37 protein-coding genes and 2 pseudogenes (1 of these 39 running past the window's edge) are annotated in these 44,805 nt (G+C 54.5%); 19 read left to right on the top strand and 20 right to left on the bottom strand.

Translation table 11 applies throughout. The features are described from left to right. Positions 1–111 (top strand): annotated as a pseudogene (locus HUO07_RS03895) (IS630-like element ISHsp2 family transposase); the annotation flags it as partial. A 53-nt stretch (positions 112–164) separates the two neighbouring features. On the opposite strand, the gene HUO07_RS03890 reads toward HUO07_RS03895, so the two are convergent. Further along, positions 165–1,316: a GNAT family N-acetyltransferase gene (locus HUO07_RS03890; RefSeq protein WP_176302457.1), complete on the bottom strand. Its 1,152-nt coding sequence runs from the start codon at positions 1,314–1,316 to the stop codon at positions 165–167. A 192-nt stretch (positions 1,317–1,508) separates the two neighbouring features. Between HUO07_RS03890 and HUO07_RS03885 the strand changes: the two genes are divergently transcribed. The 4 genes from HUO07_RS03885 (at position 1,509) to HUO07_RS03870 (ending at position 8,181) form a co-directional block, all read left to right on the top strand. Next, positions 1,509–2,864 (top strand): aldehyde dehydrogenase family protein, encoded by a 1,356-nt coding sequence (locus tag HUO07_RS03885; protein ID WP_176302456.1) that lies wholly within the window; start codon positions 1,509–1,511, stop codon positions 2,862–2,864. Positions 2,865–2,952: 88 nt separating this feature from the next. After that, positions 2,953–5,565, top strand: a complete 2,613-nt coding sequence (locus tag HUO07_RS03880; protein ID WP_176302455.1) for an ATP-binding protein — start codon at positions 2,953–2,955, stop codon at positions 5,563–5,565. After that, a complete protein-coding gene (locus tag HUO07_RS03875; protein WP_176302454.1) occupies positions 5,562–7,328 on the top strand; it encodes a two-component system response regulator in 1,767 nt (588 codons plus the stop codon). The genes HUO07_RS03880 and HUO07_RS03875 overlap by 4 nt, the downstream gene beginning before the upstream one ends. Further along, a complete protein-coding gene (locus tag HUO07_RS03870) occupies positions 7,318–8,181 on the top strand; it encodes a MurR/RpiR family transcriptional regulator (RefSeq protein ID WP_008956315.1) in 864 nt (287 codons plus the stop codon). Before HUO07_RS03875 ends, HUO07_RS03870 begins: the two co-directional genes overlap by 11 nt. Positions 8,182–8,192: 11 nt before the next feature. Here the strand turns inward: HUO07_RS03870 and HUO07_RS03865 are convergent, their stop codons facing one another. Both HUO07_RS03865 and HUO07_RS03860 read right to left on the bottom strand, forming a co-directional pair. Further along, entirely contained in the window at positions 8,193–8,552 is a 360-nt protein-coding gene (locus tag HUO07_RS03865; RefSeq protein WP_176302453.1) for a RidA family protein, read from the bottom strand. 81 nt (positions 8,553–8,633) lie between these two features. Next, on the bottom strand, positions 8,634–9,119 hold the full coding sequence (locus HUO07_RS03860; protein WP_008956313.1) for an Lrp/AsnC family transcriptional regulator: 486 nt from the start codon (positions 9,117–9,119) through the stop codon (positions 8,634–8,636). A gap of 193 nt (positions 9,120–9,312) precedes the next feature. Between HUO07_RS03860 and HUO07_RS03855 the strand changes: the two genes are divergently transcribed. After that, a complete protein-coding gene (locus HUO07_RS03855; RefSeq protein ID WP_176302452.1) occupies positions 9,313–11,004 on the top strand; it encodes a 2-isopropylmalate synthase in 1,692 nt (563 codons plus the stop codon). Positions 11,005–11,134: 130 nt separating this feature from the next. Here the strand turns inward: HUO07_RS03855 and HUO07_RS03850 are convergent, their stop codons facing one another. Then, positions 11,135–11,992, bottom strand: a complete 858-nt coding sequence (locus HUO07_RS03850; protein ID WP_176302451.1) for a universal stress protein — start codon at positions 11,990–11,992, stop codon at positions 11,135–11,137. Between the two features lie 169 nt (positions 11,993–12,161). On the opposite strand from HUO07_RS03850, the gene crcB (HUO07_RS03845) reads away from it, so the two are divergent. From crcB (HUO07_RS03845) to HUO07_RS03835, 3 genes are read left to right on the top strand one after another with little or no spacing between them, the layout of a single operon-like run. Next, positions 12,162–12,563, top strand: coding sequence for a fluoride efflux transporter CrcB (crcB, locus tag HUO07_RS03845; protein WP_176302450.1), 402 nt, complete (start codon positions 12,162–12,164; stop codon positions 12,561–12,563). Then, complete coding sequence (gene crcB / locus HUO07_RS03840; protein WP_176302449.1) at positions 12,560–12,946, top strand: fluoride efflux transporter CrcB; 387 nt, start codon at positions 12,560–12,562, stop codon at positions 12,944–12,946. The genes crcB (HUO07_RS03845) and crcB (HUO07_RS03840) overlap by 4 nt, the downstream gene beginning before the upstream one ends. Before the next feature lie 29 nt (positions 12,947–12,975). After that, entirely contained in the window at positions 12,976–13,938 is a 963-nt protein-coding gene (locus tag HUO07_RS03835) for an arsenic resistance protein (protein WP_176302448.1), read from the top strand. Here HUO07_RS03835 and cfa read toward each other — a convergent pair. The 3 genes from cfa to HUO07_RS03820 all read right to left on the bottom strand — a co-directional run bounded on the left by cfa (position 13,935) and on the right by HUO07_RS03820 (position 17,672). Then, complete coding sequence (cfa, locus tag HUO07_RS03830) at positions 13,935–15,098, bottom strand: cyclopropane fatty acyl phospholipid synthase (protein WP_101145197.1); 1,164 nt, start codon at positions 15,096–15,098, stop codon at positions 13,935–13,937. The genes HUO07_RS03835 and cfa overlap by 4 nt on opposite strands. Before the next feature lie 206 nt (positions 15,099–15,304). Then, positions 15,305–16,162 carry a universal stress protein gene (locus HUO07_RS03825; RefSeq protein WP_176302447.1) on the bottom strand — a complete coding sequence of 286 codons (858 nt, stop codon included), beginning with the start codon at positions 16,160–16,162 and terminating at the stop codon, positions 15,305–15,307. 19 nt (positions 16,163–16,181) lie between these two features. Further along, positions 16,182–17,672, bottom strand: a complete 1,491-nt coding sequence (locus tag HUO07_RS03820; RefSeq protein ID WP_176302446.1) for a SulP family inorganic anion transporter — start codon at positions 17,670–17,672, stop codon at positions 16,182–16,184. A gap of 520 nt (positions 17,673–18,192) precedes the next feature. Here HUO07_RS03820 and HUO07_RS03815 point away from each other — a divergent pair. Then, positions 18,193–19,206, top strand: coding sequence for an isocitrate dehydrogenase (locus tag HUO07_RS03815; protein ID WP_176302445.1), 1,014 nt, complete (start codon positions 18,193–18,195; stop codon positions 19,204–19,206). A gap of 25 nt (positions 19,207–19,231) precedes the next feature. Here the strand turns inward: HUO07_RS03815 and HUO07_RS03810 are convergent, their stop codons facing one another. Continuing rightward, positions 19,232–21,436, bottom strand: coding sequence for a heavy metal translocating P-type ATPase (locus HUO07_RS03810; RefSeq protein WP_176302444.1), 2,205 nt, complete (start codon positions 21,434–21,436; stop codon positions 19,232–19,234). A gap of 68 nt (positions 21,437–21,504) precedes the next feature. Between HUO07_RS03810 and HUO07_RS03805 the strand changes: the two genes are divergently transcribed. Further along, complete coding sequence (locus HUO07_RS03805; RefSeq protein ID WP_176302443.1) at positions 21,505–21,984, top strand: MerR family transcriptional regulator; 480 nt, start codon at positions 21,505–21,507, stop codon at positions 21,982–21,984. Positions 21,985–21,991: 7 nt separating this feature from the next. On the opposite strand, the gene HUO07_RS03800 is transcribed toward HUO07_RS03805, so the two are convergent. Next, positions 21,992–22,768 carry a ZIP family metal transporter gene (locus HUO07_RS03800; protein ID WP_176302442.1) on the bottom strand — a complete coding sequence of 259 codons (777 nt, stop codon included), beginning with the start codon at positions 22,766–22,768 and terminating at the stop codon, positions 21,992–21,994. Positions 22,769–23,113: 345 nt separating this feature from the next. Between HUO07_RS03800 and HUO07_RS03795 the strand changes: the two genes are divergently transcribed. Continuing rightward, entirely contained in the window at positions 23,114–24,385 is a 1,272-nt protein-coding gene (locus HUO07_RS03795) for a methyl-accepting chemotaxis protein (protein ID WP_176302441.1), read from the top strand. Positions 24,386–24,439: 54 nt separating this feature from the next. On the opposite strand, the gene HUO07_RS03790 is transcribed toward HUO07_RS03795, so the two are convergent. After that, a complete protein-coding gene (locus HUO07_RS03790; protein WP_176302440.1) occupies positions 24,440–25,090 on the bottom strand; it encodes a peroxiredoxin in 651 nt (216 codons plus the stop codon). A 208-nt stretch (positions 25,091–25,298) separates the two neighbouring features. Then, complete coding sequence (locus tag HUO07_RS03785; protein WP_176302439.1) at positions 25,299–26,336, bottom strand: CNNM domain-containing protein; 1,038 nt, start codon at positions 26,334–26,336, stop codon at positions 25,299–25,301. Between the two features lie 364 nt (positions 26,337–26,700). Here HUO07_RS03785 and HUO07_RS03780 point away from each other — a divergent pair. Then, positions 26,701–27,198, top strand: a pseudogene (locus HUO07_RS03780) (methyl-accepting chemotaxis protein); the annotation flags it as partial. A 94-nt stretch (positions 27,199–27,292) separates the two neighbouring features. Here HUO07_RS03780 and HUO07_RS03775 read toward each other — a convergent pair. The 9 genes from HUO07_RS03775 to doeA form a co-directional block, all read right to left on the bottom strand. Continuing rightward, positions 27,293–27,904, bottom strand: coding sequence for a LysE family translocator (locus HUO07_RS03775; RefSeq protein WP_176302438.1), 612 nt, complete (start codon positions 27,902–27,904; stop codon positions 27,293–27,295). 172 nt (positions 27,905–28,076) lie between these two features. Continuing rightward, positions 28,077–28,544, bottom strand: a complete 468-nt coding sequence (locus HUO07_RS03770; protein WP_176302437.1) for an S-ribosylhomocysteine lyase — start codon at positions 28,542–28,544, stop codon at positions 28,077–28,079. A 44-nt stretch (positions 28,545–28,588) separates the two neighbouring features. Continuing rightward, positions 28,589–28,936 carry a putative quinol monooxygenase gene (locus tag HUO07_RS03765; RefSeq protein WP_008956294.1) on the bottom strand — a complete coding sequence of 116 codons (348 nt, stop codon included), beginning with the start codon at positions 28,934–28,936 and terminating at the stop codon, positions 28,589–28,591. 61 nt (positions 28,937–28,997) lie between these two features. Continuing rightward, positions 28,998–29,675, bottom strand: a complete 678-nt coding sequence (locus HUO07_RS03760; protein ID WP_008956293.1) for a haloacid dehalogenase type II — start codon at positions 29,673–29,675, stop codon at positions 28,998–29,000. 116 nt (positions 29,676–29,791) lie between these two features. Beyond that, entirely contained in the window at positions 29,792–31,225 is a 1,434-nt protein-coding gene (locus tag HUO07_RS03755; RefSeq protein WP_176302436.1) for an aspartate aminotransferase family protein, read from the bottom strand. Between the two features lie 71 nt (positions 31,226–31,296). Next, positions 31,297–32,793 carry an NAD-dependent succinate-semialdehyde dehydrogenase gene (locus HUO07_RS03750; protein WP_176302435.1) on the bottom strand — a complete coding sequence of 499 codons (1,497 nt, stop codon included), beginning with the start codon at positions 32,791–32,793 and terminating at the stop codon, positions 31,297–31,299. Between the two features lie 218 nt (positions 32,794–33,011). Then, positions 33,012–33,488, bottom strand: a complete 477-nt coding sequence (locus tag HUO07_RS03745) for an Lrp/AsnC family transcriptional regulator (RefSeq protein ID WP_176302434.1) — start codon at positions 33,486–33,488, stop codon at positions 33,012–33,014. 8 nt (positions 33,489–33,496) lie between these two features. Then, on the bottom strand, positions 33,497–34,528 hold the full coding sequence (gene doeB, locus HUO07_RS03740) for a N(2)-acetyl-L-2,4-diaminobutanoate deacetylase DoeB (protein WP_008956061.1): 1,032 nt from the start codon (positions 34,526–34,528) through the stop codon (positions 33,497–33,499). A 24-nt stretch (positions 34,529–34,552) separates the two neighbouring features. Next, positions 34,553–35,752, bottom strand: a complete 1,200-nt coding sequence (gene doeA / locus HUO07_RS03735) for an ectoine hydrolase DoeA (protein ID WP_176302433.1) — start codon at positions 35,750–35,752, stop codon at positions 34,553–34,555. Positions 35,753–36,056: 304 nt separating this feature from the next. Between doeA and HUO07_RS03730 the strand changes: the two genes are divergently transcribed. From HUO07_RS03730 to malQ, 6 genes are all read left to right on the top strand, one after another. Next, positions 36,057–36,992, top strand: coding sequence for a 2-hydroxyacid dehydrogenase (locus HUO07_RS03730; RefSeq protein ID WP_176302432.1), 936 nt, complete (start codon positions 36,057–36,059; stop codon positions 36,990–36,992). An 88-nt stretch (positions 36,993–37,080) separates the two neighbouring features. Continuing rightward, the gene (locus tag HUO07_RS03725) at positions 37,081–37,800 is read left to right on the top strand and encodes a hypothetical protein (protein WP_176302431.1); all 720 of its coding nucleotides are present in this window, start codon (positions 37,081–37,083) and stop codon (positions 37,798–37,800) included. Further along, positions 37,801–38,733 (top strand): LysO family transporter, encoded by a 933-nt coding sequence (locus HUO07_RS03720; RefSeq protein ID WP_176302430.1) that lies wholly within the window; start codon positions 37,801–37,803, stop codon positions 38,731–38,733. It abuts the gene before it with no gap. A 543-nt stretch (positions 38,734–39,276) separates the two neighbouring features. Next, the gene (gene glgA, locus HUO07_RS03715; RefSeq protein WP_176302429.1) at positions 39,277–40,956 is read left to right on the top strand and encodes a glycogen synthase GlgA; all 1,680 of its coding nucleotides are present in this window, start codon (positions 39,277–39,279) and stop codon (positions 40,954–40,956) included. Positions 40,957–41,019: 63 nt separating this feature from the next. Further along, on the top strand, positions 41,020–42,852 hold the full coding sequence (gene treZ, locus HUO07_RS03710; RefSeq protein ID WP_176302428.1) for a malto-oligosyltrehalose trehalohydrolase: 1,833 nt from the start codon (positions 41,020–41,022) through the stop codon (positions 42,850–42,852). Continuing rightward, a protein-coding gene (malQ, locus tag HUO07_RS03705) for a 4-alpha-glucanotransferase (protein WP_176302427.1) crosses the window boundary here: on the top strand, positions 42,849–44,805 show its 5' portion. Its footprint extends 185 nt past the window's final position; the window shows 1,957 of its 2,142 coding nt (coding positions 1–1,957); its start codon is at positions 42,849–42,851; its stop codon lies off the right edge, out of view. The genes treZ and malQ overlap by 4 nt, the downstream gene beginning before the upstream one ends.

Below are 44,805 nucleotides of genomic sequence, written 5' to 3'. Positions count from 1 at the left end.
AAGTACACCTGGCTGCCCTTGAGTGCCTATCTCTCGTTTGAACGTCTACATGAAGAGGTACACCGCTTACTCGGTGGTTACGGAACTGATCACGCGATTAATTTTGAATAGGCACTTAGCAGTTTTAATATCGACTTAAATGACGGCGTAAATGATCGTTAAAATCACTGCTTAAATGGCAGCGCTTGATGGGCCGCTTCGCGATAGGCGCTGACATGCTCGCCCTCTTCCTGGCAAAACTGGGCGACACCGGCAGCAAGCCCCGGATGGCGAATATAGTGCAGCGAGCGCACTCGTTGAGGGGCAAAGCCACGCACCAGCTTGTGCTCACCCTGGGTGCCTGGATCAAACAGCGTTAAGCCATGCTGCAAACAGTACTCAATCCCCTGGTAGTAGCAAGCCTCAAAGTGGAGACAATCAGCGACGACCTCGCTTCCCCAATAGCGGCCATATAACGTGCTACTGCCACGAAAATAGAGCGCTGCGGCTACCGGGCGGCCTTCACTATGGGCCTGTACCAGCACTAGCGCGTCCGGCATGGTTTGGCGTAGTTGTTCAAAAAAATCATGGTTTAAATAAGGCGGACGACCACGCTCATGGTAGGTAATCGCATAGCAGCGATAGAAATGTGCCATATCGGCGGAGGTAATCGCCTCGCCTTCCAAACGCGATACCGTTAAGCCTTGCTCAGCGACTAAGCGCCGCTCGCGCTTGATCATTTTGCGTCGCTTTGAGGTCAGGCTGGCCAAGAAGCCATCAAAGTCGCCAAAACCACGATCACGCCACTGAAACTGGACGCCTTCACGGGTGATAAGCTCGGGGCACTGTGCCTGCCAAGCGGTGACATCCGCTTCATTGGCAAACAGCAAATGCCAACTTGAAAGGGCTTGGCTTGTGCACTGTTCACGCCATGCCTCGGCAAGAAACGCTCGCACTGCCGTGGCATCGGCGTGTTCAGCGATCAGCGTGCGCACGCCGGGTACCGGTGTGAACGGCACCGCGCTAAGCGCTTTAGGATAATAACGACCACCGGCGTGTTCTAACGCTTCCGCCCAGCCCCAATCAAACACATACTCACCGTAGGAGTGATGCTTGCGGTACATGGGCATCGCCGCGACTAGCTGCTCGCCTTGCCATACACTCAGATGACAAGGCTCCCAGCCGGTAGCCACGCTGACCGAGCCGCTGGCTTCAAGTGCGTGTAAAAAAGCATGGCGTAAAAAGGGCTGATCATTATCGACGAGTGCATCCCACTGGCTTGCCGTGACGGCCCCAATGGTGGGTAGAATAGTGAGCGACAGTGGATCTAACGGCATAGCACCTTCCAGGGAGTGTGGGGCTAACGCAATATAAGTTGCCAGCACCACTTTACACTAACTGACTGCATTAACCGTTTACATTAATCATTGTCGTCAGCCGTTTATAGCGACCATCTCTACCGACCAACTATACCGACATTGATACCCACGCTTATCACTCGCGCCGATAGCGGCGTACAAGGAGAGGCCATGAAGCGCGACCTAACGGGTGACTTCCAAACGCAGCGTCATGCTGCCGATCAAATGCCCTACCCGACGCTAACGGTGCGACGTGAACGACTAGCCCGCCTTGCGCGCATGACCAAGCATCACCAGCTAGAGATTATCCGTGCGATTCAAACCGATTTTGGTCAGCGCAGCGACGTGGAAATACGCATAGCCGAGATCAGCGCGGTACTACACGCCATTCGTCACGCAAGACTCAATCTATGGCGCTGGATGCGCCCTTGGGCGATCAGCATGCCCTGGCGGCTACTGCCAGCAAAGGCTCGCATTGCACCTCAACCACTGGGCGTTGTCGGCGTGATATCACCCTGGAACTACCCATGGTGTTTGTCGTTAATGCCGGTGGTTGACGCCTTTGCAGCCGGTAATAGGGTGTTGCTCAAACCTAGCAAGCACTCCCCCGCTACCAGCGCTCTATTGAAGCGATTAGTGCCGCAATACTTCACCCCTGAAGAGTTCAACGTGGTGGAGGGCGATGAGGAGGTCGCGCGTCGCTTTAGCGGCTTACCGTTTGATCACTTGATATTCACTGGCTCTACCGCGGTGGGACGGCAAGTCGCCCAAGCGGCGGCGGCGAATTTAACTCCAATCACGCTAGAGCTGGGCGGTAAATCGCCTGCTATCGTGGCGGGCGATGCCGACCTGGATCAAGCGGCCGCAGCGATTATTTTCGGCAAAGGCATGAACGGCGGACAAACCTGTATTGCCCCTGACTATGTGCTAGTAGAGAGCCGCCATATTAGCGGCTTGGTTAAGGCGTTAAGCCACGCCATTCAACAGCAGCGGCCCGACGATCATGCAGCCACGTCTGCCATTGATGCAGCTCATCAACAGCGGCAAGAGGCCATGCTAAAAGAAGCCCACGATCATGGCTGTAGAATCATTGACCACGGCCCGTATGCGCCTGCTCTGATTATCGACCCCCATCAAGACCTTCAGGTGATGCGTGAAGAAACGTTTAACCGCTGCCTACCGGTGATTGGTGTCAGTGATATAACGGCAGCTATCAACGTTGTGAATGCCCGCCCCCACCCATTAGCCCTTTACGCATTTACTCACGATAAAGGTTTACAGCAACAGTTGCTGGAAACCACTCGTTCTGGGGCACTGGTGTTTAATACGACGCTGCTGCATCACGCAGTGCCATCGTTACCTTTTGGTGGTGTAGGAGAGAGTGGCATGGGCGCCTATCACGGCCGCCACGGCTTTGAGCGATTAAGTCATTTACGTAGTATTTTTTATCAATCAAAACGCACACCTAGCCACATGCTTTATCCGCCTTACCGGCGCTGGCTAATGAAACTGATTGGGCTTGGTTAAAGCTTACGGGTTAATGTCCGATATTTAGTTATACATTGGCATAAAACCCTTATGGTATGTTTTATTAATTCTCAGCTTTGGAATAGTCATGCAAGCCACAGAAACACCTGATAATGAAACACAGCGTTTGGCGGCCTTGCATGCTTTACAGGTACTCGACACCCCTCTCGATACGGCTTTTGAGCGTATGACGCAATTGGCCCGTGACCTGTTTGATGTGCCTATTGCGCTGGTTTCATTAGTCGATCAAGAGCGCCAATGGTTTAAATCGCACCAGGGACTTGATACCTGTGAAACCAGCCGGGAAGTCTCTTTCTGCGCCCATGCCATTGCACTTGATGCGCCACTGGTGATCGAAGATACGCTTCACGACGAGCGCTTTAGAGATAACCCACTGGTCGGCGACCTGCCACATATCCGCTTTTACGCAGGTTACCCACTACGGCCATTAAATGGCATGCCGGTAGGCACACTGTGCATCATTGATCGCCAGCCTCGCGACTTCAGCGAACGTGACTTAATGTTACTCGGTAGCTTGGCCGGTCAAGTAGAAGAGCTATTACACCAGCATAAGTTGCAGGTGGACCTTACCCATACCGCGCGCCGTTTTGAGGCGCTGTTCAACAAAAGCGCCACCGCCAAGATACGTATTGATCACGCGGGCCTGATTATTGGTATCAACCCCTTCGCCCTGAACCTTCTCGGTTATGAAGAGAGCGAGCTACTCGGAAAAAATGTCGCTGTACTCACGCCCCCAGACATTAGCTCACAGCACGATTCGTTTATCGCCCGCTATATTGCTGGTCATGAGCCCAAAGTCATTGGGCGTGGCCGTGAAGTCGAGGCATTACATAAAGAGGGGCATTACATACCGGTTCATCTCGCGATTAATGCCATCCACGATGATCACGGAAAAGTGGTCGAGTTTTTAGGCGTACTCACCGATTTAACCGATGTTTACAACGCCAACCGCAGAATACGTAAAGAGCAGAACTTGCTCAAAGTGCTCCACCAGGGCGTTACCGACTATCAAGCATTAATGTCGGGAAAACGCCTATGGACCTTCTTAATGGAGGCGCTTCGCGACCTTACCGACAGTGACTACGCGCTGATCGGTGAAGTAATGCCCACCACGACCACCAATGCGCTTAAAATCCATGCGATTACCGACCTGTCCTGGAATGAAGAGTCTCGCCACCTGATGGAACGACTGCGTAGCGGCGATATGACGCTTACCAACCCAAAATCGCTACTTGGCCGCGTGTTTGCGTTTGGCGAAGTGATCATGACCAATGACGTTTATAGTCACACCAAACGCGGCGGTTTCCCCCCGGGCCACCCACCGCTGCATAATTACCTCGGTGTGCCGATATTCAGCGGCGAGCGGCTGATCGGTATGTTTGCCATCGCCAACAGTAAACAGCCGCTCAATCAGGCACTGCTGGATTGGTTGCAGCCGTTTACCGATACCTGTGCTCTGCTGATCAACCTTTACAGCCAAATGGCAGAGCGCGAAGAGGTCACCAAAGATTTGGCTAACGCCAGAGATCAAGCGGAAATAGCCAATCAGGCTAAAAGCGAATTTCTCTCCTCGATGAGCCATGAGTTGCGCACCCCGCTCAATGCCATCATTGGGTTTTCTCAATTGCTAGCCAAAGGACGGCGCGACCCACTGACTGAAAAGCAGCAGCGCCAAGTAACACAAATTGAGAAAAGCGGGCTTCATTTACTGAGTTTAATTAATGAGGTACTCGATCTCGCCAAAATAGAAGCAGGTCATCTGACGCTATCCATTGAGGCAATCGTAGTGGCCAACGTGATTGACGATGCTTGCAGTACGCTTGAGGCCAACATTGAAGCGGCGGGTATTACGTTACTTCGCACACCCCACCCTCCCCACTGGCAAGTCAGCGCAGACTACACCCGCACCAAACAAGTGCTGCTTAACCTGCTCTCCAATGCGATTAAATATAATAGTCATTACGGCACTATCGAAATCGCAGTAACGCAAGAGAGCGATGAGCTATGTATTAGCGTTACCGATTCGGGAAAAGGGATTGCTGCCGAGCGCCAACATGAGCTATTTGAACCGTTTAATCGCCTCGATGCCGAGCAGAGTACAACGGAAGGCACGGGTATCGGCTTAGCCATCACCCGCGAACTCATTGGTCGGATGCAAGGGCGCATCGGTGTGGAAAGCGCACCAGGAGAAGGATCCAGCTTCTGGTTTACGTTACCTATCAACGAACAGAGCCTACCGCAAGAAAACGTGCTGCCTAGTGAAGTCTCAGAAACCGCCAACGAGACTGAGCACATCTTCCAGCTGCTTTATATTGAGGACAATCCAACTAACCAACGGTTGATGGATGACATTATAGAAGACTATCCCAATATTGAGCTTCAGACGGTGTCCAGTGCAGAACTAGGGCTTGAAATCATGCGTCACTCGCCGCCTGATTTAGTGTTAATGGATATTCATTTACCCGGTATGAATGGCTATCAAGCGTTAGCGGAGATACAGAACACCCCCGAACTCCAGCATATTAATGTGATTGCCCTGTCGGCCAATGCGATGGATCGCGATCTTCGCTATGGTTTAGCCGCCGGTTTTGCTGATTACCTGACGAAACCCATCGATATCGAGAAGCTAAGCCGTACGCTTCACCAGTTTTTACCGACTGTGTTAAGGAAGGTGCCATGAGCCTTACCGAAAAACACCTGTTAGTTATTGATGACAACACGGTTAATATCGAATTATTGCTCGACCTACTTGACGAGTATGGCTTCGAGAATGTTCACGGTATCAATGATTCACGGGAAGTGCTTGGCCACTGTCAGTTGCAGATGCCTGACCTGCTACTGCTGGATATCCGTATGCCCTACTTAGACGGCTACGCGGTTATTGAGCAGTTGAGTGCCCACTTTGAAGAGCAGATGCCCCCGATCATTGTGCTCACCGCGCAAATCGATGATGCCACCCGTCAACGCGCTCTCGCTTTGGGCGTTCGTGATTTTATCACCAAGCCCTTTAAGCAGGATGAAGTCCTGCAGCGTATACGCAATACGTTGAACATTGAGCACCGCTATCAAATACGCGATAAGCAGGTCGATACGTTAGAACTGACGGTCGCTAAACGCACCCAAGAGCTTGATAGCCAGTCGCGCACTGACTCAATTACCCAATTACCCAATCGCCGCGGATTAAACCAGGCATTGCAAGCGGCAGCCCTTCAAGCCTCCGGCACAGGGGTATTGTTTATTGCGCTCGATAAATTAGATGATGTGGTGCGCCTGCACGGCTACCAGGTCGCCGACCAATTGCTGCGTCACATTAGCCAGCAGCTGCGACAACAGCTTAGCGCTGATTGCCTGCTCGGCTTATGGGGTGGCAGCGAACTCCTGGTTATCACACCAACGGCAGATTCAGCCAAGCTGACGCAACTGGCTGAACAGCTGTTGAGCTGCTTTGAGCAGGATCAGGCGTTGGATGAGCTGCTGCTTCCCCTTAGCGCACGTATCGGGATTAGCGGTGAAACGGGCCATTTTGAGACTGAACGCCTGGTGCATATGGCCGCCTTAGCGTTGCCGCCCCAAGGGTCGCTACGCATCCAATGCTATACGCCAGCGATTGAGGAGAAGCAGCGCCATCAGCTACACATTCAGCAGGCGATACGCGGTGCCACCGAACGAGGTGAAATGTCGCTCGCTTTCCAGCCCAAACTATCGCTGGCCGATCACAAAATTATAGGCGCAGAAGCACTCCTACGCTGGCACCATCCAGAGCTCGGTCTTATCTCCCCAGGCGAGTTTATTCCACTGGCAGAAGCCAGCGGTGATATTCTTGCCATCGGTGACTGGGTGCTCAATGAGGCGATGCGCTACATCAACCTTTGGCGGGCGCAAGGACTGCTCAATGACGACTTCCATATTGCCGTCAACGTGGCCGCACGCCAGCTAACGCGTAAAGACTTTGCCCAACAGCTACTGGCACGGCTTGAAGAGCAGCAGATTCCCCAGCGCTTCTTTGCCCTGGAAGTAACAGAATCCGGTTTGATGAGCGATATGGACCACGCTCGCCAACAGCTCGCGCAGCTGGCCAAAATGAATATAGCTGTTGCTATTGATGATTTTGGTACGGGCCAGTCGTCGCTGGCGTATATTAAAACGCTGCCCTTTTCGACACTCAAAATCGATCGTGCCTTTGTGATGGATCTGGAAACCAGCGCCATTGATCGCCAACTGGCGCAAACGATCACCCAGCTGGCACATAGTGTAGGTTGCGATGTGGTGGCAGAAGGCATCGAAAATTCCGCCCAAGCGGCGTATTTAAGCTCGATTGGCTGTGAGGCTGCACAAGGTTACTTTTACGCTCGCCCGCTGCCTGCCGAGGCCTTTGTGACCTGGTGCAGCGAATGGCAGCCGCTTCTTTCAACTTCTCCTAGGGAGGCCGTTAATGGCTCATGACTTACTTGACCGCTTACGCGAACGTTTAGAAGAACTCAATCGCTCGGAGCGTAAAGTCGCCAATGTAATTCTTGAGGACCCAACGGTCGCTACCAGCCTTAGCATTGCCAGCTTGGCTCAGGCGGCAAGCGTTAGTGAGCCTACAGTTAACCGTTTTTGTCGCAATTTTGGCGCCAAAGGCTACCCCGATTTCAAAATCAAGCTCGCTCAGAGTTTGGCTGGAGGCACACCTTATGTGACCCGGGCCGTGGAGCCTGGCGACACCGCCACCCAGTACACCCAAAAAATTTTTGGCGCCACCATAGCCGCACTAGACGAAGCACAGCGTGAAATCGACATGGCCGCCATCGAGCGCATGGTCGACTACCTCACCCAGGCAAAACAGATCCATATTTTTGGTTTGGGCGCTTCTGGCGCAGTGGCCCAGGATGCCCAACACAAGTTCTTCCGCTTCAACCTGCCGGTGATGGCCTACATAGACGTGCTGATGCAACGCATGGTCGCCGCCGCCTGCCATACCGGTGATGTGGTAGTGATTATCTCCTACACCGGCCGCACCCGGGAACTAGTGGATATTGCCCGCTTGGCGAGGGATGCCGGCGCCGTGGTTCTGGGCATCACCGCGCCCAATTCACCGTTAGCGCATGAGTGTACTGCCACGCTTGAAGTGGCCACGCCCGAAGACACCGACCACTACATGCCGATGACCTCGCGGGTAATCCAATTAACGCTGATTGATGCGCTGGCCACCGGGGTGACCCTGAGGCGTGGCGAAGACTTCTTACCCCACCTCAAGAAAATCAAAGACAGCCTACGCGACACCCGCTTTCCGGTGGAAAAGCCCGGCAAGTGAGTGGTGAGTGTTTACTCACTGACGGCGGCGGTCACGGTAACTTCCACTTTCAGCTCATCAGATGGCAGCGGTGCGCACACGCAGGTGCGCGCCGGGGCGTAGCCTTCTGGCACCCAGGCGTCCCATACCTCGTTCATGGCAGCAACGTCGCTGCCGTCTTTTAGATAAACCGTCGCGCTAAGCAGCTGCTCGCGGCTTGAACCAATCTCTTTCAGTAGCGCATCCACCCGCGCCAGCATGCTTTCCGTTTGCGCGGTAATATCGCCATTACGGGCCTCAGGGCCAGCCACTTGACCACACAAATAGGCAACCCCTTGGTGAATCACCGCACGGCTCATGCGGGCTTTCGTATCGTGGCGCTGAATCGTCATAGTGCAAACTCCCAATAAGTAGAAAAAAAGCAGTCTAAACCGCTTAGCTTACCTTTGACCATGCCAAAAGCATTAAGGCTATCAAAGCCGATCGGTAGGCACCGGGCGATGTTCAAAGACCCGCCGCAGGACAAAGCTCGTGTGCGCCCCCGTCACGCCTTCAATCCGGTTGATCACGTGCAGGAGCAGGTGCTGATAGTCGTCCATATCGCGCACCAGAATCTTGAGCTGAAAATCCGCCGCCTGACCGGTAATAATCAAACACTCAATGACGTTGGGTATCTCGCGAATATGGCGCTCAAAATTATCGAAGCGCTCCGGCGTGTGCTGATCCATGGAAATATGTAAAAGCGCCATCAGCTGATAACCCAGCTGGCGGGAATCTACCTCGGCACGGTAATGCAGGATTAAGCCATGCTCTTCCAGTGCCCTCACCCGGCGCAAACACGGCGAAGGCGAAAGCCCAATGCGATCGGCCAACTCCTGATTACTGATACGCCCCTCCTGCTGCACTATATCCAGGATATGACGATCAAAACGATCCAACACCAATGGCGACACGGACATAATAGGCAGCTCCTACCAAAATAGTTAATCATAACGACATATTATGCCAATTATGTTCTTGTTAACCCTATCTTCGCAAGAACCTAGCGCGGCAAACCTTTTACACTAATGAAGCTGCCAAAAGCAGTGAACAAGTTAACACGGTCGCCACAAGCAGCCGACTCAATCACTCAGCTACGATTAGGAAACCACCATGTCTGCTTTTGATCATCGCAAATATCGCCCTGCGCCCCGTGTGCCTGCCTTCAATCGCCAATGGCCGGATCGTGACCTTGATCACGCGCCGATCTGGGTGAGCGAAGACCTACGCGACGGTAACCAGGCGTTACTTGAGCCGATGACCGTTGAGCAGAAACAGCGCTTCTGGCATCAGATCGTTAAAGTAGGTATCAAAGAAGTCATGGTGGGCTTTCCTTCGGCCAGCCAACCGGACTACGACTTCGTGCGCTGGCTGATCGAAGAGGAGCAAATTCCTGATGACGTCACTATTGCGGTGCTGGTGCAGTGTCGCGAACACCTGATCGAAAAGACCTTTGCCTCACTGGTAGGCGCCAAACGCGCCATTGTTCACCTCTACAACTCCACCTCAACGGTTCAGCGCGAACGTGTCTTTGAGATGGATCGCGCTGGTATTGTGGATATCGCGGTACAGGGCGCCACCTGGGTTAAGACCTACGCTGATCGTTACCCGGACATTGACTGGCGCTTTCAGTACTCACCGGAAAGCTTTTCCAGCACCGAAATCGATTTTTCCCTGGAGGTCTGCGAAGCAGTCTTGGATGTCTGGCAGCCAACGCCGGACAACAAATGCATTCTCAACCTACCCACCACGGTGGAAGTGGCTGGGCCGCACCATCACGCCGACCAGATTGAGTACTTCTGCCAGCACATCAGCCGCCGCGACAGTGTGATTATCTCGGTGCATACCCACAATGACCGCGGGGGCGCAGTCGCCTCCGCCGAGCTTGCCCTGCTGGCCGGTGCCGAGCGAGTAGAAGGCACCCTGCTGGGCAACGGGGAGCGTACCGGCAATATGGATATCGTCACCCTGGCGATGAACCTTTATAGCCAAGGCATCGACCCTGAACTGGATCTTTCCAATCCTGATGAAATCATTCAGGTCGTCAACGAGTGCACCGGGATTGCGATTCACCCACGTCACCCCTGGGTGGGCGAGATGGTCTACACCGCTTTCTCAGGCAGTCACCAGGATGCGATCCGTAAATCACTCAAGCACCAGAAGCCCGACGAGCCGTGGCAAGTCGCCTATTTGCCCATTGATCCCCATGACATCGGTCGCGACTATCAGGCCGTCATTCGCGTCAACAGCCAGTCCGGTAAGGGGGGCATGGCCTTCCTGCTGGAACGCGATTACGGCATTAACCTGCCGCGCTGGATGATGCTGGCCTTGGCGCCTTACGTGCAGCAAGAGAGCGAAAAACGCGCCAGCGAACTCTCCAGCGAAATGATTCGCCAGGTGATGTTTGACCACTTCACCCAGGAAGCGCCGCTCTCACTAGTCGACTACCGGCTTTCCAAGGGTCAGCAGGAAGGCATTGAAGTCACGCTGCAACTAGGTGACGAAACGCTAAGTCTTTCAGGCAAGGGTAATGGCGCGATGTCCGCGTTTACCGATGCGTGGCAACGTCACTCCGGCAGCAGCGTAGGCATTATCGATTACAGCGAGCACTCCCTTGGTGCCAGCAGCGAGGCCAATGCCATTGCCTTCGTGCAGCTCAATATCGATGGTCAGCGGCTCTGCGCGGTAGCCGAGGATAGCGATACGGTAAGTGCATCGCTCAAGGCGATCATCGCGGGTATCAATTTCGCCGCTCAAACAGTGGCAAAGGAATCATCTTCCAAGGAAGCAGAGCTGACGCTGTAACCGCCGCTGCCACCTAAACCTCAACTGGCGATGTAGCCTGACTCAAGCAGGGATTCATCTACGTCGCCAGCAAACGTATCGAAGACAAATATTGCACACCCAACGCTACTTTCGGTATTTCTCACATGGATTAGCGCAAAATCAGCACCGGCAGCTGCGCTTTGCGCAACATCGTGGTGGTAGTACTGCCGACCAATAGGTGGCGAATTCGCGAGTGGCCGTAGGCCCCCATCACCAACATATCAATGCCGTTCTCTTGTTTGTAAGCACGTAGCGTTTTTTCTACTTCGCCTGCGCGGATGGCCCCTTCGGCAGTGTGACCGGCCTCGCGCAGTGTTTCTAATGCCCAGGCTAGCTGCGAGCGGTTTTCTGCGATTTCCGCACCCACAATCACCACGTGGCAGGTGGCGCCCTCAAATAGTGGGCTTTTAGCCAGCATTTCCACGCCTTTACGCGCGGTGTTACTGCCATCGAATGCCATCATCACGTTATGCGGCTGGGTAAACTGTTTCGGCACCATAAGAATCGGCCGGTGCATTTCCCGCACCACACGCTCAAGGTTGGAACCTAAATGGCCGCTGGCTTGGTGCGCCGTTTCGCCCCGCTTGCCGACTACCAGCAAGCGCACCTCTTTTTCGTTCTCGACTAACGTTTCCACCAGCGTACCGTTGCGCTGCAAGCACTGCGGCTCGGCAACGCCCGCGCTTATCGCACGCTCTTTGGCGGCGTCTAACAGTAGTCGCCCGCGTTCACGGGAGACTTTGGCATGCTGCTCTTCTATACCCGAGAGTTTTTCCAGCAGGTGCTCTCGGGTACCTAATCCTAGGTTACCGGTTAAATCCGGCTCGGTTACCTGGGCGTGATGATTATCGACGGTGTGGATAAAACTAAGCGGCGCATTCAGCGCTTTAGCGGCCCAGGCCGCATAATCACACACACCTTCTGAAAACTGAGAACTATCGATAGCGGCCAACACGCGATCTGACATGGAGTACTTCTCCTTGAGCGGGTGCATCAACATTGTTGTTATATTCTCGACCTTTTCTACACCAACTGATTGACGTGCGACACCCTAAAACGCTCTTGCGTGCTTCGGACGCTATAAAACGCACATGCTAAACTGGGCGGCCTATTTATTGAGCGCCTAAGGGGGAAGCATGAGTGATGGCTTAACAAGCGTACTGTTAGTCGCACTCGGCGGCGCGCTGGGTGGCATGGGGCGGTTTGCGGTTTCCAATCTACTGGCCCGCTATCTCGGTAAGGCCTTTCCCTGGGGAACCCTGGCGGTTAATGCCAGCGGCGCGTTTCTAGCGGGATGGCTACTCGGCAGCCTAGGTAGCGCCAACGCCCCCTCACCTTTATGGCTGTTCACTGTCGCCGGTTTACTGGGTGGCTACACCACCGTTTCTTCTTTTAGCCTGCAGACCATCGAGCTATGGCAAGGCGGCCAGCAACTGCGAGCCAGCGTGAATGTGGGGGCCACGCTGCTGTTTGGCTTAGCCATGGTCACCTTTGGCTGGTTGTTATCAGGCGCTTCTCTGTCAGGAGCGAACTTATGAGTGCCTGGAGAGCGTACCTTGCGGTGGGCATCGGCAGCGGCGTCGGCAGCGTGCTACGTTACGGCGTTTCGCTGTTATCGCAGGCGGCATTAGGGGGTTATTTCCCGTGGGGAACACTTATCGTCAACGTGCTGGGTTCTTGTTTAATCGGCTGGTTGGCTGCCACCTTCTCGCGCTCACCCCACAGCCCACTCGCGCGTTTGCAACCGTTACTGGTCGCCGGGTTTTGCGGGGGCTTTACCACCTTTTCGCTGTTTAGCTTAGAGACGCTGTATCTGGTGCAGGTGGGCAAACCAGCTATGGCGCTGGTTTATATAGTGGTCAGCCTGCCGCTTTGGCTGGGTGCCGCCGTGATGGGTGAACGCATGGCGCTTTCTCGTTAGCAAAAGTGTCAGCCAAAGGACGAGCCAGTATGCGCGATCAAATGGAAAAGCATCAGTCTTGGCTCTACCTGCTATTCATTGGTTTGGGATTAGCACTGGGCATCGGGGCGCCGGGGTTTGTCGAGCGGCTAGCGCCGTTAGTATGGCCCCTATTAGGCATGCTGCTGTATGCCACCTTTACCCAAATCCCCTTTCAAAACATTGCCCGCGGTTTCACTGACAAGCGCTTTATGGCGGCGTTACTGACCGGCAACTTTATCGCCATTCCCGCTTTTTTAGCGCTTTTCGTTTTGTGGCTACCGCTTTCTTCCGCAGTGCTGGCAGGCGTTCTGCTGGTACTACTGGTGCCCTGCACCGATTGGTTTATCACCTTTACGCATTTAGGCAAAGGCGATGCCGCCCGGGCGATGGCTGCCACCCCGCTACTGCTGCTGGTGCAGATGGTTGCGCTACCTATTTATCTTTGGCTGTTTTTAGGCAGTGAATGGTTTCAGTTAACGCTTTCTAAAGAGCTACTGAGTGCCTTTACCGGCCTTATTATTACGCCGTTAGTGCTCGCTTGGCTGACTGAATACCTAGCCCAACGCCGCCGCAGCATTAAACGCAGCGTTGCCTGCCTGGGGCTGCTGCCCGTGCCGCTATTGGCGCTGGTGGTGTTTATGATTGCCGCTTCGCAGGTTCACACTGTGATCGAGCTTAGCGAGGTGTTGGCTCAGGTCGTCTTTATCTTTATCGGTTTTTTACTCTTCGCGGCACTGCTGGGCAAAGGGCTAGGCAAGCTGTTTGCATTGCCCACCGCTAGCGCCCGAACCCTGGCCTTTAGCTTTGGCACGCGTAACTCCTTTGTAATGCTGCCTATCGCCCTGACGCTACCCAGCGCTTGGCAGGCCGCGGTAGTCGTGATTGTGTTTCAATCACTCATCGAACTCTTTGGCATGGTGGCATTCTTACGCTGGGTGCCTAGCAAGCTATTGCCAGAGAAAATACATTAACTGATGCGGTGATAGCCCCCCAACACCCCCTGCTTGCTCATCACCAACTGCCAGAGATGGATTTCCCGGGCGCGGAAAGCACCAGCGCAGCTTAATAAATAGTAGCGCCACATGCGATAAAACCCCTCGCCATACTGGTCTTTAAACGTCGGCCAGTGAGCCTCAAAGTTTTGATGCCAAGCCATCAGCGTACGGTCGTAATCAGCCCCAAAGTTATGTACATCCTCTACCACGAAAAGCGCTTCAGCAGCGTCCGTGACTTGCCCCATGGTGGGCAGCTCCCCATTGGGGAAAATGTACTTATCAATCCAGGGGTCGGTGACCGTATTACTTAGATTTTTGCCAATGGTATGCAGCAAAAACAGCCCGTCATCTTTTAAGCAACGGTTGGCGACACTCATAAATTCACGATAGTTTTTATGCCCCACGTGCTCAAACATGCCGATGCTGACAATGCGGTCAAACTGCTCGTGCTCATTACGGTAATCCTGCAAGCGAAACTCAACCGGCAAGCCTTTTTTGATCAGCCGCTGCCCGAACTCGGCTTGCTCCTTAGAGATCGTAAGGCCCACGCATTCAACGCCGTAATGCTCGGCAGCGTAGGCCATAAAGCTTCCCCAACCGCAGCCGATATCCAGCACGCGCATACCTGGCTTCAATTGAAGTTTTCGACAAATGAGATCTAGCTTGGCTTCCTGGGCTTCATCCAACGTTTGAGCATGTTTCCAGTAACCGCAGGTATACGTCATGCGTTGATCGAGCATGGCAGCATAGAAGTCATTACCCAGATCGTAATGCTTTTCGCCCACTTCCCATGCGCGCTTAACGGTTTGGCGATTTAGCAGGCGCGAACGTAATGAGTAATACACCAGTTGGGTAGGCTTGATACGCTGCCCAAGCTGGGCACGCATTAAGCGGTAAAACAACTCGTCTAGTTGCGCAGCGTCCCAATCCCCTTTCATATAGCTTTCGCCAAGCCCGAGGTTACCTCGCGAAAGGGCGCTATCGATAACACCGGGTGCTTTTAGCTGTATGTCCCAGGATCGTCGGCCATCCAACTGAATATCGGCTTGGGCCAGCAACTCGGCGACAAAACGATGGGAAGGAGAGGCTTCATCGAAGCCAACAGGGACTGTTCTCTCTAAGGTAGGCATATTCAAGGCAGGCTCCTCGCACTATTCCAGTGTGTGAATAGATAACAACCTGACTATCAGCATAGAACCGCATTGCAACATTAGCATTGTTAAATAAGCCACCTTAACGCTAATTAAATACAAAAAAACCGGCCACTCAAATTACGAGGGCCGGCTGCAGAGAAGAAGTCGCAATGCGAGCTAAACGGTGATGCGCTGCTGTTTAGTGAGCCTTAGCGCAAAATCAGTACCGGTATGCGGCTACCACGTAGCATGGCCGTGGTTGTGCTACCTACCAGCAAGTGGCGAATACGCGAGTGCCCGTAGGCGCCCATCACCAGCAGGTCAATGCTGTGCTCTTTTTCGTAGGCTTGCAGGGCTTCATCTACCTCGCCAGCACGAATGACGCCTTCAGCCTGGTGGCCCGCTTCGCGCAACGCAGTTAACGCCCACTCTAGCTCTGAGCGGCGCTCAGCCGTTTCTGCACCGACGATAAGCACATGGCACTCGGTGCCTGCAAACAGCGGTGAACCGGCGAGCATCTCGACCCCTTTACGGGCGGTTTTACTGCCGTCAAACGCCATTAAAATTTTTTCTGGCCGCTTGAAGGCTTTCGGCACCATCAGGATCGGGCGGTGCAGTTCACGCACCACCCGCTCAAGGTTAGAACCCAGATGCCCACTGGCTTGGTGGGCGGTTTCACCGCGCTTGCCCACTACCAGCAAACGTATGTCTTTCTCAAGCTCTAACAGGCTTTCCACCAGGGTGCCATTGCGCTGGCGCGTGGCGGGGTCGCTGACCCCATCTTCTATTGCGCGCTCTTTGGCGGCTTCCAACATCAACTTGCCTTGCTCGCGATTCACCTTCGCGCGCTGCTCATCAAGTTCGGAAAGCTCTTTCATCAGCCGTTCGCGGGCGCCGAAACGCAGGTTGCCGGAAAGGTTCTGCTCTTCGGGTACGCCTGAATGATTGTCGACCACATGCACAAAGGTTAACGGTGCATCCATGGCCAAGCTTGCCCAGGCGGCGTAATCGCAGACGTCTTCTGAAAACTGGGAGCCGTCAATAGCGGCTAATACTTGATCTGTCATGTTGCGCTCCTTGCGTTGGTTAGTGGCCGCCCATCAATTTTTCAACCGCTTCGGGGTCGTTATGAACCGCATAGCGATCCACTACCGTCGCGCTGGCCTCGCTCAAACCAACAAGCTCTACTTCAGTACCCTCACGGCGAAATTTAATCACGATCCGGTCCAGCGCTTGTACGGCAGTCACATCCCAAAAGTGTGCACGGGAAAGATCAATCGTCACTTTCTCGATACTTTCCTTGAGATCGAAAGCGGCCGTGAAACGCTCAGAAGAGGCGAAGAACACTTGGCCGACTATTTGATATTCACGCTCTTTGCCCGCTTCGATCTCTTTTGAACCGATGTAGAGAATGTTGCCCACTTTATTAGCAAAGAACAGTGCGGCAAGCAGCACACCGACAAATACGCCGATAGCCAAGTTGTGTGTGCTAACCGTTACCGCCACGGTAGCCAACATGACGATATTGGTGCTTAGGGGGTGTTTTTTCAGGTCTCGGATCGATTCCCAGCTAAAGGTGCCGATTGATACCATGATCATTACCGCCACCAGCGCCGCCATGGGTATCTGCGACACCCAATCTGACAGGAAGACCACCATCATTAAGAGCACAACGCCAGCAATCAGCGTCGATAATCGCGTCCGGCCACCGGACTTAATGTTAATAACTGATTGACCGATCATGGCACAGCCAGCCATGCCGCCCATCAGCCCGGCACCTATATTGGCAACCCCCTGCCCTTTACACTCGCGGTTTTTATTACTCGGTGTATCGGTCAGGTCATCCACAATGGTGGCGGTCATCATCGACTCAAGCAGGCCCACCACAGTCAGCATCAACGCGTAAGGTAAAATGATCCATAGCGTTTCCAGGTTCAGCGGCACACTGGGCCACAGAAAAACAGGTAGCGTATCGGGCAGTTCTCCCATATCACCGACACTGCGGATATCCATCCCACTAATCATATAGACCGCGGTTAGCACCACAATGCAGACCAACGGTGAAGGAATCGATTTACCGATGACGGGTAAATAGGGAAACAGATAGATAATGCCCAAGCCAGCCAACGTCATGGCATAAACATGCCAAGTCACGTCGGTCAGTTCCGGCAGTTGCGCCATGAAGATCAAAATCGCCAGCGCGTTAACGAACCCGGTGACCACCGAGCGCGAAACAAAGCGCATCAGGTCGGCAAGCTTTAGATAACCAGCCACAATCTGCAGCACACCGGTAAGCAGCGTTGCCGCCAGTAGATATTCAAGCCCATGTTCGCGCACCAGCGTCACCATCAGTAACGCCATAGCGCCGGTTGCCGCTGAAATCATGCCGGGACGACCACCGGTGAAGGCAATAATCACCGCGATACAGAATGAGGCATAAAGACCAACTTTGGGGTCAACGCCTGCGATGATTGAAAAGGCAATCGCCTCGGGAATCAGCGCGAGGGCGACCACGATTCCCGAGAGCGTGTCGCCTTTAATATTGGAAAACCACTCTTGCTTACTATAGAGAGACATTCAGGGAGTCCATGGCTGGAGGTTAAAATAGTACAAACCCTCGACGCGACACAGTGGCGCACGCAAGACGCGCGGTATCAGACTAATGAGCCAGTGCTGGAGCAATCTAAGGTTCGGCCCGCCAATCGGCGGAAGAATGGCAATAGCATGCCGTAACGCCATGACAACGCAATTAACGTGTCTAGACGTATCGCTTGGGGAGGGGGAAACCTAGGGCGGAGTCATCAGCCCTGAAGTGGGTAATGCTTGTGTTGAATTTGAAAAGGTCATTGCCGTTATGCCTTGCTGTCAGAAGAACGCTATATTTAATCGCGTTGTAATAAGCCGCCGCATTCTAGCAGCAATTATTGCGGACTGCACCCGTCCTACACCCTTTGCAGGGTGCCCTCTAGGTTCAATTTGGCGTACCATTGCGCCGCTAAAAGAGACATTTAATCCCAACTTTTCACGTTGAAGCGGCACGCCATTCCTTGCCACATAAGCATGCCGAATAAGCCTGCCGATTAAAGAGGAGCAGCACATGAGCCAATCTATTGCAGTCATCAAAGGCGACGGTATCGGCCCCGAAATTATGCAGGCCACGCTACGAGTACTCGACGCGTTAGATTGCGGCTTGTCCTACCAACATATTGACGCCGGCCTGGGCGCGCTTGAAAAGCACGGCACGCTGATTCCCCAGGAATCGCTGGATGCCATCGAAAAATACGGCATTGCCCTTAAAGGCCCGCTGACGACGCCGATTGGCAAGGGCTTCTCCTCAATCAACGTACAGCTACGCCGTCACTTTGATCTTTACGCCAACGTGCGTCCGGCGATTAGCTTCCCCGGCACTAAATCGCGTTACGACGACATCGACATGATCACCGTGCGCGAAAACACCGAAGGCGCCTACCTTTCCGACGGTCAGGAAATGATCGATGACGGTAATACCGGTATTTCGGTGATTAAAGTCACCCGCAAGGGCTCTGAGCGTATTGTGCGCTACGCTTTTGAGCTGGCCAAAAACAAGGGCCGCAGAAAAGTCACCGCGGTACATAAAGCCAATATCATTAAAACCAGCTCTGGGCTGTTCTTGGACGTGGCGCGTGAGATCGCCAAAGAGTACCCCGAGATCGAATTTCAGGAGATGATCGTCGATAACGCCTGCATGCAGCTGGTGATGAACCCGCATCAGTTCGATGTTGTGGTCACTACCAACCTGTTTGGCGATATTCTCTCTGACCTATGTGCTGGCTTGGTCGGCGGCTTGGGCCTGGCGCCTGGTGCCAACATCGGCGAAAAAGCGGCAATTTTTGAGGCCGTACACGGCTCCGCGCCGGATATCGCAGGTAAAAATATTGCTAATCCCTGTGCCCTGCTGCTGGCTGCCGCGCAAATGCTCGATCACCTGGGCATGAACGAGAAAGGCGACGCTATCCGCCAGGGTATTCGTACCGTGCTGGAAACCCGCCGCGATATGGTGACCCCCGACATGGGCGGAACCGGCAGCACCGATTCCTTTGCCCAGGCGTTGGTCGAGTACGTACAGGGCTAGTTCATAACTAACCAGGTGGTTTGTCTTAAACGTCGTTAAAGCGGTAACGTAATAAATGCAACGCATTGAGGGTGACCAGCACGGTCGCCCCGGTGTCCGCCATTACCGCGACCCACATCCCCGTAATTCCCAGCGCGGTAGAGACCAGAAACAGCGCTTTAAAGCCAAGCGCCAAGGCCACATTGGTTTTAACATTACGCATGGTCGCCCGGGAGAGCGCAATCATTTCGGCAATGCCCGCTACGCGGTTTTTAAGCAAAGCGGCGTCGGCGGTTTCTAGCGCCACATCGGTGCCGCTGCCCATCGCAATACCTATTTCCGCTGCCGCGAGCGCCGGTGCGTCGTTAATACCATCGCCCACTTTACCTATCGGCCCAAGACCTTGTGCCTGCCACTGGCGCACACGCTGGGCTTTGTCTTCGGGCATCAGCTCGCCTTCGGCTTCAATGCCCAACTGCTCACCAATGGCGGCCACGGTGCGGGCGTTATCTCCACTAAGCATCAGGGCCTGTACGCCTAGGCGCTCAAGCGCTTGGAGTCCTTCGCGAGCATCTTCACGGGGCTCATCACGCAAGGCAATCAGCCCTAACGGGCGCTCATTTTCTACCTCTATTTCTATCAAGACGGCCACGCTTTTACCCTGCGCTTCCAGCGCGGCAATGCGCTTATCGCCGTCACTGGTGGGCCAGTTGAAACGTTGCAAGTAGCGCGGACTTACCAGCATTAACTCACGCCCATCCACCCGCCCAGCAACGCCATGCCCTGCTAGCGCATGGGCACCTTGCACAGTAGGCAGCGGAGCATCCTGCTGCCGGTGAAAATACTCACTAATCGCCACGGCGAGGGGGTGGCTCGAGCCCTGCTCCAGCGCAGCGGCGAGACGCACTATTTCATCCCGCCTGTTTTTATCAACACTGCCGTCAGTTTCAAAGCTCTCAACATCTGTCACCGTGGGCATGCCCGCGGTTAGCGTGCCGGTTTTATCCAGCGCGACCCGTTTAAGCTTGCCTAACTGCTCTAATACCGCGCCGCCTTTCATTAACAGGCCGTGACGAGCGCCCACCGACAAGCCTGCTGCAATGGCCGCGGGGGTCGAGATCACTAGCGCACAGGGACAAGCGATCAACAGCAGCGCCAGGGCGCGGTAGATGGATTCCGACCACAGCATTGGCGACACCAGCGGCGGTATAATAGCGACCAGCAGCGCTACTGCCACCACCGCAGGCATATAGTAAAAAGCAAAGCGGTCGATAAAACGCGCCACCGGTGCTTTCGCCGCCTGGGCCTCCTCCACCAGCTTGATCACTCGGGCAATTGTATTGTTTTCAGCGCTTTTGGTTACCTCGACCTCCAGCACGCCGTCCAGGTTGACGGTGCCCGCAAACACTCCCTCGCCTTCACCACGCTCACTCGGCACCGATTCACCATTGACTGGTGATTCATCAATTGAGGAGCGTCCCGCCATAATAAGTCCATCGCAGGGTAGCCGGTCACCAGGGCGTACCTGCACCCGCTGGCCGGGCTGAAGTAAAGCGGCAGCGACGTCACGAATGCTGCCTTGCTCCATTAATCGCGCGGTAGAGGGCGTCAGCTTAGAAAGCGCGGAAATACTGCGGCGCGCCTGGGCGGCGGCAACCCCTTCCAGCATTTCCCCCACCGCAAACAAAAACACCACGACCGCGGCTTCGGCGGCGGCGTTAATCGCCAGCGCCCCAATGGCGGCAATGCTCATCAGCATCTCAATGGTGAATGGATTCCCCATCTTCAGCGCCTGCCCAGCACGCTGAACAATCGGCACAAGGCCAACCACCGTTGCGACGACAAACGGCCAAGTGCCCAGGCTAGGCCAGGCAAATTTAAGCGCCCAAGCAAGCGCCAGCAATACCCCACTCACAAGCACTAAACGCCCTTTAGGCGTTTTCCACCAAGGCGTATGAGTGGTCGCTTCAACCGTGTCCGCCGACTCATCAATTACCTGGTAACCCAGCGCAGTGATGGTCGACTCTATCTCGGAATGGGGCAGCTTTTTCCCAGGCGGCGCGGTCAATCGTACCGAGCCGGCGACAGAACTCGCAGAGACTTCTTCGACATGGTTTAAGCGCGTTAGCGCCGCTTCGACCTTACGCTCGCAGCCGCCACAATCCATGCCCTGCACTCGCAGGGTGGTGGGCGTGTTCGTCGCTTGAGGGGATTTGTCTTGTGTGGTTTTAGCAGGGGTCGTGTGACTCATCGCATGGAGCTCCCAGTTCGACTATCTTAAGGGAAGCGTAATACCTGTAGCGACTAGAGGTTCAAGCAATGAAAGAACATTCCCCAGCGCTCTCCCCCGCTGAGCGCTATATTGGCATTGGTGAATTGGCACGTGAGTCCGGCTGCAAACCGGAAACAGTGCGCTATTACGAGCGCATTGGTCTACTGCCTTCAGCACCGCGCAACGAAGGCAACCAGCGCCGCTATACGGCGTCGGCTGTCCGTCGATTAACGTTTATTCGTCATGCACGGGATTTTGGCTTTTCGGTTGAGGCGGTACGAGAGCTTTTACAAATGGCGGATTATCCCGCCATGCCCTGTGAAGAGGTCGACACCTTGGCCAAACATCACCTAGCCGAAGTAGAAGCACGGCTTGCGCGGCTAACCGCGGTGCGCGATGAGCTACAGCGCATGATCAATCAGTGCGCGGGCGGCAATATTGGCCAGTGCCATATTATTGACGTGCTGAGCGACCATCGCCTGTGTCATCAGGCGGGGCCTCACGGCGGCGCGGATGTCATCGGTTAACGTGAAGTTAGCCCAGCCACACATCCAGAAACAGCATAATCACCAGCCCCATCGCCAAACCAAAGGTGGCTTTCTTCTGATGGCCGGATCGGTGGGTTTCAGGAATGATTTCGTGGCTGATCACATACAGCATGGCGCCAGCGGCAAAGGCTAAGCCCCATGGCAGCAGTATTTGTGAAACGCTGACAATACTGGCGCCAAACAGCCCACCGATGGGTTCGATTAGGCCCGTTAGCGCAGCAATCGACCAGGAGCGCCACTTCGAGTAGCCCTCGCCCATCAATGCAACCGCGACGGCCAGCCCTTCCGGCATGTTCTGCAGGCCAATGCCAATCGCCAACGGCATGCCGCCTGTTAGCCCATTGGCGCCAAAACCGACGCCCACCGCCATGCCTTCTGGCAAGTTATGAATAGTGATGGCAAACACAAACAACCATACCCGGCGCAGTGATGCGGCCGCTGGCCCTTCACGCCCCTGGGCAAAATGCTCATGGGGAAGATGCTCGTTCAGCAGCGCAATCGCGCCCATGCCCAACAAAATAGCGGTACACACAATCGCGGCGGGCACGGGGCCACCGGAATAATAGATTTCAGCGGCATCCAGCGCGGGAATAATCAGCGAAAAGAAAGACGCCGCCAGCATCACCCCAGCGGCAAAACCCAGCGCCAAATCGCGAAAGCCACGACTGGGCGCTTTGCCTAGCAGCACTGGTAATGCGCCTACAGCCGTTAGCAGCCCGGCCGCTAAACTGCCCAAAAACCCTAATAACAACGTATTTTCCATGAACAACATAAACCCGGTTAGCAATTAGCAAGACATAAAACAGAACGACACGTTGTTGTCTAGGTTTTGTACGAAAAGTCACTGGAGAAAGGCCAAGCTAAGCCAAAGCCAACGATCATCACTTCGCCCGCCTCACTCTGCATTGCGCATCGCCAACGAGTCAATTAACACCGTGGCCCGGCGGCCTTAATAGCCAAGCCCCTCTTTTCCGCTATATGTGAAATTTCACTTACATTGTATTAATAACATTGTGTGCTAAATCGCTACAAAAAAGTGATTTTACACCGAATGTCCATTATGATTTGCGTAACTATACAAGCCCTATACGACCGAGACATTTTATAAATGCTAAGCCTTCACCGCCATTCACCTCAACATAGCGCCCTATTGCAACATACTGCCTGTATTTCATTCACCCCTACTGGTGAGATTAAAGAGGCAAGCCCTCTATTTTTGAACACGGTGGGCTACACGCTTGAGCAGGTTAAGGGGCAGCATCACCGTATGTTTTGCTTTCCTGAAGAAACCAACCAGCCCGAATACGCCGCTTTTTGGGAAACACTCGCCGCAGGCTACAGCCAGCAGGGGCGCTTTCGTCGCTTAAACGCTGAAGGGAGAGAAATTTGGCTTGAGGCGACCTATATACCCATCAAAAACCGGCGTGGAAAAGTTATACAAATATTTAAAGTCGCTAGCGACGTTACAGAGAAACATCAAAATGCGGCACGGGAGCGAGCTATTCTTCAGGCTCTGAATAGCTCTATGGCAGTGATTGAATTCACTCCAGATGGGCATGTGCTGGATACAAACAGTAATTTTGAACAAACAATGGGCTACGCAGCCGAACAAACAAGAGGCGTCCATCACCGCCAATTTTGCCCTGATACGTTTTACCAGCAGCACCCTGATTTTTGGGAGCGGTTAAGCCGGGGCGAATTTATGCAGGGTAAATTTGAGCGCATTGATGCCCGTGGCAACACTATCTGGCTGGAAGCCACTTATAATCCAATCCACGATGAGCAAGGGCAAATCATCAAAGTAGTCAAATTTGCCACGGATATTACCCGCTCAATTCAAGCATCAGAAGCAGCGCATATAACGGTTAATACGGCGCAAACATCGTCAACACAGACTGAAAAAATAGCCCAGAGCGGTTTAACTCACCTCAAACAAATACTCAAGGATTCAGAACAAGCCACACACACGCTCAACGAGGCACAGAGCTTAATAGCCGCCCTTAATCAACAAGCTGACTTAATTAATAAAATCACCGCCTCAATCGCGCAAATTGCCAATCAAACCAACCTGTTGTCGCTCAATGCGGCGGTAGAAGCAGCGCGAGCCGGCGAACAAGGCCGCGGATTTGCGGTGGTCGCGCACGAAGTACGCCGTTTAGCCAAGGGCTCCAGCGAAGCGGTTGAAGAGATTACCCGAGTGCTTAAAGACAACAGCGCATTGGTGGAACGCACTACGCATGCTATGCAGCAAGTGGTGGAACAGGGCAAATCAAGCCAAGCCAGCGTGGGTGAAATTGAGGTCATTGTGAATGAAATACTGATTGGTGCGCGCAGTGTGTCAACATCGATTGAGCAGCTAGCGCTGGAATCTCCTCGCTGATCCAATAAAAAAGCCAGCACTGATGTACTGGCTGTTGTAGCTTATACCACGCTGTTAACGCAGCGGCGTTTTGCGCAAATAGGGCAGAATCGTTTCGTATTCGCCATATTTCTGTTTGGCGTCTTCATCAGAAACGCTAGGTGGAATAATAACGTCTTGCCCTACCATCCAGTCAGCCGGAGTGGCAACACCGTGCTTCGTGGTGGTTTGCAGTGCATCCAGGGCACGCAGAATTTCAGCAAAATTACGCCCCACGGTCATGGGGTATGTCATTGAGAGCTTCAACTGCTTATCCGGTCCGATAATAAATACCGAACGTACCGTGGCACTGTCTGCTGGCGTGCGGCCATCAGGTAAATAGGCATCTTCAGGCAGCATATCGAACAGCTTGGAAACAGTCAGGCTATCGTCAGCGATGATAGGAAAATCAACATCGCTGCCGGATGCGTTCTTAATATCGGTGCCCCAGCGTTTGTGGTCTTCCACACCATCAACCGATACACCAATCACCTTGGTACCGCGCTTTTTCCACTCTTCGCTCAGAGTGGCAACAGCACCAAATTCCGTCGTGCAGACCGGGGTAAAGTCTTTCGGGTGTGAAAACAGGATAGCCCAGCTATCGCCAATCCATTCGTGAAATTGAATCGGCCCCTGGCTAGTCTCCGCTTTAAAATCAGGCACGACTGCATTGATACGTAATGACATTGCTTTCCTCCTTAATGGACGTTGAACGCCCTAATACCTTATTTGTCTTTCAACACCTTCACTATAGATCATTTAGTGCTAAGACAGCCAGTGGCAAGGCAACGTTCACTCTGTAGAGCCAAGCCCAGTATAAAGGCGTAAAAGCCTAACTATAAAACGTACAACGGCGCCTTAAGGCACCGTTTTATACCAATAAGCTGTAAAAGGTTTACTCAGCCGCTTTGGCGTTTTTATCATCCCGCTTAACGCGCTTGATCCACTGCTGTTTCGCGTAGTGGCGCAAATTAGCTACATTGTCGGTCTCATCGACAATATCCTGCCCAAGAATGGTTTCGATAATGTCCTCAAGCGTAATCAAGCCGACAAAAGTGCCGTGCTCATCATAAACCACCCGCATGTGCAGGTGATCTTTGAGCATCGAGGTAAACACCTGCTCTACATTATTTGAAACATCCACGCTACCAATCGGGTGCATCAGTTCACGCATCGTTTTGGCATCGTCTGCATGGTACATATCGGCTTTATGCACATAGCCAAACGCCTGCTCGCCGTTATCCATCACGGGGAACCGCGTGAACGGCGCTTTGCCATACTGCTTATCAAACGCGGAGACGGTCATATCAGGCAGCACCGTTACACACACGGTACGTGGCGTCATCGCTTTGCTCACCAGGATATCGTGCAAGTTGAGCATATTGATGATGGTGCGTGATTCATCCGCATCCAGCACGTTCTCTTCCAGGCCCACGCGCGCGAGGACTTTGATTTCATCGCGCAGGTCGACATCATGCTCTGACTTGCCTAAGCGGCGCGTAATCTGTTCTGACATCCAGATAAAAGGCAGCAAACCCATAATCATAGGATTTAACAGGCGTGGCAGAAACGGCGATAAACCGCGCCAGTACGTTGCGCCAATGGTCTTTGGGATAATTTCCGACAAGATCAAAATCAGCATCGTCATCACCGCCGACACGATAGCGATAGAGGCTTCACCAAATACCACGGCCGCCTGAGCCCCCACCGCCGTTGCCCCAACGGTATGGGCGATCGTATTAAGCGTCAAAATAGCCGCCAATGGCCGGTCAATATTGGCTTTTAGCTGCGTAAGCGAGGCATGCAATTTGGGATTATCTTCTTTCTGTTTAGCAATATAGCTGGGGGTAATCGAAAGCAGCGCCGCTTCAAGGATGGAACATAAGAATGAGAACGCGATTGAAAGGGTAGCAATCGTGATTAAGAGGAGCATGAGAGCCTAGGGTGATGGATTATTTCGCGTTTATAGGGGTAAGGCAGACGAATGTCAATATCAGCTATCTCCAAAGCAGCCTAAACTGTCAGTTGGCTTCTTTTACCACCCCTAAATCACTTGAGCTCTTAATAGTTTACTTTTGTTCACAGTTGAAGGGTTACAAATCTAGTGTAAAGAGGATCATATTATTAAAAATGAGTGCAGATTCAACAACAAATAAGCAGTTACATTAATTAATCTCAATTGATGATAAAGCCTCCTTTCACTTAGGTGCCTCCCCTTGTGCCTGCTCCCAGTATTATTCGACTGAATACAGAGAAGGCCAAAATGTATAACAATTTTTTAACGCATCTCTCTATGTAGTACGTCGCAAATTGAGCAAACTGCTAAAGACAGCCTGGGTCACTTAGATGAGATGGTGAAAGGCGCTGCGCAGGCCGCGCAAACGCTCGCCCAAGCGCAAGAACTGATTGATGAACTGCATAAGCAGTCGCAAAGTATTCACAAAATCACCGAATCAATCGCAAAAATTGCCAGCCAAACTAACCTTCTCTCGCTGAACGCTGCCGTAGAAGCCGCCCGCGCGGGCGAACAAGGCCGTGGCTTTGCCGTGGTGGCCAACGAGGTACGCCAACTCGCCAAAGGCGCCACCGAGGCGGTAGCGCAAATCACCCAGGTACTTAAAGACAACAGCAGCTTGGTAGAACGTACGACGCAATCCATGCAGCAAGTGATTCAGCATGGCAAAGCCAGCCAGTCCAGCGTTAGTGAGATTGATACCATTGTGAATAAGATTCTTCACGACGCCCACAATGTCGCCACCTCTATCGAACAACTCGCCGCCGATACGCATATTTAGCCAAACCGATTTCATGCACAAGGAAGTGCACCCTTTACATAGGCACACTGACTGCTAATGGCGCCGAAGCGAAGGCGGCACCCCTTCCCAATGCTCACGCCCTTAACGGCAACGCAGCCCCGATAGCAACAAAGATACCGCCGCAGGTGCGGTTGAATCCGCGGCCCACGCGTTTTAACCAGTGACGAATGCGGTTGGCCATATTGGCGAGCAAGCCTTCCACGATGCATTCGATAACCACAAAGGTGCCTGCCAGCACGAAGAATTGCAGCATCAAACTGCCTTGGGGGACGATAAACTGAGGCAGGAAGGCGCTAAAGAACAGCAGTACTTTGGGGTTAGTAATTGATGCCAGTACGCCTTGGCGATACAGGTGCCACCCGCTCGCTCGGCTTGTATTTACATCAATGTCGCCCGTAATCGGCGGCGAGCGCCATACCTGAATACCCAACCAAATAAGATAGGCCCCGCCGACCCATTTCAGCACGGTCAGCCATACCACCGAGGATTTAAGCAGCGCACCAATCCCAAACATGCACAAGGCAATAATCAGCATAAACCCTGTCGCACCGCCAACAATGGTAAATAGGGTTTTACGGCTGCCATGCATGGCGCCGTGGGTCAGCGCTAACAGGCCGTTTGGCCCTGGAGAAAGCGATAGGCCAATGCAGGCGATCAGATATAAAAGCCAAGTGTCCAATAGCATCTTAATGCCTCACCCAGGGAAAAGTGCGTGGTGCCAGCATGTCACCGTTGCTTGGCGTTTTCCATTCGTAAATGCACGACTATAAAAACGCCTCCTGGGCGTATACCCAGGAGGCGTTCGGCTTCTTACTTTATTAATACGTTCGCGCGTCGCTGATGCAGTTACATAACGCTTAGGCGAAGACTTCCGTCCACTCGTTGCGCTTGGCCAGCAGGTTGCGGGCCAGCTCCTGGGCGCCTTCCAGGCTGTGGCTGGCGGCCCAGCCGCACTGCATTTCATTGCAGGCAGGTACTTCGGTAGCGACCAGCACATCGTTCAGCGTTTGTTCGATGATGTTCAGCACGCCGTCATAGTCGTCGTGATTGATCATCGCGATGTAGAAGCCGGTTTGGCAGCCCATGGGGCTGATATCGACCACTTTATCGGTGTGATTGCGCGACAGCTCAGCCATTAAGTGCTCAAGGGAGTGCAGCGCTGGCATTTCCATGTGATCTTTATTGGGCTGGCAGATCCGCAGGTCGTACTTGTGGATACGGTCGCCGTTCTGGCCTTCTTTGATGTCGGCTAAACGCACGTACGGGGCTTTTACCTTGGTGTGATCCAGGTTAAAGCTTTCGACGTTCATCTTTTTATCGGTCATGTTGGCTCCTTTTTGCTTAAACCTATTCGCTTAAACCGTTTCGCTTACACCTTGGGCGCGTCAAAATTCCATGGCTCATCGGTGTAAACACACACGTTGGCATCTTCAATATCGCCATCGGGTGACTCAACGTGCTTGGCGAAGAAGTCTTGAATCTCTTTACGCTGGCAGTGGGCTTCAAACTCTTCACGACTGGCCCAAATTTCATGAAATACGATCGGATAACCGGTGCCCTGGGCAAAGGGATTGTCGATCTGGCGCGTTACCGTGTAGTGAATGCAAGCATCTTCCCGGTGCGTATTCGGTTCTAAGGTCTGAAGTGCTTTAAATACGGCTTCTTCCTTGCCTGGTTTGGGCTTAAAGCCGGCAACACAGTAAATTTTTTCTGACATGCTCATATCCTAAGTCGTTAAGCGTGCGTCATTATGCGGCTTGTCTACGCAGGTTCACAACCTAGCGAATAATGCGTTCGGCCAATGCGCCTAAATCAGTGACCGTCATATCGGGCTCAATGCCCCAGGGGTCAAACGGCGCATCGGAATTACGCCGTATCCAGGCGCTGCGTAACCCGGCGTGGGTGGCGCCAATCACATCAAAGGGATTGCTGGAAATTAGCCAGGTGTGTTCTGGGCGGGTTTCCAGGCGGCTACGCAGATGGGAATAAACGGCGGGGTCCGGCTTGAAGCGCTTGACTTCATCCGCGCTAATGACGTCATCCATATGGCTCTCAACGCCCGCACGCGTCAGTAGCGTCGAGACGGCATCGGCAGTGCCATTCGAAAATGCCACACAGCGGATGCCCGCATCGCGCAGTTGATCCAAGGCGGGCACGACATCGTCAAACGCAGGTAGCTCACCATACACTGCCATTAAGTGATCGTGATCGTTATCGGAAAGGCCGGTTTGTAGCGCCCGGTCGATAAAGACCAGCGCTTCGCGGGTACATTCAGAAAAGGGCACATAGGCGCCCATCAAGCCGTGGCGGAAGCTGTATTCAAGCTGCTTCTCCCGCCAGCGGCGGGCAAATTCGCCTGCTTTGGAAGCATCGGCCAAGCGTCGTTCCAGCTCAACGGTCACTCCCTGGGTATCAATCAGCGTGCCGTAAACATCGAAGGCTAATACCGGCTGCATCGTGGGCCTCTCCTTTACTGTCAATTGGCTAACAACTGTATTCAGCATAGTCGTGGCCTACAAAAACAAAAGCGCCGCTGCACAGGCAGCGGCGCTCAAAAGGCTAAAACAGGTGATTAAACTGTAAAGGCAGCCTCCTGCTGGCCAGTTTTAAGGTCGCCGGAGCGCACTAGTTCATCCGTCACGCGGTCGATGGCGCGTTTGGCGCGACCAATCATATCGTCCACTTCACCCCGATTAATGGTCAGCGGCGGTGCAAAGCCGAGAATGTCGCCTTGGGGCATGGCGCGGGCAATCAGGTTCTCTTCCATCGCGGCTGCCGCAACACGCGGGCCGACTTTCAGCGCTGGGTCGAAGTGCAGGCGCTGCTTGGCGTCTGGCGAGAACTCCAGCGCTGCCATCAGGCCTACACCGCGCACGTCGCCCAATAGCGGATGACCTTCAAAGTTAGCTTTTAGCTGCTGCTGGAAGTAAGCACCGGTTTCCGACGCGTTACCCACCAGGTTTTCACGCTCGATGATATCCAGGTTGGCAAGCCCTGCCGCACAGCCCAGCGCATGGCCTGAGTAAGTCCAGCCGTGGCCGATGGGGCCGTATTCGCCGGTGCCTTGCTCAAGCACTTGCCACACTTTCTCACCGACAATCACGCCGGAAAGCGGTTGGTAAGCACTGGTTAAGCCTTTGGCGATGGTGACCAGGTCAGGCTTCATGTTGTAGTGATGGCTGCCGAAATCAGAACCGGTACGGCCAAAGCCACACACCACTTCATCGGCAATCAGCAGCACGTCATACTTCGCCAGCACGGCTTGGATGGCATCCCAGTAGCCTTCCGGCGGCGGTACGATACCGCCCGTACCCAGCACGGGCTCGCCGATAAAGGCGGCGACGGTATCCGGGCCTTCTTCCAAAATCATCGCTTCCAGTTTCTCGGCGCAATACGCAGAGAACTCAAGCTCGGTCATGCCGTGCTGCTCAGCGGCACGCAGGTAGTAGTGCGGCGCTTCGGTATGGCGAATAGTGTCAATCGGCAGATCGAAGTGGTCGTGGAACGCTTTCAGGCCGGTCAGCGAGCCAGAGGCAATACCTGAACCGTGGTAACCACGCATACGCGAGATGACCTTTTTCTTCTGCGGGCGACCCAGTACGTTGTTGTAGTAGCGCACGATCTTGAGCTGGGTTTCGTTGGCGTCTGAACCGGACATACCGTAGTAGACCTTGGACATGTTCATGCCCGCGATCTTCAGAATACGCTCGGAAAGCTCGATCTGCGGCTCGTTAGAGTGGCCTACGTAGGTATGGTAGTAGGAGAGTTCTAGCGCTTGCTTGTAGATCGCCTCGGCGACTTCGGTGCGCCCATAGCCGATGTTGACGCAGTAAAGCCCGGCAAAGCCGTCGATAAATTCGCGGCCGTCTTTATCTACGATGTTGATGCCTTTACCGCCGGTAATCACGCGGCCCGGCAGGTCGCCGTGGGCAAAATCGCGCAGGTGGGTAGAGGCGTGGAAAGTGACTTTACGGTCGCGTTCGATCAAATCCTGATGCAAGCTCATAGCGTTCTCTCTGTACGGTAAACCTCCCCGCATTGCGGGGAGGATGTTTTAAATTATTGTCAACTTGGCGATTAGCTGCCTGAGACTGAACCCAGCGCACCCAGGCAGTAATATTTCGTTTCCAGATATTCATCAATACCGGTGGCACCACCTTCACGGCCAAGGCCGGACTGCTTCACGCCGCCAAAGGGTACCGGCGGGCCGGTCATTTTGACGGAGTTAACGCTGACCATGCCGTATTCCAGCGCGCGCATCAGCTTCCAGATACGGCGGATATCGTGGGTGTAGATATACGCGGCCAGTCCGTACTCGGTGTCGTTGGCCATTTCGATCACTTCGTCGTCGGTGCTGTAGGCGGTGATACCGGCTACTGGGGCAAAGTTCTCTTCCCGCCATACTTTCATCTGCGGCGTCACGCCGGTCAGCATCACCGGCATAAAGAAGTTTTCACCCGGAGCCTGGCTTTGGTCACCACCAATCATCTTGGCGCCTTTGGAAATGGCGTCATCGACAATCGACGCCGCTTTTTCCACCGCCTGACGGTGAATCAGCGGGCCCAGATCAATTTCACCCTGCAAGCCATTACCCACAGTGAGTGCGGCCATGCGCTCGGCGAACTGCTCGACGAATTCATCATGAATGGATTCGTGTACCAAAATGCGGTTGGCGGCTAGGCAGTCCTGCCCGGCGGTTTGGAACTTGGCATCGACTGCTGCATAAGCAGCCTGCTTCGGGTCCATGTCCGGCCCAACGATAAACGGCGCGTTGCCACCCAGCTCCAGAGAGAGCCGCTTGACGGTGTTGGCGCTCTGTTCGATCAGCAAACGGCCCACGCGGGTGGAACCGGTGAAGGAGAGCGCACGAATACGTGACTCGCCGCAAAGAATTTTTGAGACTTCCGCCGGGTCACCCAGCACGACGTTGAAAATCCCTGCCGGAATCCCCGCCCGCTCGGCAAGCTCCGCCAGCGCCAACGCAGAGAACGGCGTTTCGTTGGCAGGCTTCACAATCACCGGGCAACCCGCTGCCAATGCCGCGGCGGCTTTGCGGGTAATCATTGCTAGCGGGAAGTTCCAGGGCGTAATCATCGCCGCGATGCCGACCGGCTCTTTAATGGTGCCGAGTGACGCATTCGGGATATGACTGGGAATAGTTTCGCCGTAGGTACGCTTGCCCTCTTCCGCGAACCAGCGCACGAAGCTGGCACCGTACTCGACTTCGCCACGGGCGTCGGGCAGTGGCTTGCCCTGCTCCAGCGTCATGATGGTGGCGAGGTCTTCACGGTTGGCTTGAATCAGGTCGTACCAGGCCAGCAAACGCTCGCAGCGTTCATCAGCGCGCAGTGCCCGCCAGTGTACAAACGCCGCTTCGGCAGCATCCACAGCGGCAGTGATCTGCTCGGCTTCCAGCAACGGGATATGGCCAATGGCTTCATTGGTGGCGGGGTCATACACCGCTTCTTCGCGACCGCCTTCCCCATGGGTCCATTTACCGTTCACGTAGGCGTACTGCCGGAACAGACGCGGATCTTCCAGGCGCTTGGCCAGCGTGGTCGATAGTGTGGTCATGGAAACCTCCCTCAAATGCAGTCTGGCTAACCGAGCGCTGCAATAACTGTGTGGCATTGTCAGCAAGCTCATTGCCTTGCCGTCGAATGCACATAGGTTAACGGAGAGGCGCCACGAAGTGTTTTTGAAAACCGAGGCTTATCACGCGACTTTTTTTGTCAGCGGACGTTTGGCAGTGCTTTTTTTTGGTTGTACTTGGTAATAGCTTTTGGTGGGGCTTAAAGAATGTCGTCGGTATCGATGCCGATAGGAACCCGCTTGACGGTTTTGGTCACGATATAGGTGAAGTAGCGCTCGATACCGGCTTCGGACACCAGCCACTTATCCATCAGGCGCTGGTAGCTATCGATCGTACGCGCTTCAAACTTCACCAAATAATCCACGCCGCCCCCTACCGCCACACACTCGGTGACTTCGGGGGTTTGCATTACCAACGCTTCAAAACGAGAGAAGCTTTCGGCATTGTGCTGTTTGAGTTCAATCTGCACCCAGACGGGGTTGCGCGGCACCAATACTTCGCTATTGATGCGCGCGCTGTAGCCTTGAATGATGCCAGCATTTTCCAGCCGTTTTACCCGTTCCCAGCAGGGGCTGACCGAGAGGTTGATCGCCTCGGCCAGCTTCGATTTAGTGATCCGCCCATCGCGGGAGAGGATATCGAGGATTTTGAGATCAAAACGGTCAAGTTTCATCATGCCGGGGGTTACGCCTCCAGGCGTTCGACAACATCGGCAATCACCGCCAGGGTGTCCCCCATATTGATCAGCGAGGGCGCACGGCGAGCCATTAAGATGCCATCGCGCTCGGCTTTGTAGGCCACTGGTGCAGTGCCACTGCGAGTCATGTCATACACATAGGCAATCGTCTGGCCTTTTTTCACCTCGTCGCCCAGCGCCACCAACAGCTCCAACACGCCGGAGTGCTGGCTCTGCACGTAACAGCTAGCGTCGGGCATATCGAGATACATCTGCCCGCCTGCGGGCATTTCGACTTCGCCTTTGACTAGCCCGTAGTGAATCAGGAAATTGCGCACGCCGCGTTCGGCAATCGCAATGCTCAGGGGCGTCGACGTGCCACCGCCGCCAAGCTCTGTGGCCACAAACACTTTGCCCTGGCGCTCGCAGGCGGTATCGAAGAGCTTTTCCGCATCCAGCTCAAACATCACCATGGCGTAGGGGGCGCCGAACGCTTTGGCGCCTTCCAGCGCGGACTGCTGCTGCGCTTTGTTATCCAGTACGTGAGACGCACCAAACGGCAGAATATCCAGCGTACGGCCGCCAGAGTGCAGATCAAGCACCACATCACTCATCGGCACCAGCACACGGGTAAAATAGTCGGCAATCTGCGGCGTGACACTGCCGTTAGGGTCGCCGGGGAAACTGCGGTTGAGGTTGCCCTTATCCATCGGCGAGGTGCGCTTGCCCGCCATCACGGCTGGGGTGTTCATGCATGGCACGATAATCACCCGCCCTGTTACGTCTTCTGCTTTAAGCGTTGAAGAGAGCTTCAGCAGCGAGGTAATGCCTTCGTACTCATCACCGTGGTTGCCGCCGGTCAGCAGTGCCGTGGGGCCGTCGCCGTTCTTGACCACGGTCACCGGAATCATCACCGCGCCCCAGGCAGATTCGTCAGTGGAGATGGGCAGTTTTAAAAAGCCGTGCTGCACGCCATCGGCATCGAAATCAACGGTGGCGGAAATGGGGCTTGGCCGCAATTGGTTCGCTTGATCAGTCATTGGATATTCCTTTTTTACAAACCACTACTTAACAAACAGCTGGCGCGGAAAATTGGCCAGGGTTTCGCAGCCGTCTTCGGTAATTAAGATGCTTTCGGTAATTTCCAAGCCCCAGTTTTCCTCCCAGAGCCCGGGCATAAAGTGGAACGTCATGCCCGGCTCCAGAATAGTGTCATCGGAGGGGCGCAAACTCATGGTGCGCTCACCCCAGTCGGGCGGGTACGAAATACCGATGGGATAACCACAGCGGGCGCCGCCGCGGTCAAAACCGTATTTATCCATCGCCGCACCCAGCGCCATGGCAATATCCGCCGTGCGGTTACCGGGTTTGGCCACTGCCAAGCCGTTTTCAATGCCTTCCAGCAGCGCCGATTCGGCACGGATAAAGTCAGTGGGCGGCGTACCCAGGAAAACCGTACGCGACATGGGCGCATGGTAGCGCTTAAACACCCCGGCAATCTCAAAGAAGGTCCCCTCGCCTTTGCGAAAAGGCGTGTCGTCCCAGGTCAGGTGCGGTGCAGCGGCGTCTTTACCGGTAGGCAGCATGGGCACAATGGCGGGATAGTCACCGCCAAAAACCTTGCCATTCCCATCAACAAAGCCTTCAATGCCTACGCGGTAAATTTCCGACACCAGCTTGCTCTTCGGCAGGCCAGGTTCGATCACTTCCAAGATACGCGTATGCATGCCTTCCACGATTTTGGCGGCAATGCGCATATAAGCCACTTCCTGGGGCGATTTGATCGCCCGACACCAATTGACCAGCGCATTGGCATCCATAAAGCGTGCATGGGGCAGCTCTTTCAGCAGGCTCAGGTAGGCCTTGGCGGAGAAGTAGTAGTTATCCATCTCCATACCCACGACACCCAAGTGCCAGCCGCGATCAGGCATGATCGACTGCGCCAGATACTCCATCGGGTGCATATCCGGATTTTGCACATAGTAATCCGGGTAGTAGGTAATGTTGTCGGGATCAATCCAGCAGGTGCGCAGGGCACCGTTGGCATCCATGCGCCGACCAAACCATACCGGCTCGCCTTCGAGGCCCACCAGGACACACTGATGCACATAAAACGACCAACCGTCGTAACCGGTTAGCCAGGCCATATTGGAAGGGTCACTGACGATTAATACGTCAATGCCACGACTGGCCATTTCAGCACGCACTTTCCACAGGCGGGTAGCATACTCTTCGCGTGTGAAAGGTAGGGAAACCTGAGTCATCGGGCAACTCGCCATTAAGGATCACCAAGAACCAACGTGCTGCCTACTGTTAGGCACAAAACGCTGGGCCACAGGATCGACCTGGCCACCACCGATCAGGCGTCGGGGTTGCATCTGCTGCGGTTGCAGCAGGCCCGCCAATGTCGTCTTAAGGCGATACTAGCACCGACCCTTGGTTAGCGGTCAAAGGCTTTGTGACAAAAAGTGCATAGAACATCATTATTTAGGCTGAGCGAGCTTGCAACACCCCCCATCGCTCACCATGATAACGGCAGTGAAGACACTTTTAGCGAGAGGAGGCGGGATGAAAATTATTGTCCATATTGACGAAGCTACACAGTGGCAGGAGGCGCTTTCACAGGCACTGCCCCAAGCTACCGTGCTAACTAGCGAAGCACCCGCGGAGGAGCGAAAGCAAGCTGACTACCTCGCCATTTGGAAAGCCCCTGCGCATTTGCTGCAAGAGCAGACTCAGCTAAAAGGCATTATCAACTTAGGCGCCGGGGTGGATTACCTACTCAAAACGCCAGGGCTGCCTAGCGATGTACCGATTGTGAAGTTACGCGATGCGGGCATGGGCGAGTTAATGGCCGATTACGCCCTGTATGGTGTGCTGCATTTTTACCGCAGCATGGACCGTTACCGGGAACAGCAGCAAAGCGCCACCTGGCAACCACAGGCCGTGGTAGAGAAATCGCAGTGGCCGGTGGGTGTACTAGGCCTGGGGGCGATAGGTGGTTTTGTGGCCAGCGCTTTGCAGCAAGCTGGTTTTCCGGTGCTGGGCTGGAGCCGCTCGCCCAAGCAAATTAGCGGCGTACACTGTTTTCACGGCGATAACGGGCTAACCGAACTGCTAGGACAGGTGCAAAGCTTAGTCACTATTTTGCCTGACACGGAAGCGACCCAACACATTCTTAACGCCGAGCGACTGGCCCAATTACCCAAAGGCGCCAGCGTGATCAACCCTGGCCGGGGCAGCTTGATTGATGAACAGGCATTGCTGGACGCGTTGGGCAGCGCTGACCAGCCGGGCCACTTGCGAGGGGCACTACTGGATGTCTTTCAGGAGGAACCGCTGCCGACAAATAGTCCGCTATGGCAGCATCCCCATGTGATTGTCACGCCGCATATGGCGGCGCCTACGCCGCTGAATGATGCCATCGATCAAGTAATTTCCTACTTACATGCCTTCGAGTCGGGTGAAAAACTCTCTACCGTCAACCCGGACGCGGGCTACTGAAGCCCTCCTCCACCGCGGTTACTAGCGCACGGGGAACCAAGCGCTGGCTAAAGGCTCTTAGGAAGACACCATTTTTGGAGGAACGGCCTTGGCCAATGTTTTTGCACGACAGCCTAGTCGCTCGCTTGCAGGGGTAGGATTGAGCCTTGCCGCCTTCTGGTTAAGCGGCATGGCGTTAGCAGCAGACACACTCAAAGACCCACGCCCCTTTGAGGCCCAATACCGGCTTGAAGTGCGCGGCTGGCCTGGGGCCACCATCACCCACCGGCTCACTAACGAAGGTAGCCACTGGTTAAGCGACATGCGTTTTTCCATTACCGTGGCACGCGGCCAGGAATTCAGTCGTTTTGCTGTCAATGGCGATGAGACCCAGTCGCTGCTCTTTAATAGCAGCTATTCAGTGTTAGGTGTCGGTGATAGCTATGAATTGAACGAAAACGATATTCCTAGCTTAGATCGGCAAACGGCGCTGTTTGATTTATCTCGCCGGGCGGGACACGAAAACTGCATCGAGAGCGCTCCTTGCGAGATTGAATTCGTCAATCAAAAGGGGCGTGATGAGCACTTTCAGTATTATGTTACAGAAAAAAATACCAACGCCCCTGACACCATTCGCGTGCCTGCCGGGGAGTTTGAAGCGCTGCAGGTATCCTTGATTGATATTGAGAAACCTGACCGCCTGCTGCAACTTCACTTTCACCCCGACTGGCCCGGCTTGATTCTGTCTGCGGTGTACCAAAAAGAGGGCAGCCGCGAAACGCAGTTGACGTTAACCAACTTCAACCCAGACGGGGGCACGGCACCCTAAATGTTTTCAGGTTTATTGATTGTTTTGCTACCGCTGGTTCTTGGCTACTTGGTACCGGTGCCTTCCACCCGCTTACAGCAGTTAATAAACCGAGCCGTTAGCGGCTCGGTTTATTTGATTTTACTGTTCATGGGCGTCAGTTTGGCGGGGCTAGAAAACCTAGCTAGCCAATTTTCACGCTTAGGTGGCAACGCCCTACTACTATTTAGCATTACCACCGCCTTTAACCTAGCAGCGCTTTGGTGGTTATCATGCCGCTTGCCCCTTAAGGCAGGTCACTCGCCGGTGGTTAAGAATGCACCCACCAGTAAATTGGCCGCCATGCAGGGCTCACTGTTGCTCGTTGCTGTGGTGGCAGGTGGCGTTATCGCCGGCCTGTTGTTAGGGCCTCTTGTGGGCGAAGGGCTTTTCAGCACCGCCGATTTACTCGCCGAATGGGTGCTGTACCTATTATTAGCACTGATTGGCTGCCAGCTGCGCAACTCAGGCATGCCTCTTAGACAAATCCTGCTTAACCGTATGGGGCTGGCGATTGCAGTTACTCTAGCAATCAGCTCATTACTGGCGGGCCTGGTTGCCGCCCCGCTGCTTTCACTTAGCTGGAACGAAGGATTGGCGATGGCCTCGGGCTTCGGCTGGTATTCGCTTTCGGCGATTCTAATTGGCGATCAATTAGGCCCACTAATGGGTGGCGTGGCATTCTTCAACGACCTCACCCGCGAGCTGCTGGCGTTTATCCTGATTCCGTTGGTGATCCATCGCCATACCGCGCTGGCGATTGGCTACGGCGGGGCGACCTCTATGGATTTCACCTTGCCCGTCATTCAGCAACATGGCGGCGTGGCCTGCGTCCCTATCGCCGTGGTCAGCGGGTTTATTCTTTCGCTGCTATCCCCCCCGCTGATCCTGTTTTTTCTTTCACTATCGGCTTAAATGCGGCGAGGCCATGCTTTTTTTCACAATGGCCTCGCCCCCTGCCCTAAGCGATTAATAAGCAAGCCAAAGTTACTATTTACTTTTGTTAAAAAAACAGCCCAGTTCACTAAAGATACAGGGAAATTCAACAAACAAAAATAGAAAAAACCCTCTTATCTTTTATTAAATTTTAAACATAACCCTTTAAAGCCAAAGCATTTAACGGACTTAACCGCTCTTCCATTGTGCCTCTTTAGCTCTTCCAATACTTATTTAACACGCTTATTGATGTAGGTTATGGTCGCCCCCCATTTAGCTAACCTATGATTTCTCAACTATAGTTTTTAAGTAGCGCCTGTTCTTAAGTAGCGACTTCCGATGCAACGCCTAGAAGCATGGTAGCCGAGGGTAAGGAAAGGAAGTCATTAAGGAGTAATGAGCTAGGTAGTTAAATACTCGATAGTTAAATATTAGATAGTTAAATACGGCCTGACTTAAGGCCATCTAGTTAAAAGCTATCAGTTAAACAGTGTTGACCATGGTAATCCAGGGAGGTAGAACATGGGCGATGTGGCTTTGAGTGAGGTTGCTAACATTAAAAGCATGCCGGACGAGAGCATGGTAGAAAATGACGAACAAGAGGGGCCTAGACTGAAAGAGGTTCCTTTTACCCATAACCAAGTAATCCCCCGGCACCATTTAAATCAAACTGTTACCGATCGCCGTTATGACATTATCGATCGAAGCCATAACGATAAACTCGACTCTCCACAGCGCATTCTATTTGTTACCACTGAAATTACCGATTTCGTTAAGGTCGGCGGTCTGGGCGATGTCTCCTCGGCACTTCCCCGCGCACTGGCAGCGCATCACGATGTACGAGTATTAATCCCCGCTTATCGGGAAATGGTTCAGTCCAACTATGACATTGTAACGGTTGGCCATTTGCCTTCTTTTGCGGGATTGCCAGCGTGTGATATTGGCCAGCTAACCTGCCGCGATGGGCTGATCGTTTATGTACTGCTCTGCCCAGAGCTTTATGAGCGTGAAGGCACTCCCTATGGCACCGGCTCTAGCGGTTATGGCGATGGTCAAGATGAAGGCTGGAAAGATAATGATATCCGCTTTGCTCGCCTGTCACGGGCAGCTGCCGATATCGCCTTGGGCAAGGCAAATCTCGATTGGCAGCCCCAGTTATTGCACCTCAACGATTGGGCCTGTGGCTTGGCACCGGCGTATTTGCACTGGCAAGGCCAAGGGCAACCCATCCCGACTGTTTTTACCATTCATAATCTGGCTTACCAGGGCGTGTTTGATGCCTCGCGCCTTGAGGTGCTCGGCATTCCTGACGAGGCGTTTCATATTGATGGCGTCGAATACTATGGCGACATTTCCTTTATGAAAGCGGGAATCGTCTATGCCTCGCAAGTGACCACCGTTAGTGCGACCTATGCCCAGGAGATCACTACACCGAAATTCGGCTGTGGGCTCGACGGGCTACTTCGCTGCAAAGCCGAACAAGGTTGCTTAAGCGGCATTCCCAATGGCATTGACGACTCCTGGGACCCACGCACCGATAGTCTTTTGATCCAAGCGTTTTCCTCTAACGATTGGCGCGGTAAGCGTGCCAATGCTGATTATGTGCGTCGTCACTTTGGGCTAACCCCCAGCCAAGGCCCCTTGTTTGCGGTGATATCACGCATGGTGCATCAGAAAGGGCTGGATCTGACCATCGAGGCCGCGAAGGCCATTGTCCATGCGGGCGGCCAAATCGTCTTTATGGGCTGCGGTGAACACCACGTTGAGGAAGCCCTGCGTAAGCTGGCCATTCGCTTTCCTGGCGCCATCGCCGCTTACATCGGTTTCGATGAGTACCAAGCGCGCTGCCTTTTCGCGGGGAGTGACTTTCTGTTGATGCCATCACGCTTCGAACCCTGCGGGCTGAGTCAGATGTATGCCCAGCGTTTCGGCTCCCTGCCGATCGCTCACCGCACCGGCGGCCTGGCCGATACGATTGAGGACGGCGTGACCGGTTTTTTGTTCGACGACATGCAGTTCGGCAGCTACATGCATGCCATTCAGCGCGCCTTTGCCGTGTACCGCTCAACCGACCTGTTCAATGCCATGCGCGGCGCGGCGATGGCGGGACGTTACCACTGGAAGCAGTCAATCGTCCCCTACAGCAAGCTGTACCTGCAGGCCCTTGAGCAGGCAGGTAACGAGGCGTCCCTGGCCCAGTAAAAAGGTCCTGGTGAGAAGTGAGAACGCCCCTGTGAAAGCGACTGGTGAAAGAGGTGGCAAGCGATGTTTGAAAGGCCTCAGCTGCAAAAGCATAGGTTTCAACCTGCCTTCGGCGCGCAGATCGTCAAGGAAGGCTTAACTCGGTTCGTGCTCTGGGCGCCAGGCGCTCGACGGGTCGATGTAGAGGTTGAAGGACTGCCCAGTGTCACCATGGACCAGGCCGATGACGGCCGCGCAACGGCCGAAGTGGCTTGTGAGCACGGTGCTCGCTACCGCTATCGAGTGTTCGACGATGAGAACGATGAGCAGGGCAGCCTAGTGCCCGACCCTGCCGCCCGTGCCCAGGCCGGTGATATCGACGGCCCCAGTGTGGTGATCGACTCCAATCACTACCAGTGGAAAAATGCCCACTGGCAGGGGCGCCCGTGGCACGAAACCGTGCTTTACGAACTGCATGTCGGCACCCTGGGTGGCTTTAAAGGCGTGCGCCAACACCTGCCCTACCTGGCCGAACTGGGGGTCACTGCCATTGAGTTGATGCCGGTCTCTGAATTTCCCGGTGCGCGTAACTGGGGCTACGACGGCGTGCTGCCCTACGCGGTGGAAGCCTCCTACGGCAGCCCTGATGACATGAAAGCACTGATCGACGAGGCCCACTCCTACGGACTGATGGTGTTTCTTGATGTGGTCTACAACCACTTCGGCCCCGACGGCAACTATTTGGCTAACTATGCTGGCGCCTTCTTCCGTGAGGATTTGGTCACGCCCTGGGGGCCCTCCATCGACTTTCGCCAACCAATGGTACGCCGTTACTTCATCGATAACGCCTTGATGTGGCTAGAGGAGTACCACCTGGATGGCTTGCGCTTCGATGCTGTCCACGCCATTAGCGAGCAGGATTTCCTGGTCGAGTTGGCCGAAACAATACACACCCGAATACCCCCGGAGCGGCATATTCATCTGGTGCTAGAGAACGAAGGCAATACCGCCAGCCTGCTCAACCAACAGCAGTTTACCGCTCAATGGAATGACGACTGGCACAACGTGATGCATGTCTTGCTGACCGGCGAGCAGGAAGGCTATTACAGCGATTTTGTCGATAACGCTACGCCCCGGCTGGCCCGCTGCCTCAGTGAAGGCTTTATATTTCAGGGCCATACATCGCGTCATGGCCACTCCAGAGGAGAGCCCAGCACCCATCTGCCGCCGACTGCCTTTGTAGCGTTTCTCCAGAATCATGACCAGACCGGCAACCGCGCACTCGGCGAACGGTTGAGTATGCTCGCCGATGCCGACTCACTGGCAGCCGCTGAGGTTTTACTGCTGCTGTCACCCATGATTCCACTGCTGTTCATGGGCGAAGAGTGGGGCTCCACCCGGCCCTTTCTATTCTTCACCGAACACAATGAGGAGCTCGCCCAAGCGGTTCGCGAAGGACGCCGGGCAGAGTTTGCCGACTTTAGCGCTTTTCTTGACGAGAAAAGCCGCGAGCGCATACCCGACCCTAATGCGCTGACCACCTTCGAAGCCTCCATCCCCGACTTCGCCGCGAGGGAAACCTCTCCCTTTGCCGCCTGCTTGCAGCGCTATCGCACGCTATTAGCACTTCGCCACCAGCATATTGTGCCGCGCCTGCCTGGCGCGGAAGCACTGGGGGCAAAAGTGCTCGGCGAGAAGGCAGTACTGGCCCGCTGGCGAATGAATGACGACACCCAACTGGTGATAGCACTCAACCTTGGGCAGCAGGCGGCAGCCACGCCAGGGCTGGGAGTAGGTCAACTGCTTTATGAAACCACCGAAGGGGCCGCAAAGGCCGCCGAGAGCGGCCGGATGCCAGCCCGCACCGCGGCTGCCTGGTTGCGTCACAACCCCGGTGATGAGGAGGTCAGTGCATGAAAGCGCCGTTGAAGGAACTCGCCGAAGCGGCCGGTTTACTGCTGGAGTGGGAAAATAGCGACGGCGAGCCCTGCCAATTGTCTGAGCAGGCTCAGCGTAACCTACTGGACGTACTCGGCTATTCAACGGCGAGTGAGTCCGCCATAGAGGAAGGCTTGCAACGCCTGAAACATCTCCATGCACCGTCAAGCCCTGCAGAATGGCCACCGCTGCTTACCGCCGACTGTGACACACCGATCACGCTGCCCTCGCCGTTGCCTCCCAGCACCGCGTTTACATTGCAGCTTGAACAAGGCGGCTCTCAAAAAGGTTACCTCGACGATAATGGTGCGGTGCCCAGCGTTACCGAGATCGGCTATCACCAGTTGCAGATAGCCGATACCGAACTGACCCTGGCCATCGCGCCACACCAGTGTTATTCGCTTAGTGACGCCAGCGGTGAGACCACACCACGGCTATGGGGCTTGGCAGCGCAGCTTTACGCCTTGCGGCGCCCCGGTGACGGCGGTATTGGCGACACCTTGGCGCTGGAACAGTGCGTTTTGCATGCCGCCGAGCAAGGCGCGGATGCCCTGGCGATTAGCCCGACCCATGCCATGTTCAGCGCCGACCCTGAGCGCTACAGCCCCTACTCCCCCTCCACCCGCCTATTCTATAACGTGCTTTACAGCGCTGCGGAAACCCTGCTGGGCGACGCCAGCGTTCATGACGCTCAGGCCCGTAATGGGCTGCAAGCTGAGCTGCGACGCCTGGAAGCCGATGACTACCTCGACTGGCCCGAGGCAGCACGCGCCAAGCTCTCCTGGCTGCGTTATCTCTACGATGACTTCATGGCGCGTGAAGATGATGAAGCAAAAGCCCTACACCGAGAGATGCAGGCATTTCGCCGTGCGGGTGGTGCCTTGCTGGAAGATCATTGCCGCTTCGAAGCGCTGCAAAGAGAACTCGGCCCCGGCGACTGGCGAGAATGGCCCGCGGAGCTACGCGACCCCGCCAGCCCTAAACTCGCTCACTTCGCCGAAACCCGCGCCGATGAAATAGGTTTTCATGCTTTCTTGCAGTGGATAACCGCTGAGGGGCTCTCCCGTGCCCAGCGCGTCGCCCGTGAGAGCGGCATGGCGATTGGGTTGATCGCTGATCTGGCGGTAGGGGCAGATGCTGGAGGCAGCCAAACCTGGAGCCGCCCAACGGATATGCTGGAAGGCGTCTCAATCGGCGCCCCACCCGACCTGTTTAATGCCCATGGCCAGGATTGGGGGCTTGCCGCTTTTTCTCCCGATGGCCTAAAGCGTTCAGGCTTTCGTAGTTTTATCGACATGCTGCGCAGTGCCTTCGCCCATGCCGGCGGGGTGCGGATCGATCATATCCTTGGCTTGTTGCGACTATGGCTCATCCCTCGTGGCGCACCGCCCACTGAAGGCGGTTATCTCCGCTACCCGCTAGACGACATGCTGCGCCTGGTGGCACTGGAGTCCTGGCGACACCGCGGCATCGTGATTGGTGAAGACCTGGGCACCGTCGCCCCCGGCTTTCGCGAACGCCTTACCGCCCGCGGCATATTAGGCATGCAGGTGCTGTGGTTCGAGCAGGACGAGGCGCATAACTTCCTTGCCGCCAGCGATTGGAACCCACATGCCATGGCAACCTCCTCAACCCATGACCTGCCCACCGTGGCGGGCTGGTGGGCGGGGCGCGATATTGAATGGCGCAGCCGCCTGGGGCTACTCAAGGAAACGCAAAGTGCTGAAAGCGAACAGCTAGCCAGGCGCAAGGAACGGGCCAAACTCGCCACTACGCTGGGCTTACTGGGTGTAAAGCCGACGACCGAGACACTAGAAGCGGCCGATATACCCGCCTCGCAGGTACTCGATGCGTGTGCGCGCCACTTAGCTGCCACGCCCGCGCCGTTACTCCTGCTCCCAGTTGAAGACGCCCTGGGGCTTGAGGAGCAAG

The organism is Vreelandella maris (genome assembly GCF_013371085.1).
Classification (GTDB): Bacteria; Pseudomonadota; Gammaproteobacteria; order Pseudomonadales; family Halomonadaceae; genus Vreelandella; species Vreelandella maris.
This window is presented reverse-complemented; position numbering and strand designations above follow the sequence as displayed.

What these genes read in the sequence shown, in the direction of transcription:
- HUO07_RS03860 (WP_008956313.1), bottom strand. Translation starts at nt 9,119, where the DNA reads ATGTCCGTGTCGCCATTGGTGTTGGATCGTTTTGATCGTCATATCCTG.
- HUO07_RS03890 (WP_176302457.1), bottom strand. Translation starts at nt 1,316, where the DNA reads ATGCCGTTAGATCCACTGTCGCTCACTATTCTACCCACCATTGGGGCC.
- glgA (WP_176302429.1), top strand. Translation starts at nt 39,277, where the DNA reads ATGGGCGATGTGGCTTTGAGTGAGGTTGCTAACATTAAAAGCATGCCG.
- HUO07_RS03850 (WP_176302451.1), bottom strand. Translation starts at nt 11,992, where the DNA reads ATGTCAGATCGCGTGTTGGCCGCTATCGATAGTTCTCAGTTTTCAGAA.
- HUO07_RS03790 (WP_176302440.1), bottom strand. Translation starts at nt 25,090, where the DNA reads ATGTCATTACGTATCAATGCAGTCGTGCCTGATTTTAAAGCGGAGACT.
- HUO07_RS03885 (WP_176302456.1), top strand. Translation starts at nt 1,509, where the DNA reads ATGAAGCGCGACCTAACGGGTGACTTCCAAACGCAGCGTCATGCTGCC.
- HUO07_RS03765 (WP_008956294.1), bottom strand. Translation starts at nt 28,936, where the DNA reads ATGTCAGAAAAAATTTACTGTGTTGCCGGCTTTAAGCCCAAACCAGGC.
- doeA (WP_176302433.1), bottom strand. Translation starts at nt 35,752, where the DNA reads ATGACTCAGGTTTCCCTACCTTTCACACGCGAAGAGTATGCTACCCGC.
- HUO07_RS03760 (WP_008956293.1), bottom strand. Translation starts at nt 29,675, where the DNA reads ATGCAGCCGGTATTAGCCTTCGATGTTTACGGCACGCTGATTGATACC.
- HUO07_RS03870 (WP_008956315.1), top strand. Translation starts at nt 7,318, where the DNA reads ATGGCTCATGACTTACTTGACCGCTTACGCGAACGTTTAGAAGAACTC.
- HUO07_RS03750 (WP_176302435.1), bottom strand. Translation starts at nt 32,793, where the DNA reads ATGACCACACTATCGACCACGCTGGCCAAGCGCCTGGAAGATCCGCGT.
- HUO07_RS03855 (WP_176302452.1), top strand. Translation starts at nt 9,313, where the DNA reads ATGTCTGCTTTTGATCATCGCAAATATCGCCCTGCGCCCCGTGTGCCT.
- HUO07_RS03805 (WP_176302443.1), top strand. Translation starts at nt 21,505, where the DNA reads ATGAAAGAACATTCCCCAGCGCTCTCCCCCGCTGAGCGCTATATTGGC.
- HUO07_RS03825 (WP_176302447.1), bottom strand. Translation starts at nt 16,162, where the DNA reads ATGACAGATCAAGTATTAGCCGCTATTGACGGCTCCCAGTTTTCAGAA.
- HUO07_RS03820 (WP_176302446.1), bottom strand. Translation starts at nt 17,672, where the DNA reads ATGTCTCTCTATAGTAAGCAAGAGTGGTTTTCCAATATTAAAGGCGAC.
- crcB (WP_176302449.1), top strand. Translation starts at nt 12,560, where the DNA reads ATGAGTGCCTGGAGAGCGTACCTTGCGGTGGGCATCGGCAGCGGCGTC.
- HUO07_RS03880 (WP_176302455.1), top strand. Translation starts at nt 2,953, where the DNA reads ATGCAAGCCACAGAAACACCTGATAATGAAACACAGCGTTTGGCGGCC.
- HUO07_RS03875 (WP_176302454.1), top strand. Translation starts at nt 5,562, where the DNA reads ATGAGCCTTACCGAAAAACACCTGTTAGTTATTGATGACAACACGGTT.
- HUO07_RS03795 (WP_176302441.1), top strand. Translation starts at nt 23,114, where the DNA reads ATGCTAAGCCTTCACCGCCATTCACCTCAACATAGCGCCCTATTGCAA.
- HUO07_RS03785 (WP_176302439.1), bottom strand. Translation starts at nt 26,336, where the DNA reads ATGCTCCTCTTAATCACGATTGCTACCCTTTCAATCGCGTTCTCATTC.
- HUO07_RS03865 (WP_176302453.1), bottom strand. Translation starts at nt 8,552, where the DNA reads ATGACGATTCAGCGCCACGATACGAAAGCCCGCATGAGCCGTGCGGTG.
- HUO07_RS03745 (WP_176302434.1), bottom strand. Translation starts at nt 33,488, where the DNA reads ATGATGAAACTTGACCGTTTTGATCTCAAAATCCTCGATATCCTCTCC.
- HUO07_RS03770 (WP_176302437.1), bottom strand. Translation starts at nt 28,544, where the DNA reads ATGACCGATAAAAAGATGAACGTCGAAAGCTTTAACCTGGATCACACC.
- HUO07_RS03815 (WP_176302445.1), top strand. Translation starts at nt 18,193, where the DNA reads ATGAGCCAATCTATTGCAGTCATCAAAGGCGACGGTATCGGCCCCGAA.
- doeB (WP_008956061.1), bottom strand. Translation starts at nt 34,528, where the DNA reads ATGACTGATCAAGCGAACCAATTGCGGCCAAGCCCCATTTCCGCCACC.
- treZ (WP_176302428.1), top strand. Translation starts at nt 41,020, where the DNA reads ATGTTTGAAAGGCCTCAGCTGCAAAAGCATAGGTTTCAACCTGCCTTC.
- HUO07_RS03730 (WP_176302432.1), top strand. Translation starts at nt 36,057, where the DNA reads ATGAAAATTATTGTCCATATTGACGAAGCTACACAGTGGCAGGAGGCG.
- HUO07_RS03775 (WP_176302438.1), bottom strand. Translation starts at nt 27,904, where the DNA reads ATGCTATTGGACACTTGGCTTTTATATCTGATCGCCTGCATTGGCCTA.
- HUO07_RS03720 (WP_176302430.1), top strand. Translation starts at nt 37,801, where the DNA reads ATGTTTTCAGGTTTATTGATTGTTTTGCTACCGCTGGTTCTTGGCTAC.
- HUO07_RS03835 (WP_176302448.1), top strand. Translation starts at nt 12,976, where the DNA reads ATGCGCGATCAAATGGAAAAGCATCAGTCTTGGCTCTACCTGCTATTC.
- HUO07_RS03800 (WP_176302442.1), bottom strand. Translation starts at nt 22,768, where the DNA reads ATGGAAAATACGTTGTTATTAGGGTTTTTGGGCAGTTTAGCGGCCGGG.
- HUO07_RS03810 (WP_176302444.1), bottom strand. Translation starts at nt 21,436, where the DNA reads ATGAGTCACACGACCCCTGCTAAAACCACACAAGACAAATCCCCTCAA.
- crcB (WP_176302450.1), top strand. Translation starts at nt 12,162, where the DNA reads ATGAGTGATGGCTTAACAAGCGTACTGTTAGTCGCACTCGGCGGCGCG.
- HUO07_RS03755 (WP_176302436.1), bottom strand. Translation starts at nt 31,225, where the DNA reads ATGAGCTTGCATCAGGATTTGATCGAACGCGACCGTAAAGTCACTTTC.